This window comes from Pseudalkalibacillus decolorationis (assembly GCF_024609785.1).
Taxonomy (GTDB): Bacteria; Bacillota; Bacilli; order Bacillales; family Fictibacillaceae; genus Pseudalkalibacillus; species Pseudalkalibacillus decolorationis.
Genome location: NZ_JANHJQ010000023.1, coordinates 1 through 57,671, shown reverse-complemented (window position 1 = coordinate 57,671; position 57,671 = coordinate 1). Strand labels below are relative to the sequence as shown.

46 protein-coding genes, 2 pseudogenes and 1 other annotated feature are annotated in these 57,671 nt (G+C 39.9%); of the genes and pseudogenes, 41 read left to right on the top strand and 7 right to left on the bottom strand.

Features of this window, described 5'->3' with window-relative positions; all coding sequences use genetic code 11:
- Window positions 1-142: 142 nt before the first annotated feature.
- Window positions 143-376: a tetratricopeptide repeat protein gene (locus NON16_RS18920; protein ID WP_257350986.1), complete on the bottom strand. Its 234-nt coding sequence runs from the start codon at window positions 374-376 to the stop codon at window positions 143-145.
- A gap of 317 nt (window positions 377-693) precedes the next feature.
- Here NON16_RS18920 and NON16_RS18915 point away from each other — a divergent pair, with 317 nt between their 5' ends.
- From NON16_RS18915 to NON16_RS18890, 5 genes are all read left to right on the top strand, one after another.
- Window positions 694-2,223, top strand: a complete 1,530-nt coding sequence (locus NON16_RS18915) for a malate:quinone oxidoreductase (RefSeq protein WP_257350985.1) — start codon at window positions 694-696, stop codon at window positions 2,221-2,223.
- Window positions 2,224-2,729: 506 nt separating this feature from the next.
- Complete coding sequence (locus tag NON16_RS18905) at window positions 2,730-2,999, top strand: YciI family protein (RefSeq protein WP_372508849.1); 270 nt, start codon at window positions 2,730-2,732, stop codon at window positions 2,997-2,999.
- Window positions 3,000-3,276: 277 nt separating this feature from the next.
- Window positions 3,277-4,026 carry an alpha/beta fold hydrolase gene (locus NON16_RS18900; protein ID WP_257350984.1) on the top strand — a complete coding sequence of 250 codons (750 nt, stop codon included), beginning with the start codon at window positions 3,277-3,279 and terminating at the stop codon, window positions 4,024-4,026.
- A gap of 129 nt (window positions 4,027-4,155) precedes the next feature.
- Window positions 4,156-4,683 carry a cupin domain-containing protein gene (locus NON16_RS18895; protein ID WP_257350983.1) on the top strand — a complete coding sequence of 176 codons (528 nt, stop codon included), beginning with the start codon at window positions 4,156-4,158 and terminating at the stop codon, window positions 4,681-4,683.
- Between the two features lie 381 nt (window positions 4,684-5,064).
- Window positions 5,065-5,496, top strand: a complete 432-nt coding sequence (locus NON16_RS18890) for an NUDIX hydrolase (protein ID WP_257350982.1) — start codon at window positions 5,065-5,067, stop codon at window positions 5,494-5,496.
- Window positions 5,497-5,830: 334 nt separating this feature from the next.
- On the opposite strand, the gene NON16_RS18885 is transcribed toward NON16_RS18890, so the two are convergent.
- Window positions 5,831-6,595, bottom strand: coding sequence for an alpha/beta hydrolase (locus NON16_RS18885; RefSeq protein WP_257350981.1), 765 nt, complete (start codon window positions 6,593-6,595; stop codon window positions 5,831-5,833).
- A gap of 743 nt (window positions 6,596-7,338) precedes the next feature.
- Between NON16_RS18885 and NON16_RS18880 the strand changes: the two genes are divergently transcribed.
- From NON16_RS18880 to NON16_RS18830, 11 genes are all read left to right on the top strand, one after another.
- Complete coding sequence (locus tag NON16_RS18880; RefSeq protein WP_308216634.1) at window positions 7,339-8,163, top strand: aldo/keto reductase; 825 nt, start codon at window positions 7,339-7,341, stop codon at window positions 8,161-8,163.
- A gap of 84 nt (window positions 8,164-8,247) precedes the next feature.
- Window positions 8,248-8,498, top strand: a binding site (T-box leader).
- A 360-nt stretch (window positions 8,499-8,858) separates the two neighbouring features.
- Window positions 8,859-9,020 carry a tryptophan RNA-binding attenuation protein gene (locus NON16_RS18875; protein WP_257351008.1) on the top strand — a complete coding sequence of 54 codons (162 nt, stop codon included), beginning with the start codon at window positions 8,859-8,861 and terminating at the stop codon, window positions 9,018-9,020.
- Between the two features lie 232 nt (window positions 9,021-9,252).
- Entirely contained in the window at window positions 9,253-11,178 is a 1,926-nt protein-coding gene (locus NON16_RS18870) for a sigma 54-interacting transcriptional regulator (protein ID WP_257350980.1), read from the top strand.
- A 198-nt stretch (window positions 11,179-11,376) separates the two neighbouring features.
- Window positions 11,377-12,351 (top strand): hydroxyacid dehydrogenase, encoded by a 975-nt coding sequence (locus NON16_RS18865; protein WP_257350979.1) that lies wholly within the window; start codon window positions 11,377-11,379, stop codon window positions 12,349-12,351.
- Between the two features lie 105 nt (window positions 12,352-12,456).
- The gene (locus NON16_RS18860) at window positions 12,457-12,648 is read left to right on the top strand and encodes a DUF3311 domain-containing protein (protein ID WP_257350978.1); all 192 of its coding nucleotides are present in this window, start codon (window positions 12,457-12,459) and stop codon (window positions 12,646-12,648) included.
- Window positions 12,648-14,123 (top strand): sodium:solute symporter family protein, encoded by a 1,476-nt coding sequence (locus tag NON16_RS18855; protein ID WP_257350977.1) that lies wholly within the window; start codon window positions 12,648-12,650, stop codon window positions 14,121-14,123. The genes NON16_RS18860 and NON16_RS18855 overlap by 1 nt, the downstream gene beginning before the upstream one ends.
- A gap of 101 nt (window positions 14,124-14,224) precedes the next feature.
- Window positions 14,225-15,889, top strand: coding sequence for a thiamine pyrophosphate-dependent enzyme (locus NON16_RS18850; protein ID WP_257350976.1), 1,665 nt, complete (start codon window positions 14,225-14,227; stop codon window positions 15,887-15,889).
- Window positions 15,890-16,095: 206 nt separating this feature from the next.
- Window positions 16,096-17,541, top strand: a complete 1,446-nt coding sequence (locus tag NON16_RS18845) for an aldehyde dehydrogenase family protein (protein ID WP_257351007.1) — start codon at window positions 16,096-16,098, stop codon at window positions 17,539-17,541.
- Between the two features lie 145 nt (window positions 17,542-17,686).
- On the top strand, window positions 17,687-18,862 hold the full coding sequence (locus NON16_RS18840) for a Glu/Leu/Phe/Val family dehydrogenase (protein ID WP_257350975.1): 1,176 nt from the start codon (window positions 17,687-17,689) through the stop codon (window positions 18,860-18,862).
- A 96-nt stretch (window positions 18,863-18,958) separates the two neighbouring features.
- Window positions 18,959-20,386, top strand: a complete 1,428-nt coding sequence (locus tag NON16_RS18835) for an amino acid permease (RefSeq protein ID WP_257350974.1) — start codon at window positions 18,959-18,961, stop codon at window positions 20,384-20,386.
- Window positions 20,387-20,607: 221 nt separating this feature from the next.
- Entirely contained in the window at window positions 20,608-21,633 is a 1,026-nt protein-coding gene (locus tag NON16_RS18830; protein WP_257350973.1) for an aromatic ring-hydroxylating oxygenase subunit alpha, read from the top strand.
- A gap of 344 nt (window positions 21,634-21,977) precedes the next feature.
- On the opposite strand, the gene NON16_RS18825 is transcribed toward NON16_RS18830, so the two are convergent.
- The 3 genes from NON16_RS18825 to NON16_RS18815 all read right to left on the bottom strand — a co-directional run bounded on the left by NON16_RS18825 (window position 21,978) and on the right by NON16_RS18815 (window position 26,193).
- Entirely contained in the window at window positions 21,978-23,186 is a 1,209-nt protein-coding gene (locus tag NON16_RS18825; RefSeq protein WP_257351006.1) for an acyl-CoA dehydrogenase family protein, read from the bottom strand.
- Window positions 23,187-23,203: 17 nt separating this feature from the next.
- Window positions 23,204-24,391 (bottom strand): CaiB/BaiF CoA transferase family protein, encoded by a 1,188-nt coding sequence (locus NON16_RS18820; RefSeq protein ID WP_257350972.1) that lies wholly within the window; start codon window positions 24,389-24,391, stop codon window positions 23,204-23,206.
- A gap of 482 nt (window positions 24,392-24,873) precedes the next feature.
- Entirely contained in the window at window positions 24,874-26,193 is a 1,320-nt protein-coding gene (locus NON16_RS18815) for a helix-turn-helix domain-containing protein (RefSeq protein ID WP_257350971.1), read from the bottom strand.
- 313 nt (window positions 26,194-26,506) lie between these two features.
- Here NON16_RS18815 and NON16_RS18810 point away from each other — a divergent pair, with 313 nt between their 5' ends.
- The 14 genes and pseudogenes from NON16_RS18810 (at window position 26,507) to purU (ending at window position 43,270) form a co-directional block, all read left to right on the top strand.
- The gene (locus tag NON16_RS18810; RefSeq protein WP_257350970.1) at window positions 26,507-27,013 is read left to right on the top strand and encodes a flavin reductase family protein; all 507 of its coding nucleotides are present in this window, start codon (window positions 26,507-26,509) and stop codon (window positions 27,011-27,013) included.
- Between the two features lie 31 nt (window positions 27,014-27,044).
- Window positions 27,045-28,508 (top strand): 4-hydroxyphenylacetate 3-hydroxylase family protein, encoded by a 1,464-nt coding sequence (locus NON16_RS18805; RefSeq protein ID WP_257350969.1) that lies wholly within the window; start codon window positions 27,045-27,047, stop codon window positions 28,506-28,508.
- A gap of 28 nt (window positions 28,509-28,536) precedes the next feature.
- Window positions 28,537-29,103, top strand: a complete 567-nt coding sequence (locus NON16_RS18800; protein WP_257350968.1) for an FAD synthetase family protein — start codon at window positions 28,537-28,539, stop codon at window positions 29,101-29,103.
- Window positions 29,104-29,167: 64 nt separating this feature from the next.
- Window positions 29,168-29,599, top strand: a complete 432-nt coding sequence (locus NON16_RS18795) for a RidA family protein (protein ID WP_257350967.1) — start codon at window positions 29,168-29,170, stop codon at window positions 29,597-29,599.
- Between the two features lie 32 nt (window positions 29,600-29,631).
- A complete protein-coding gene (locus tag NON16_RS18790) occupies window positions 29,632-30,309 on the top strand; it encodes a DUF1028 domain-containing protein (RefSeq protein ID WP_257350966.1) in 678 nt (225 codons plus the stop codon).
- A gap of 74 nt (window positions 30,310-30,383) precedes the next feature.
- Window positions 30,384-31,661 carry a Zn-dependent hydrolase gene (locus NON16_RS18785; protein ID WP_257350965.1) on the top strand — a complete coding sequence of 426 codons (1,278 nt, stop codon included), beginning with the start codon at window positions 30,384-30,386 and terminating at the stop codon, window positions 31,659-31,661.
- A 172-nt stretch (window positions 31,662-31,833) separates the two neighbouring features.
- Window positions 31,834-33,258 carry an aspartate ammonia-lyase gene (aspA, locus tag NON16_RS18780; protein WP_372508848.1) on the top strand — a complete coding sequence of 475 codons (1,425 nt, stop codon included), beginning with the start codon at window positions 31,834-31,836 and terminating at the stop codon, window positions 33,256-33,258.
- A 254-nt stretch (window positions 33,259-33,512) separates the two neighbouring features.
- Complete coding sequence (locus tag NON16_RS18775) at window positions 33,513-34,916, top strand: APC family permease (RefSeq protein ID WP_257350963.1); 1,404 nt, start codon at window positions 33,513-33,515, stop codon at window positions 34,914-34,916.
- 81 nt (window positions 34,917-34,997) lie between these two features.
- On the top strand, window positions 34,998-36,641 hold the full coding sequence (locus NON16_RS18770) for an amidohydrolase (RefSeq protein ID WP_257350962.1): 1,644 nt from the start codon (window positions 34,998-35,000) through the stop codon (window positions 36,639-36,641).
- 143 nt (window positions 36,642-36,784) lie between these two features.
- Window positions 36,785-38,170: a purine-cytosine permease family protein gene (locus NON16_RS18765; protein WP_257350961.1), complete on the top strand. Its 1,386-nt coding sequence runs from the start codon at window positions 36,785-36,787 to the stop codon at window positions 38,168-38,170.
- A gap of 216 nt (window positions 38,171-38,386) precedes the next feature.
- Window positions 38,387-39,766, top strand: a complete 1,380-nt coding sequence (locus NON16_RS18760) for an aminotransferase family protein (protein ID WP_257350960.1) — start codon at window positions 38,387-38,389, stop codon at window positions 39,764-39,766.
- An 84-nt stretch (window positions 39,767-39,850) separates the two neighbouring features.
- Window positions 39,851-41,332: an aldehyde dehydrogenase family protein gene (locus NON16_RS18755; protein ID WP_257350959.1), complete on the top strand. Its 1,482-nt coding sequence runs from the start codon at window positions 39,851-39,853 to the stop codon at window positions 41,330-41,332.
- Window positions 41,333-41,902: pseudogene (locus NON16_RS18750) on the top strand (alanine dehydrogenase); the annotation flags it as partial. It lies immediately after the preceding gene.
- 468 nt (window positions 41,903-42,370) lie between these two features.
- Window positions 42,371-43,270 carry a formyltetrahydrofolate deformylase gene (purU, locus tag NON16_RS18745; protein ID WP_257350958.1) on the top strand — a complete coding sequence of 300 codons (900 nt, stop codon included), beginning with the start codon at window positions 42,371-42,373 and terminating at the stop codon, window positions 43,268-43,270.
- Window positions 43,271-43,386: 116 nt separating this feature from the next.
- Here the strand turns inward: purU and NON16_RS18740 are convergent, their stop codons facing one another.
- Window positions 43,387-44,262 (bottom strand): MBL fold metallo-hydrolase, encoded by an 876-nt coding sequence (locus NON16_RS18740; RefSeq protein WP_257350957.1) that lies wholly within the window; start codon window positions 44,260-44,262, stop codon window positions 43,387-43,389.
- A 120-nt stretch (window positions 44,263-44,382) separates the two neighbouring features.
- Window positions 44,383-45,810: a Na+/H+ antiporter NhaC gene (nhaC, locus tag NON16_RS18735; RefSeq protein ID WP_257350956.1), complete on the bottom strand. Its 1,428-nt coding sequence runs from the start codon at window positions 45,808-45,810 to the stop codon at window positions 44,383-44,385.
- A 472-nt stretch (window positions 45,811-46,282) separates the two neighbouring features.
- Here nhaC and NON16_RS18730 point away from each other — a divergent pair, with 472 nt between their 5' ends.
- The 11 genes and pseudogenes from NON16_RS18730 to NON16_RS18680 form a co-directional block, all read left to right on the top strand.
- The gene (locus NON16_RS18730) at window positions 46,283-46,429 is read left to right on the top strand and encodes a hypothetical protein (protein WP_257350955.1); all 147 of its coding nucleotides are present in this window, start codon (window positions 46,283-46,285) and stop codon (window positions 46,427-46,429) included.
- The gene (locus NON16_RS18725; RefSeq protein WP_257350954.1) at window positions 46,429-48,033 is read left to right on the top strand and encodes a sodium:solute symporter family protein; all 1,605 of its coding nucleotides are present in this window, start codon (window positions 46,429-46,431) and stop codon (window positions 48,031-48,033) included. Before NON16_RS18730 ends, NON16_RS18725 begins: the two co-directional genes overlap by 1 nt.
- Before the next feature lie 13 nt (window positions 48,034-48,046).
- Window positions 48,047-49,045 carry an electron transfer flavoprotein subunit alpha/FixB family protein gene (locus NON16_RS18720; RefSeq protein ID WP_257350953.1) on the top strand — a complete coding sequence of 333 codons (999 nt, stop codon included), beginning with the start codon at window positions 48,047-48,049 and terminating at the stop codon, window positions 49,043-49,045.
- Complete coding sequence (locus NON16_RS18715) at window positions 49,011-49,826, top strand: adenine nucleotide alpha hydrolase family protein (protein ID WP_257350952.1); 816 nt, start codon at window positions 49,011-49,013, stop codon at window positions 49,824-49,826. The genes NON16_RS18720 and NON16_RS18715 overlap by 35 nt, the downstream gene beginning before the upstream one ends.
- Before the next feature lie 6 nt (window positions 49,827-49,832).
- Window positions 49,833-51,080, top strand: coding sequence for a 4Fe-4S dicluster domain-containing protein (locus NON16_RS18710; protein ID WP_257350951.1), 1,248 nt, complete (start codon window positions 49,833-49,835; stop codon window positions 51,078-51,080).
- On the top strand, window positions 51,080-51,820 hold the full coding sequence (locus tag NON16_RS18705; protein WP_257350950.1) for a (Fe-S)-binding protein: 741 nt from the start codon (window positions 51,080-51,082) through the stop codon (window positions 51,818-51,820). The genes NON16_RS18710 and NON16_RS18705 overlap by 1 nt, the downstream gene beginning before the upstream one ends.
- Window positions 51,821-51,823: 3 nt before the next feature.
- Window positions 51,824-53,773, top strand: a complete 1,950-nt coding sequence (locus NON16_RS18700) for an oxidoreductase (protein WP_257350949.1) — start codon at window positions 51,824-51,826, stop codon at window positions 53,771-53,773.
- A gap of 21 nt (window positions 53,774-53,794) precedes the next feature.
- Window positions 53,795-55,564, top strand: coding sequence for a sigma-54 interaction domain-containing protein (locus tag NON16_RS18695; RefSeq protein WP_257350948.1), 1,770 nt, complete (start codon window positions 53,795-53,797; stop codon window positions 55,562-55,564).
- Window positions 55,565-55,619: 55 nt separating this feature from the next.
- Window positions 55,620-56,021 (top strand): annotated as a pseudogene (locus tag NON16_RS18690) (ATP-binding cassette domain-containing protein); the annotation flags it as partial.
- 14 nt (window positions 56,022-56,035) lie between these two features.
- Window positions 56,036-56,404, top strand: coding sequence for a hypothetical protein (locus NON16_RS18685; RefSeq protein WP_257350947.1), 369 nt, complete (start codon window positions 56,036-56,038; stop codon window positions 56,402-56,404).
- A 230-nt stretch (window positions 56,405-56,634) separates the two neighbouring features.
- Window positions 56,635-57,671 (top strand): transposase (locus NON16_RS18680; protein ID WP_257350946.1); only part of this gene is annotated, 1,037 nt, incomplete at its 3' end.

The following is a 57,671-nucleotide window of genomic DNA, read 5'->3' as shown; positions in this document are numbered from 1 at the left end:
ACAACAGGAGATTGTGAAGAATTACACTTAAGCTAAGGGGAGGTTAGTTGAACAACATTGGTTAAATTGAAAAAAGCAGTGGAGTTCCTTGAAGAATACCACTGCTTTTAAATATTGGTTTTACTTACTAATTATTATTCCTTTAAGAATCCCAAGTTTCATCGAGGTGCTGTGCATAGTAAGAAATCCCTCGTTTGAAGTATTGAAGTGTTTCATCAGTCGTGGTTTCTATCAAATTCATCAAAACGATCTTCATTGCTTCATTATAGTTCTCTGTATACAGAGCCATAGAATAAAAGATTTGTAGACCACGATGTTCAGGAAACTTTGTCACACCACGTTTAAGTATTTCAACTGCTTCTTTATACTGTCCCAAAAGCTAAATGTGCTTTCATTTTTTAATCTCCCCCATTGTTTTCTACCTGCTTATGGTAACGGTATTCATTATATTTATAATTTCTGTGGAGTATTAATTATGACATGCAGCACTTTAGGAACGTCTTCTACTTTTTAACAGCTTTAAAATAACGTATAATTATCATATAATAGTAGATAGAGTAATTTATAAATAATTGTACTATACTATGGAATGGTTATATTGGGACAGAAAATGTGTGTGACTAGGTCGCACTTTAATTTTGTGTGATGCTATATCTTTTTTTTGCAAATTTCCAGGGGAAAAGGTTGGTAAAAATGAGCAACAGAGAAATGAAAACAGATGTCATTTTAATTGGCGCCGGAATCATGAGTGCGACTTTAGGGACACTCTTGAAAGAATTAGCACCGGAATGGGAAATCAAAGTGTTTGAAAAACTCGCAAAAGGAGGAGAAGAAAGCTCTAACGAATGGAATAATGCGGGTACGGGCCATGCTGCACTATGCGAGCTTAACTATACATCCGAAAAACCTGACGGATCAATCGATATTAGTAAAGCGATCAAAATCAATGAACAGTTTCAGCTTTCAAGACAGTTTTGGTCGTATCTTGTAAACAGAAATCTGATTCGTAATCCGCAGGACTTTATCATGTCATTACCACATATGAGTTTAGTACAAGGGGAAGAAAATGTAACGTTTTTGAAAAAACGTTTTAAAGCGCTTACAAACAATCCCCTGTTTCAAGGGATGGAATATTCCGATGACCCTGAAAAACTGATCGAATGGCTTCCGCTTATCATGGAAGGCCGTACAATGAATGAACCGATCGCAGCAACAAAAATCGACTCTGGAACGGATGTCAATTTTGGGGCATTGACACGCTTATTGTTTAGCCACTTAAAGAATACAGTTGTCGAGATCAACTACAAGCATAGTGTTCAGGATATTAAACGTAATAGCGACGGCTCTTGGCAAGTGAAAGTACTTGATATCGATAGCGGTAAAATCGAATACCATACTGCAAAATTCGTCTTTCTCGGCGGCGGAGGTGGAAGTCTGCCTTTACTACAAAAAACCGGTATTCCTGAATCAAAGCATATTGGTGGATTCCCGGTAAGCGGACTATTCATGGTATGTAACAATCCGGAAGTCGTGGCGCAGCATCAGGCAAAAGTGTACGGTAAAGCGAAGGTCGGTGCGCCTCCAATGTCTGTTCCACATCTTGATACAAGATATATCGACAACAAAAAATCATTGCTGTTTGGACCGTTCGCTGGATTTTCACCTAAGTTTTTAAAAACTGGTTCGAATTTTGATTTGATAGGTTCTGTAAAACCGAATAATGTCTTCACAATGTTAGCTGCAGGCGCAAAAGAGATGGGATTGACAAAATATCTGATCCAGCAAGTTATGTTATCGAAGAAAAAGCGCATGGAAGAATTACGCGAGTTTATTCCGAACGCCAAAAGCGAGGATTGGGATATCGTGGCAGCGGGCCAACGTGTTCAAATTATCAAAGATACTGAGTCTGGTGGGAAAGGGACACTACAGTTTGGTACGGAAGTTGTGAGTGCCGCTGACGGTTCTATTGCTGCATTGCTCGGCGCTTCTCCGGGTGCTTCTACTGCCGTTCACGTCATGCTTGAGGTACTAGAAAGATGCTTCCCGCAACATATGAATGAGTGGGAGCCGAAAGTAAAAGAAATGATTCCTTCTTATGACGTGTCTCTAGTGGACAACCCAGAGCTATTCCAAGAAATTCTTACTTCAACAGCGCAGATGCTTGGTCTAAACGAAGAGGAGCCGTCTTTCATTAATTCTTTGGATGAGAAACCAACGTATTGAATGACAAGTTTAAATAATATTTTTCATTAATGGACAATCGTTTCTATGATGATGAGATTGAAAAGACAATGATTGAAAAAAAATAGAAAACCCAGAACCTTTGATCTATCTTTGGATTGAAGGTTCTTTTTTTGAAATTCGCAGTTAGAGGGGCTAAGGCGAACCGTATCATAAGTCAATGAGGTTTTTAAGCAATGTACTAAAATATAAAAAACAAATCTCATAAGAGGGTTGGAAAAAAGTCCTTCATTCGGGTTGATGAAAGCTAAAATCGCATAAATAAGTTGGAGAAAAGACCTTCATGCGTTTGATGACGGCCAAAATTGCGTAAATGAGTTGGAGAAAAGACCTTCATGTGGGTAATGAAGGCCAAAATTCCGTAAGTAAGTTGAAGAAAAGTCCTTCATACGGTTGATGAAAGCCAAAATCGTGTAAATGAGTTCGAAAAAGTTCTTCATATGGAGCAAAATTCGTTAATGAGTTAGAAAAAATCGCAATTGGAAACAATGACCCGCAAGATGATCGAGCACAACTTTGGAGAGGTACAAGATGAAATAGGGGTTTTACCATTTTGTGGTCCTTGTGTGAATGGTAAAGCGTTAATGATTGTTGATGCACCAACTTATGATAAAGCTAAGGAATATGTAGAAAATGACCCATTATCAAAAGTTAACTACTACATTGATAGAAAGATAGTAAAGGTAGAAGAAGCTACTCTAGAAAATAATTTCCTTATTGATGATGTACTTACCCATTTAAGTCAAAAGGAAGCGTAGTTTATATAATTGCTAAAATTAACTAACGGGCGATAATGTTCAATAACGGAATCCTTTTTTGTCAATCGATGAAAAAAGGTTCAAAATCAAAGGTATCTGTCTAAATTCGGGGGTTTTGATATTTATGTGCTGCAAATAATGACCATTATTTTAATAAGGAATCGAGTCAGGTTGACAGTTTTACATCTACCGATTTTTTTTTGTAGCAGGTAATTTTCCTCCAGTATTGAAGTAAAGGTAAGAAAATAATTTTATAACCGATTCGGAGGGAATGGATATGAGTAAAACCACAGTGAGTGAAGCCGGTCATAAAGTAGATATTGGAAGTATTAAGCTCTATTGTGAGCTATTAGGTGATAAAAACGACGGACCTACTTTCGTATTTGATTCTGGTTATGCTTGGTCATTATTTAATTGGAACTCTATTAGAGATGAAGTTTCAGAGTTTGCTAGGATGTTTATTTATGACAGAGCAGGAATTGGAAAAAGTGAAAAAGATCAAAGATACAGACATAGCAAACAGTCAGTCGAAAACCTTCATACATTACTTCAAAATGCTAATGTTAAACCCCCTTATGTGCTAGTTGGACACTCTTTTGGAGGATTAAATGTAAGGCTATTCGCAAATACATATCCTGAAGAGATAGCAGGAGTCATCTTATTGGATTCTTGTCACGAGGACCAAAACAAAGTATTGCCTCCATTGTTTTCGGATAAAGTTCGAGACGATTATTTTAGTGGTTTTGCTGCCGAAGGTTCACTTAGTGAGTTTGAAGAAAGTCTTGAACAAGTTCGCAGGTCCGGCTCCCTTGGTCATATTCCACTTATTGTTGTAACAGGTGGTAACCAACCCCATCATACTGATGAATCTATGAATGCTTGGATGTCCTTTCAAAAGGACCTTGCTAATTTATCTACCCGTAGTAAACATATAATTGTTGAAAATGCTGGACATGCCATTCACATTGACTCTCCAGAAGCAGTTATAAATTCAATAAAAGAAATGTTGGAGATGATAACAAAGTAATACTGATTATTACTAACAAAAGAATAGAGCAGGAGGGGATGCAAGTCGACAATACCATACAAAAACAATTTAAGGAAAATGAACGAACTTAGCAGTATCAACATCTACTAGACTTAAGGGGTGATTCAAATGTCTAGCTCTATCGAAGAGGTATTAGTTCATCCGGATGGAACAACAATTACTCTTCTGGACCGAGGCACAGACAAACACGGGGAGTATTTAATAGTTGAACATTTGCTGATGAAACAGGGGGCTATAAACGGTCCCCATTGGCATCCGATTCTCACGGAATCATTCACGGTTAAGGAAGGTAAAATGCGCTTCAAAGTAGATGGAAAGGAGGAGCTTCTTGGTCCTGGTCAGCATATTAAGATTCTTCCCAAGCAGGTGCATCAATTCTGGAACGACAGTAAAGATCGGTTAATAGCTATTCATGAAATTCGACCACCAGGGAGTCATTGGAACATGTTCAAGCTCATACATAAATTAACAGAAGAAAACAGAGTAAATTCCAAAGGAGTACCTCTGAATCCATTATGGTTGGGGATAGCATGGGAGTGTATAGACGGATATATAGCAGGTCCTCCAATCTTCTTACAAAGGACAGTATTCGGGGGATTGGCACGACTGGCACGTGGAATCGGGTATCGAATTTAAGCCACAGATGATCATAGATGATGTGCTGAAAGTAGATCTTTAATAGTCGAAAATCGGAAACGTGTAGTAGTCCCATGAGTTGATTTATAGAATAAGTTCTATTAAGCGTACTAGTTGAATTATTGTCTAAAAGAGTTGTATCGACTATCAAAATTAATAAATGGGAGGTTTTATGTTCCAAACCATAAAAACATTTATATGAGCTAAAGGGGGGATTTATAAAGAAAGTAGAATTAAATATAATTGAAAAGCTAAGATTTTGCTGAAGAAATAAGTAATTTTATATACAAAAAGTTTTGTGTGAATTGAAAGGAAGATTATATGAACAACCAGATTTATGTGAGCTGGGGTGGACATAATGTCAAACTTACATGGTATCCAATGAAAGATTTATCCGATTCTAAAAATGTTACAAGTGTTCATGGATTTTGTTTTAGTCAAGGAAACATTCTTTTAGTACATGTAAATGGAAGGGGTTTTAATATTCCAGGAGGGCATATAGACAAAGGGGAAACTCAAGAGGAAGCTTTTCACAGAGAAGCACTTGAAGAGGGATATGTAAAGGGAAAAGTTCAGTATATAGGAGCCATTGAAGTAAGCCACGAAAATAATCCTTTATTTGTTCCTGGTGGGAAATATCCTTTTATTGGCTATCAAGTGTTTTATAGAATGGCTATAGAAGAGTGTCTACCCTTCCGTCGTGAAAATGAAACTACTTCCCGAATTTGGGTTGAACCTGAGGAAGTACCATATGTAATTAATGACCATGAACTTTCTATATTAGTTTTGAAAGAGGCATTGAAAATAAGGTGAACCCTTCTTCAACTATAGGGTGCGATTGTTGAAGATTGAATCACCTTTTTTATAATCTATTTTTGGTTCAACCATGAACAAATTATTGAAAGAAAACAACATTTTTGAACCAGCCGCAATTTATCAACAAAAAATGTGGTTTCTCGCTGTTTAAAAAAACTATCCTTTTTTCCTTGTAGTATTGAATATAGAATGAGACAGCTCATCGTAAACGGGATCCTTGATATAAAAGGTGTGCCTAAAGCAATGAGATTCTATGAAGTGAAGTTTCGTTCTCCCCAGATAAGCCATAATATTTCTAAGTGAAATTCATCTTTTGGAAATAACTCCCCTTTCAAGAATGGATGAATTGACGAATCTTTGCAAAGACTTCTTCTTGAATTTGTTTCTTCTCATTAAACAATGCATGCCTGCCGTTTTTGATATGAAATACTTGTAAGAGATGGAACTTTTCTTTGATAAATGCAAGATTATATTTCCAATCTACGGTCTTATCCTTGTTTCCTTGGATGATACATGTATCAGCGTTTGTCGGACTATATGTTTGTATTTTTACGTTCCATTCAATCAGTGATTCTAGCCATTCTAGGGGAATCGCATTTGGTTGCAAAGGGTCTTTTTTTGTAAAAGTCAGGTATTTTTTGTTGGAAGAATTCTCTCGAAAGTTTCTGTGAATGTCATCAAGAAATGGAAATGGTCTCGCAAGATAAAAACCTAATTTTGTCAAATACCAATGATTTGATCTTATAAGTGGTGCGACCAACACAATTTTATTGAAATGATGATTGCGGTGTTTTAACACATAATTGATTGCTATGGCGCCACCAGTACTGTGACCGATAACATAAAATGGAGCAGACATTTCATCCCTTGCCCTCTGCACTAATTGTTCCAACGTAAAAACATAATCGGAAAAATCATCGACTGAAGCCGATTCTCCCTCTGAAAGTCCGTGGCCCTGTGAATCATAACTGATCACGGTATAATTAAGTGTATTTAAATATTGAATCATGTTTCTTAAACTTCCGACATGGTCTAAATAACCGTGCAATAAAAAAACGGTGCCTTTACTCTCTTTTGGCGAATAAATTTGTACCATTATTTTGGTCCCGTCAATCTCAATCTTTCCAAAATGAAGGTCAACACTTTCTAAGTTAAAGCCATAGTAATCTAAGTATGCTTTGATATCTGGGGTCTTTTCGACAGGGGTGTGAAACTCAAGGGTTTTTCCCAGCGTGACAGACGCTCTACAACTTTTTTCATTACCTTTATTCTGCTCATTCGGAGTCTCCTATTTGATCGATCATCTTTATGTATTTTATGATTATTCCCTTATGCTTTTGAACATATCAGGGGTTACTTTAAAGAGTTTATCTAAGAATCGTGTTATTCATTCAAGTCAAAATAAATACATATAAGTGCGTATAAAAAGGAGGATAAAAAGAGCCGTAAAATCTGAAGTTCAACTAAATTCGTCACGTCCTGTGACAACGTTGAACTGACTCACATCGTGTGAGGCCGAGGCGCGAAAGTCTTGAGGAGCGGAACGACGAGCGATACCTGCTTAAAAGCTACGAGTTGTACCGAGGAAGCTATCTGCTAGCCTCAACTAGTAGACGCAGGTACATATGGAACTTCGACTAACTACTTCACGTCCTGTGAAAACGTCGAAGTCAGCACGTCCGTGTGCAAGTCCGGAGAGGTCCAGAAACGAAGAAATTCGACAGTAATTTTTCCCGGACTTTTTGAACAACCTCTATAATCAAGTCGTCTGGAAGGAGGATTAAGACTTTACTATGATAAACTACTTGTAATCTTAAATGGGAAAAGGAGCGATTAATCGTGCAATTTGTAACGCTAAATAATGGACTAAAGATGCCACAATTAGGTTTTGGTGTTTGGCAGGTTGAGGAAGAAGACGCCATATCTGTGGTAAAGAAAGCGCTTGAGGTTGGTTATCGTTCGATTGATACTGCTGCAATCTATGGCAATGAACGCGGAGTAGGTGAAGCGCTTAAACAAAGCAGTGTTCCCCGTGATGAATTGTTTATTACCACGAAGGTTTGGAATACAGACCAGGGCTATGAAAATACACTGAAAGCATTTGATGAAAGTCTGGAAAAGCTAGGCCTCGATTATGTCGATTTGTACTTGGTTCATTGGCCTACTCCCGAATATGACGAGTATGTTGAAACCTATAAAGCGCTTGAAAAACTGTATCATGATGGTCGTGTAAAAGCGATTGGTGTCTGTAATTTTGACCAGGATCATTTACAACGTTTACTTGATGAATGTGAGATAACACCAGTCCTGAACCAAATCGAGTGTCATCCATTTTTGGCCCAGCAAGAACTCAAACACTTCGGTGGTAAAAATGACATTTATGTGGAAGCATGGAGTCCACTCATGCAAGGTGGCGAAGTTTTGAAAAACGACGACATCCAGGCTATTGCGAAGGATCATGGGAAGACTCCTGCACAGGTCATTATTCGTTGGCATCTCCAAAACGAGACAATCGTCATTCCAAAATCAGTAACTCCTTCACGTATTGAAGAAAACTTTGATGTGTTTGACTTCGAACTCAATCAGAAGGAAATGGAGAAGATTGATTCACTCGACCGTAACGAACGTAAAGGTCCCATACCTAGCGAAATGAATCATAGATAATCCTAAAAAGGGTGCATTCTAAGAATAATTTACAACTATCTTGACCTTTTTCTATCCATATTTTAGAATGGTAAAAACTAATAAACGAATGCAATGATGAAGAAGAGTAAATTTTAGGAACACTCCAGAGAGCTGATGGATGGTGGAAATCAGTGTGAAACTAATGTTGAATGGGCTTCTGAGCTACCAAACTGAACAATTTTTAGTAGGTTCTGGCGGAGAGTCTTACCGATAAAAGAGACAAAGTATCGAAACAAAACTAGTTTCTGTACGGTTAAGTGCGTTTACTATCGGTAAATGAATGAAGGTGGCACCACGGGTTTCTCGTCCTTTTTTGGACGAGGGACCCTTTTTGTTTATACGTTAAGAAAGGATAACTTTTCAGCTGGAAGTAAATCGACGTTGAGGAAAAGTTTAAGTCCTAAGTATAAGTGCAGCTAGGGCTCAGCCAGCGCCAAGGCTTGGCTGAGCCAAGTTTTCTTTACACGTTAAGAAAGTATAAAATTCGGATGCATAGATGCAATGTCTAGCTCCAGCGCCCAACCCCTTGATCACTTCAGTCCTCCTGCGGCGGCGACAGCCTCCTCGTTGGCCTTCCAGTGACCTTCGGGGCTAACCAGGGCGCTTGTGCTTTTCTTATTTGAAAAATATTGTTTGGAGGTTCTTGGATATTAAAGAAGGAGGAGCAAGCGATGATGATTATAGCTACGGATGATTTAGAAATAACCTGTCCTACCTGCAAAGGGGAAAGAGTCATAAAAGATAACAAATGTGATAGTTGTTCTGGAAAAGGTGTTATTTTAACATCACAAGGACAAACTTTACTCCACTTTATGAAGAGACATCTCGAAAAGTGATGATGTTTATTTCTATTAACAACTTTACAAGTTTAGTTGTGTATCCTGTCGATGAAAACATAATCCCCTCTGTCACTTTTGTTTACACGTTAAGAAAGTATAAAAATACTTTCTATAGTATAAGCGCAACTAAGGCTCAGCCGGCGCCAAAGGCTTGGTTTTGCCAAGTTTTCTTTAAGCAAACCCTTGTATATAAACCAAAATGATTTTAATGTCGTTGGAGGTGATTGTTTTGATTCAAATTAAACTCGTTGTTCCGATCAAAGGGTATATTACCGATGCTTTTGAAAGATTTGAAAATTTCATTTTGTTAGAAGAAATGGAGAATAAGAATAATGAATCGGTGAAGTTTGAATTAGAAGAAGTGGTGGTAGCCGCTGATCAGATTGGGAAGCTAAAGCTCGATGCCGATGTGATCATCTCAAGAGGATTGGTTACCAAACTTTTAAAAGAAAGCAATGAAAATATTCCTGTTGTTGATATACCTGTACAAGGAATTGATCTCATTCGGTGTTTGTATGATTGTAAAGCACGTTTTGGTAGAAAAAAAGTCGCTGTTATAGGAGCTTCAAATATGATTTATGGAGTAGAAAATCTTGCGGACATCGTTGATTTTCCTATCCAGTCCTATATTTTAAATGATATCGAGTCTTCAGCTAGTTTAGTAGATTTAGCTGCCAATGATGGCTGTGAGGTGGTACTAAGTGGATTGAGTACGTGTAAATATGCCGATGAGATAGGATTAGGAGCCATTCTAGTTGAGACTGGAAAGGAATCATTTCGCCAGGCGTTGATCGAGGCGAAGAGAGTAGCTCTTGTCAGCAGAAGGGAGCAGGAGAAGGCTGAGCGCTACCAAACGCTTCTTAATTATGCCTATGAAGGAGTTATAGCCGTAGATTTAAATGGGCAAGTTTCTGTATTTAATACGGCCGCTCGGGAGATATTATCCATTTCAAAGGGGAGTTTAATTGGAAATTCTATATACGACATAGTTAAACAAGGGAAATTTCGTAATATGCTGCTAAGTGACGATGAATATCAGGAAGATATTGTTGCCTACAAATCCATTCAATTATCCGTAAAAAAAGTTGGAGTGTTTTTGAAGAGTAAAAAAGTGGGGGATATGGTAGCCTTTCAAGATATCACAGGTATTCAGGAGATGGAAGGGAAAATCCGAAAGAAGATTCATTTACGTGGACACGTGACTAAGTACACATTTGATGATATCTTGTTTCGTAGTTCTGAAATTAAAAAGACGATTGAAATGGCTAAACGATATAGTGAAGTAGATTCAAACATTCTTATTATTGGAGAAACTGGGACTGGCAAGGAAATATTCGCTCAGAGCATACATAATCAGAGCAAGCGGAAAAACAACCCGTTTGTAGCCATTAATTGTGCTGCGCTCCCTGAAGATTTATTGGAAAGTGAGCTTTTCGGTTACGTTGAAGGAGCTTTCACGGGAGCAATGAAAGGAGGAAAGCCAGGGTTTTTTGAACTGGCGCATAGAGGTACGATTTTTTTAGATGAAATCGGAGAAATCTCGCCGAAATTGCAAAGCCGGCTGCTTCGGGTCCTGCAGGAGCGGGAAATTATGCGCATCGGTGATGATAAGGTTATTCCGGTCGATGTGAGGATCATAGCGGCAACGAACAAAAACCTCATTCAAATGGTCAAAAGCACTGACTTTCGGGAGGATTTGTATTACCGCCTAAGTGTACTGGACCTTGTATTGCCTCCACTTCGGGAACGTAGAGAAGACATTCCGCTATTGGTGAATGCCTTTATTCAGAACGGTATTTCAGGTCCAAAACACATTATGATTACGGATGCTGCCAAGAAAAAACTGAGTGAAGAAAATTGGGAAGGAAATGTTCGCCAATTACAAAACTTCTGTGAGCGATTGAGCGTTCTCTATAAAGACAAGATTATTGATGTGTATGATATCGAAAAATATTTTCCGAATAAGAGTGAAGAAAAGATATGGCTGAATCAAGAGGTAGAAGGGAATCTATCACATGGAGTATCCGAACGTGAAAGAATTCTCCAGACATTAAAAGAGGTTAACTATAACATGGGAAAAGCTGCCTCTAAGTTAGGAATAAGCCGCACAACTTTATGGAGAAAAATAAAAAAATGGGATATTGAAACTAAATGAAACACTATGGAACAATTCGTTTCATTACGAAACAAATTGTTAACTTTATTTAAGGCTCAATTGAGAACAAACTGGCTTTTTTCTTAGTAGACTGATATTTCTTAATGTTGGCACGATTATTGCAATCATATAGACAAAGAGCTGGGATTGATTTTTCGTTAAAGGTTGGATAGCAGTTTAAATGAAAGAGGGGGTTATGTGAGTTATTTAGTGTATATACCACAAGATATTGAGGAAGAGGGGAAAAATTATTTATTAGGGAAAGGATACAAGGTTAAAATAGGCTCTGATTTGGCTGAAGAAACTCTTATGGAAGAAATTAAGGAATGTGACGCAGTATTAACGAGATCAACGGCTGTTATCAATAAAAGAGTTATTCAAGCAGGTGAAAATCTTAAGGTAATAGCTAAGTATGGAGTGGGCTTGGATAATATTAATATCGAAGCGGCCACAGACCGAGGCATTTATGTAACGAATACGCCAGAGGCAAATGCGAATGTTGTTGCCGAACATGTAATGGCATTGATTCTATCCTTGTCCAAAAACTTACACTTAGCTGACAGAGAGCTGCGTAACGGAAACTTTGCTATCCGTAATCAACTCTTTGGCATGGACTTGGAGGGCAAGACTTTGGGCATTATCGGGCTCGGGAGAATCGGAAATATATTGGCAAAAAAGGCTTCTAAAGGCTTTGACATGAAAGTCATTGGTTACGATCCTTATGTGGCAGCAAGCTCGAACCAGGAGATAGACATAGTAACAGATTTAGAATGGTTATTCAGAAATTCTGATATTATCAGCCTTCATCTTCCGTTAACGAAAACAACAAAAGGTTTAATAGGAAGCAAGGAGTTTTCCTGGATGAAATCCTCAGCTTATTTTGTTAACGCTTCCAGGGGTGGAATCGTGAAAGAAAATGATTTAGTAGAAGTTTTGCAAGCGGGCAAAATTGCCGGAGCCGGAGTAGATGTATTTGAAGTTGAACCTCCCGAAAAACGGAATCCTCTTTTTAAATTGGATAATGTAATTGTCAGTCCACATAATGCAGCTTTGACGAAGGAAGGTTCGATACGCATGGCTGTCCATGCAGCAATGCAGGTTCATCAAGTGCTCACTGGTGTAAAACCGAATTGGGCGGTTAACGATCCAATAACTAAAGGGCTGTCGATGTAATAATAACACATCAAATTATCTGATTATTTTGATAAACAGGTAAAGAAAAATTTATTTGTAATTTATTGGTGTATCCACGAGACAAAGAATAAGGATGGTGAACAAATGAAGAAAGTTGTTTATGTGCTAAGTGTAGTACCAGCAATTGGCTCGCTTGTCGTGATCAATCGAGTGGAACCTTATGTTTTAGGGATGCCATTTGTTCTTTTTTGGGCCATATTATGGGTTTGTCTTACATCTATGTTCTTGATCATTACTAATAAAATTGATCCTGAAAACAGAGGTGGGGAGGAATAATGAATGCAGCCCTTCTTGTTATTCTTTTCTTTCTTGTTTTGTGTACTTGGTTAGGGGTCCGGGCCCGCAAAGGTAAGGTTATGAGCTTGGAACAGTGGGCTGTAGGTGGACGAGGTTTCGGCAGTGTCTTGATCTTCTTTTTGATAGCCGGGGAAATGTTTACGACCTATACTTTTCTCGGAGCGAGTGGTGGCGCTTATTCATCTGGTATTCCTACTGCTTTATACGCTTTCAATTGTTTCTATTTTGTAATCGCTTACTGGCTCTTGCCGCCAATTTGGAAGTACGCTAAAGCAAATAATGTTATATCTCAATCTGATTTTTATACGAAAAAGTATAATAGCTCAGCTTTAGGTGTTCTTGTGGCGGTGATTAGTGTTATTTCGATTATTCCTTATTTGGTCATGCAGTTAAAGGGATTAGGAATTATCGTATCGGAGACTTCCTATGGCTCTATCTCTCCAAATGTAGCCATAGTTGTAGGTGTAATTGCGATCACAATTTATGTAACGGCTTCGGGTATGCATGGCGCAGCATGGACGGCAGTAATGAAAGATATCATGATTTTGGCAGTTGTCGTCTTTATGGGGATTTATTTTCCGCTTCATTATTACGGAGGTTTGCAACCAATGTTTGAAGCGATCGATACAGCTAAACAAGGGTTTTTGATATTTCCTGAACAAGGATTGAGTATCTCATGGTTTATTTCCGCTACGATCATGACAGCACTGGCATTCTATATGTTCCCTCATATGCTTGCGGGAGTTTTCTCTGCAAAAAGTCCAAAATCGCTTCGTTGGAATGCTGGGATTATGCCGATTTATCAAGTGATCATCATTTTTTCACTGTTTATTGGTTTTTCCGCCATTCTTCAAGTTCCGAATTTAAAAGGGCCAGACGTGGATTTAGCTTTATTTAAGATGGCTAAGATGTCATTCGATCCCTGGTTCGTTGGAGTTATTGGGGCAGCAGGGGCTATGGCAGCCCTTATACCTAGCTCACTGGTGTTGACGGCTATGGCTACAATTCTTTCTAAAAATGTATATAAGGTATGGAAGCCAAATACATCAGATGATCAGCTGGCGAAATTGAGCCGAATGTTGGTTCCTGTCATAGCTTTAGTGACTCTTTACTTTACGTTTAATGGCGGGAATTCAATTTTTACGTTGTATCTTATGGCTTATAGTTTCATGGCACAGTTGTTCCCGGCACTGTTTTTCAGTCTGTGGAAAAAGAATCCAGTTACTGTACAGGGAGCTTTTGCCGGAATGATTGTTGGGATTTTACTCGTCATATACTCGACTACTTCTGATACGACACTTGCCACATTATTTCCATCCCTTCCACACGTAATAAAAGATCTTGATGTGGGGTTATCCGTATTGCTTATCAATATTGCTGTGACATTGGGAGTAAGTGCCGCCTCAAGGAAACCTGCAATTGAAATGGAAGAGGGAGATAGCCAAGTTTCTTAGCTTGGCAAACTAGTTAAATAACATATGGAAAAAACTTGAAATCAGTATAAGCATAAATCACTAGAAATGAAAACATGTTCTTGAAAACAGGAGGCTTATTTATGAAAGTCAGTGGAGGTAAAGCAGTTGTTGATGTCCTGGTGAAAGAGGGGATAAAGAAAGCCTTTTGTGTACCAGGTGAAAGTTATCTCGGAGTAATGGATGCACTGTACCAACATCCTGAAATTGAACTTATTTCTGCCCGTCATGAAGGTGGAGCTTCATTTATGGCGGAAGGGTATGCCAAAGCGTCCGGTGGAGTAGGAGTTTGTATGGCCACCCGTGGAGTAGGTGCTACAAATTTAGCTATCGGTATTCATACTGCTGCTCAAGATTCAACTCCTATGGTCGCCTTAATTGGCCAAGTTGAACGGCCTTTTAAAGAAAAGGAAGCCTTTCAGGAAGTAGACTTGGCGAATTTTTTCAGTCATTTATGTAAATGGACGGTAGAAATTGATCGTGTAGAGAGGATTCCTGAATTATTGCATCGGGCATTTCATTTAGCGCGTTCGGGACGTCCGGGCCCCGTTTTAGTTGCTCTGCCGCATGACATGCTAGAAGATGAAGCCGAGATGATCAGTTATCCTTCTTATCGATCGCTCCCTCCTCAACCACATATGGGAAATGTGAAGCAGGCGATAGAGGCGATACGAAACGCGGAGCGCCCCATTCTAATTGCTGGTGGTGGTGTGATCCATGCTAAGGCTAACACACTGCTTGTGCAGTTTGCGGAAGTGATGACTCTTCCTGTTGTCACCGCTTTTCGCCGATTCGATGCTTTTCCTAACTCACATGCTTACTATGCAGGATGGCTCGGATTCGGAATGCCTCAATATTTACTTGATTCGATTCGGGATGCAGATGTAGTTGTGGCATTGGGGACACGATTTTCTCAGGTGGGAACACAAGATTACACCTTGCTATCTAAACAAACACAACTGATCCATGTAGATATTTGTCCTGATATTTTTGGAAAAGTCTATGCTCCTTCTCTTGCCATTGAAGCAGACGCCAAGAGTTTCTTAGAACAAGCATTGCAAGCGGCAGGCTCACCATCTTCTGTTTCAAGTAATGAGAGAGTAAGGGAATTACACGCCAATTATATGGAGTTTTCTGAATCAAAGGCTGACTACACAGAAGACTTTGTAGATATGGATGGATTAATGCATGACATTGTTACCCAGCTTCCGAAGGATTCCATTATTACCAATGATGCCGGCAACTTCTTCGGATGGCTTTCTCGATATTATCGTTTTGAACAGGAAAATACGTATGTAGGGCCAACGTCGGGAGCGATGGGATATGGACTTCCTGCAGCGATTGGGGCGAAGCTGGCTCAGCCTCATAGGCATGTCGTTTCATTTTCAGGGGATGGCGGTTTTATGATGACAGTCCAAGAGATTGAGACAGCCGTACGAAACAGAATTCCAACTATATCAATTGTGGTGAATAACAATAGTTACGGGACCATTCGTGCGCATCAGGAAACTCATTTTCCAAACCGGGTAATTGGAACAGACTTGTCCAATCCAGATTTTGCAGAATTAGCTCGCTTATTTGGGGCGCATGGTGAAAAAGTTCAAAAAAATAGTGATTTTGCGCCAGCGTTACAAAGGGCGATCGCCTCAGGTCTTCCGGCTATCATTGAAGTTACAGTCAATCCAGAAGTTTTATCTGTAGGCCAAGATAAGAAGAAGGTACAGGAAAGGTTAGTGTCCAACAAATAATTGCGGGTAGATATTTTTTTATGAGTAAAGAAAGTATAAAAGTTTGCGGCATGGATGTAATGTCCAGCTTCAGCGCCCAACCACTTGGATCACTTCAGGCCTCCTGCGGCGGCAACAGCCTCCTCGTCGGTCTTCCAGTGACCTTCGTGGCTAAGCAGGGCGCTTGCGCTTTTCTTAAAAAAATGAAGATAACTGGAGGAGAAGATATGCGTTATTTAAATTACATTAATGGACTATGGAAAGAACCAACTTCAAGAGAGTACAAGGAAAACCTGAGTCCACATAATGGAGAAAACCTGGGGGAATTTCCATCCAGTGTGGCAGCTGATTTACATGACGCGGTGGCAGCCGGAAAACGTTCATTTCCTGCCTGGAAAAAACTCTCGTTTCAACAGCGGGCATCGTATTTGCAGAAAGCAGCAGATCATTTGAAAAAGAATGTTCAGGAAATAGGTCAAGACCTGATTAAGGAAGAGGGGAAACCATTAGCGGAAGGTATGGGGGAAGTCAATCGTGCAGTCAGCATCCTCGAATATTATGCAGCTGAAGCACGGCAGCCGCTTGGAGAAGTGATCCCCTCGGCAAATGCGGAGACATTTTTGTACACTACTCGTACGCCACTGGGGCTGGTTGGATTAATAACGCCATGGAATTTTCCGATCGCGATCCCCGTATGGAAGTTAGCTCCAGCACTCATATATGGGAATACGGTAGTGATTAAGCCGGCTGATCTTACGCCGAAATCGGTGTACCATGTCATGAAAGCATTTGATGAAGCAGGGCTCCCCGCGGGTGTCTTAAACTGCGTATTCGGTAAGGGATCTGTTATCGGTGCAGAAATGGTCGAGCATCCGGATATTAAAGCAATTTCGTTCACTGGTTCCAATCAGGTAGGCATTCAAATTCAGAACAGAGCTACGACGGCTAATGGAAAAAAGGTGCAATTAGAAATGGGCGGTAAAAACCCATTAATTGTACTTTCGGATGCGGACGTAGACAAGGCAGTTGAAATTGCGGTTGGGGGAGCATTTAAATCTACTGGGCAAAAATGTACGGCAACAAGTCGGATAATCGTTGAAGAAGGGATTTATGAAGTGTTCCGTGACCGTCTTGTCAACCGCACTAAAGAGCTGAAAGTGGGTAATCCGTTGGATGGTGATACCTTCGTCGGTCCGGCTGTTTCTAAAACACAATGTGATGGTGTAATTAAAATGATTGAAGTAGGAAAGGAAGAAGCAACTCTATTGTGCGGGGGTGAAGCTCCTTCAGAAGAAGAGCTGGCGAACGGCTTTTATGTAAAGCCGACGGTTTTCGAGAATGTATCTCACGATGCCCGTCTTGCACGCGAGGAAATTTTCGGACCGGTCATTGCACTCTTTAAGGTCAAAAATTACGAGGAAGCAGTGGAGATGGCCAACGATACGGAATACGGCTTAAGCGCAGCGATTTGTACGAATAACCTGACGCTGGCGCAGCGTTTCATTGAAGATATCGAAGTGGGGCTCGTACATGTCAACTCGGAAACGGCAGGTACAGAACCACAAGTCCCGTTCGGCGGCTGCAAAAGTTCCAGTACCGGCTCACGCGAACAAGGCAAGACCGCTATCGAGTTCTATACACAGGTCAAGACGATTTATTTGGACCGAATGTAGTTCGCAAAGACTCCATTTATGAGTGGGAAAAGGAGGAAGTTCTATGAACCCATGTAATCATAGGAAGTCTTGCATTAATTGATTTTACATGAGAAGTCAGTAGGCACAACTATTTTAAAATGAAGATTATTGGGAGGTTTCGCAGATGTTAAAACCATATTTAGTTGTGGAATGGAATGATACGGAAACAGATGCAAAAGGTTGGTTGGTCGTGCATAACTTTGTGAAAGGCTACGTAGGTGGGGGTACAAGGATGCATCCAACGGTTACAAGAGAAGAGGTCGAAAGGTTATCCGAGGCAATGGCTTATAAGTATGCAGCCTGTGAGTGTGTAACGACTGGCGGTTGTAAAGCAGGCATTGCCTATGATTTTAAATTACCAGATGCGTATGCCGTATTAAGAAGATTTCTGATTGCGATGATGCCTTATATAGACGTTGGGGTATCTTTAGGAAGTGATTTAGGTACCAAATATGAAGATGTGCTCAAAATATTTAATGAGTTCGGTATTGATATCCCGCTTACGAAATCAATGAAGGTGAATTCAAATGTTCTACAAGGGATAAAGTACTTTAATGAATTGTTGGCGACAAAAATTGACGGGTTGCTTTTAAACGATGTCGTAACAGGCTATGGTGTAGCATTTTCAGCAGATGAGGCTTGGAAGTTTAAAAGCGGGAACGATGGAGCGAGAGTTGTCATTCAAGGATTCGGCTGCGTAGGAGCAAGCTGCGCTTTGAAAATGTCCCAGTTAGGTTATAAAGTCGTTGGAATTTCTGATGCAAACCTTTTGGTAACGTGTGAAGAAGGATTAAATGTCCAAAAGCTTATTGATCATAAGAATGTGTACGGAGAAATGGATCAAGCCAGTTTTGAAAGTCATTATAATGTTAGATCAAACACGGAATGGCTCAATATAGATTGCGATATATTAATTCCATCTGCACTAGAGGATGTCATCCACAAATCAAATGCTAAAAGCGTAAAGGCAAGCTTAATTGTGGAAGCTGCAAACATTCCGATTTCTTCCGAGGGAGACGAAATCATAAAGCAAAGAGGAATTGATGTGGTCAATGATTTTGTTGCCAACCTGGGGGCGATCAGATTTTATGATGCGGTTATTTTCGGATTAGTTAGACCAAATCCACAAGCTGTAGTTGATGATATTGAAAAACTATGTCGGAAAAATACATCTCACTTGTTTGCAGAAGCAAAAAAACAAAATAAATATCAAAGAGATGTAGCTTATGAAATATTTAAACCGACAATCAGCGATTTATTAGAATATGATGAGCCTTCTGAAGCGTTACCTATACAATAATGTGATGTAATTTCAGAATAATGGGAATCTTCTTCATCTGTAATTAATCATGAAAGAGTACCGAGCAATCTATCGATTTGAAACGGGGGGAAATTAATGCATGCAGAAGGTGAAAATCAGCCAAAAGAATTAAAGCGTTCGATGAAAAGTAGACATTTATTTATGCTTTCCTTAGGTGGGGTCATTGGAACAGGTCTTTTCCTAGGATCAGGTTATGCGATCGGTGAAGCCGGACCCGTAGGAGCGATTGTTGCTTATTTGGTCGGTGGTTTATTAATGTACTTGGCGATGATTTGTCTCGGCGAATTATCAGTTGTGATGCCGGTGTCGGGTTCCTTTCAGGCCCATGCAACGAAATTTATTGGACCAGCCACTGGATTTGTCATCGGATGGATTTACTGGCTTAGCTGGGCCCTTTACGTAGGCTTAGAATTTGTAGCGGCTGGTTTACTCATGGCCAGGTGGTTTCCCGATATACCGGTGTGGGTATGGTGCACAATATTTGCCGTACTTTTGTTTTCTATAAATGCGTTGACAACGAAGAGTTTCGCTGAGACTGAGTACTGGTTCGCAGGGATTAAAGTACTTGCCGTTATTCTTTTCATATGTATCGGTGCGGCAGCGATGTTTGGATTGATTGGGATGGAGGAACAACCCGCTCCATTTTTTACTAATTTCACTGGTGATGGACTATTTCCCACAGGGTTCACAGGTGTCTTTATATCGATGATGACGGTCGTATACGCATTCCAAGGATCGGAAATCATGGGAGTTGCAGCAGGGGAGACGGAAAATCCGCAAAAAAGTATTCCGAGGGCGATTCGAAACATCGTAATACGTGTGCTGCTTTTCTATGTTCTAGCCATTTTCGTCTTGTCGGCTATCGTTCCGTGGCAAGAAGCTGGAGTACTGGAAAGCCCGTTTGTTACTGTGTTTGACATGGTAGGTATTCCGTATGCAGCTGACATTATGAATTTCGTAATCTTGACGGCGATCCTTTCTGTAGGCAACACAGGTCTTTTTGCATGTACCAGGATCCTTTTCTCCCTTTCGCAGAGCGGAATGGCACATCCTTTTTTCGGAAAGCTCAATCGGCGTGGTGTACCTATTAACGCCTTACTGGTCACCCTTGCATTTGCTCTGCTGTCTTTACTTACTAGTATAGTAGCAGAAGAAACGCTATTTGTTGTTTTACTTGCTATAAGCGGGGTTGGAGGGGTGCTTACTTGGATGACGATTGCGTTCGCACAGTACAGATTCCGTAAGCAGTTTGTCAGAGATGGTGGAAAGGTTGAGGATCTGAAATTTAAAGTACCCCTATTTCCGTTTATTCCAATTCTCTGCATCATCATGTGTCTAGGCATTTTCGTGTTCACCGCTTATGACCCGACACAGCGGACTTCTTTATATTGGGGATTCAGTTTCGTCGCTGCTTGCTATTTATTTTACTATTTTAGATATACGAAAAGAAAGGAAGACGTGCCTACTTTAACAAATGAACAGCGTGATGAATCCATTCAATAGAAAGCTATTATGGATTCCAAAAAGGAGGTGCGATTCTTATGGCTTCAAAAAAGAAAACGTGTAACCATTCGAGCATACTTGTTGATCTACACTTTTAGGGAGAAACCAAGTAGGTTGTTTTCTAAAACGGGATATTGACAGGTTATCAGATCAATAATGTGGGGGATTCCTTTACATTTGAGACCTTTTAAAAACATAAATTATCGGGAGGGATTTTCATTATGACTACGAAAGAAAATGTACAGTTTAGCCCAACACAACCTTATTCACGATATGTAGATCCGGAGATATTTAATGAAGAAAGAAAAAAGATTTTCGAGAAAAACTGGATATTTGTAGGCCATACGAGTCAAGTTGAAAAAGTGGGCGACTTCTTAACTCTTGATGTCGCCGGTGAACCTATTATCATTACTCATGGTACTGATGGTGAACTTCGGGCTTTCTACAATATCTGTCCGCATCGTGGAATGAAAGTTGAACAAAGTGATCAGGGAAATAAAAAGGTGTTGCAGTGTGGATACCATGGATGGACATTTAAATTAGATGGAAATGTAAATAGAGCGCCTAACTTTAAAACGAATGAACTGGGTGAACACAGCTGTATGAAATCAATTCGATTAGAAGTTCAGCATTCTATGATTTTTGTTAATCTAGACAACAATGCAGCGTCTCTTTCAGAAGCATATCAGGAATTTTTAGAGGAGATGCAAGAGTATTCTTTCTTTGACTCTGTAAAACTGGTTAGGGAAACCCAACGCGTAGTTAAAGCTAATTGGAAATCAGTTGTTGACAACTATCTTGAATGTGATCATTGTTCCATTGCTCATCCAGGGTTTGCAAAATCTTTTGATTTATCGAACTTTTGCACAACGACACACGACAAATTTACTTATCAATATATGACAGCAAGCAAAGAGGCTGAAAGTGATCGTGCACGCTTTTATTGGATCTGGCCAAATATGATGATTAACGTTTACCCGGGAGATGGGAATGTGAATACGATTCAAGTTGTGCCTGTTGATGCCAACACGTCGTTAGGCATCTATCGTGATTATTCAGTCGATGAAACGATAACGAAGGAAAAAGAAGAATATTTTAAATTTGTTGACCAAGTACGAAGAGAGGATTTCGAACTGGTGGAAAAATTGCAAAAAGGTTTGGATTCCAAGGCATTTGTGAATGGCATATTTTCACCTACTGAACATGCTGCAGTCTATTTCCATGAGCTGATCAAAAAGGCTTTGTAGGACGAATGTGGTTTTTCTAACACGTTAAGAAAGTATAGAAGTTTGGCCACGAAATCCAATATATCGGTCGCGGATTGAATTATATCGGCCACGTAAATCTGAAATTTCGGCCACGGATTGAGTTATATCGACCACGAATAGTAAAATAGGCCCGATTTCACTGTCTCCCTTGATGAAAAAATTTAATCGGCCTAATATACAAGAAAACGAACGGATTTCCACACGATGGCAGATCCGTTCTTTCTTAGGTGGTTATAGGTGAGAAAGTATGAAACTTTGTTGTATAGATTAAACGGACTCACCCGCTATCGGTGAGTCCGTTATTGTACATAGCAACCGCCTTTTTATATTTTATTTAAGGCCTCTTCAAATGGCCATGCTGGCAATGTGTTTCTAAGAGGCTTATCTTGCCGATAACCTAGTACGTATTCTGCTTGCATAATCGTATGAATTTCTCTTGTCCCTTCGTAGATAACAGGAGCTTTTGAATTACGCAAGTAACGCTCCACAGGGTATTCATTGGAATAACCATATGCACCATGAATCTGAACTGCATCATTCGCTGCATCATTTGCAAAATCACAAGCTTGCCATTTTGCTAGCGAAGTTTCCCTCGTATTCCGTTTTCCTTGATTTTTTAACCAGCCTGCCCGAAACACGAGAAGTCTTGACATTTCTAGACCAGCTTCCATTTTCGCAATCATTTGCTGCACAAGTTGATGCTTGCCGATTTCTTTTCCAAATGTTTTTCTTTCTTCGCAATACTTTATAGACGCTTCCAAACATGCCATAGTCGTACCGCACGCTCCTGCCGCAACCGTAAACCTTCCATTATCTAATGCTGCCATTGCGATTTTAAATCCTTCACCCTCTTTACCAAGTAGATTTTCTTTAGGGACTCTTATACTATCAAAAAAGATTTCACCTGTATTTCCCGCACGAATCCCGAGCTTCCCCTTGATTGCTTTGGACGAAAAGCCCGGCATATCCCTTTCAACGATAAAGCATGATATCCCATGGTGATTTTTACTTTTATCTGTATAGGCAAAAACTAAGAAGTGATCAGCAGTATCACAAAGCGAGATCCATGTTTTCGATCCGTTCAGTATATAATGATCTCCATCTTTTACAGCTGTAGTCTGTAATGCTGCAACATCCGATCCGGCATTTGGTTCTGTTAAACCGAATGCTGCCAGTTTTTCCCCTTTTGCTTGCGGGACTAAATATTTTTGTTTTTGTTCTTCATTTCCCCATTGAAGAAGCGTCATGCTGTTTAGACCCGTGTGAACGGAAACGGCAGTTCGAAATGCGGTGTCTCCTCTTTCCAGTTCTTCACATACAATCGCAAGTGTATTATAATCCATTCCACTTCCACCATATTCTTCGGGAATGCAAACTCCCATTAAATCTAACTCCGCTAATCGCTCTAATATCCGAGGCTCAGAGTGACCTTTTGCATCCCACTCGGAAATATAAGGCATAATTTCCTTGTCAACAAAATCTCGCACCATTTTTCTAACCATACTTTGTTCTTCAGTAAACCCAAAGTTCATCATATTCTAGTAACCTCCTAAATAATGTTTTTATTTCTTAAATCCTTTATGTGGTTGTGCGTGTAACCTATTTCTTTCAAGACTTCTTCTGTATGTTCACCGGGAAGAGGTGGATGTCTTCTTACTTCTATAGGGGTTCGCGAAAGTTTTAATGGACTTCCAACAAGCTTAATGTTTCCTGCTTTCGGATGTTCCATTTCAATAACCATTTCTCTCGCTTTCAATTGTGGATCTTCAAAGACCTCATTTATACTGTTAATCGGCCCGCACGGAATTCCATTTTCATTCAATACTTGTGTCCATTCCTTTGTTGTCTTCCTTTTGATCTTTTCTGAAAGCAATTCTATGAGTTCATCGCGATTTTCAAGCCGGTTTGGATTTGTTGAAAACTTTGGGATAGATGAAATCTCAAGTAATTCCAACACATTGCAAAGTCGTGTGAATTGGCGATCATTCCCCACAGCAATCACCATTTCTCCATCTTGTGTTTTAAACAATTGATAAGGAACAATATTTGGATGCTCATTGCCTAATCGTTTTGGAATCTCGTTTGAAATTAAATAATTGCTTGCCACATTTACAAGAGCGCTTACTTGTGAATCGAACAATGAAATATCAATGCTTTGTCCCTCATTTGATTGATTTCTTTCATTGATTGCAGCAAGAATTCCGATAGCTGAATATAATCCTGTTAAAATATCAGATATTGCTACACCTACTTTCATAGGACCGCTTTCTTCACTTCCGGTAATACTCATCAATCCCCCAAGGGCCTGAATAATAAAATCATAGCCTGGAAGATGTTTATACGGTCCATTTTGACCAAATCCGGTAATCGAACATTGAATGATTTTCGGGTTCAACTCTTTTAAGCTCTCATTGCCCAAACCCCATTTTTCCATCGTACCATGTTTAAAATTTTCAATTACCACATCTGATTTAACAATAAGTTCTTTTAAAATTCTCTGGCCATCTTCTGATTTCAAATCTAGAGTAATTGCCCGTTTATTGCGGTTTGCACATAAAAAATAAGCGCTTTCACTGCTAGCATAGGGAGGGCCCCATTGTCTTGTCTCATCACTTCCACCTGGAGCTTCGACCTTAATGACATCTGCCCCTAAATCACCAAGAATCATTGTGCAAAACGGCCCGGCTAATACCCTTGTCAAATCTAAAACCTGTATATTATTTAAAGCTTTTGTCACACCATCACCTTCCTTTAACGTATTTAAAAATTAAAAATTTAAAATAACCAAAAATAAAAGCCAGCTATATCATAAAATAAAAATTCATGATATAACTGGCTTCGATCTACATATTTTGCTTCTAGAATAGAAGTTCTATAGATTCTACAGTTATTTAATATTATTATATTAACGATACTTTTTATAATAAATACTTACCGTGTTTTAAGAAAGAGGCTGTCTTTCTTTAAGTAAGTTCTTTATTATTTATAAACTATTATATAACCAAAAATTTCAATTTGTCAATATAATATTGTAATATTCAAAATCCTTAATTATTTGGGTATTTTCATTATGAAGTTATTTGTTACATAATGTGATGGGTTCATCATAGAACGAAACTTTAAGAAGAAATTAAGGGTGTTTGTTCATATTACTAAAGAGGCCTTGTTTTTCTTTTTTGCAAAGGCCTCTTATCTAACATGATAAATAGGATATTCATGTTAAGTAGACTGTTGGACGGCATCAGTTTTAACTCGATAGATTTTTCTAGGACGTCCTTTAGAGGTAGGTGCTTCTTCTCCAATTATCTCCGCAATTCCTTCTTCCACCAAGCTGTTGAGAATACGACGTGCATTCCTTGGCGTCATTTTCAGCCATTCTGCAATATTGGAAGCAGTTATAGAATGACTTCCCATTCTTTTTTGAACCGACAGAATCTTATTAAATGTTGTGATCGTTACACCGCACTGTTTTAGTTTCTCACTGATTTCCTTATTCTCTGTTCGATAGCCAAAAGAAATAATCTCTTCTTCTTTAAGAGGTCCTTCAATGGTTCCACCAGCATCAACAAGAAAAGCACAAAAAGCATCATAATTTTGTGCATGATTCAAAGCTAGTCGAGCGTTTTCTTCAGCTGCCAATGCAGTTTCTCCATAGCCGATTCCAACGTTTGATGGTGATTCAGTAATCAGAGCTAGTGTTTCAAGGAGAGATCCGACTTGCATCCCTGTTTCTTGTATAGAACCTCTCGTGGAAAAAATAATAAATGTTCCAACTCCCAGAGTCATAAAGGATCCTGAAATCGATTCTGAAAAGGATATTACCGCTGATTGTATCTCTAAGTTCAATCGATGCAAATCGTATGACACCATGTTATAATCTGTTTTTTTCTCCATCTTTTCTACTTTGACAAGTAAGGCAGCAATTTGTGATTGTTTAAAATGCATCGTTTCCCACTGTTGGATTGCCGTTGATAGAGTCTCGCGAATGTTACTTCTAGTTGGAGAAACCCAATAGGCAGTTATACCTTGTGAGACCAGCTCCTCATATATTGAATACAGACAAGTGACGCAAATATCGACTTTTCCTCTTTTGAATAGAGTTATATGAAAAGAAAGAAGATCTTCGATGGGAGTATCATGAGAGTATTCATGTACATACACTTGTTCACTCGGAATATTGAGATCCCGATATGTCTCATACACATCGCGCTCTGTAAGCATATCAATACTCATGCGTTCAAGGCTGAATCCGCCTTTATATCCGATTTCTGCTAGAGTTTTTGTTAAACTTGCTGCATCTAAACGGAGATAATAAAACGGTTGCTTAGATCCACTTTTTTGAGCGGGGTTGTAAAGAGCAGGCCCTGCAAAAACCCAAAGATCCACAGAGCTTTGATTCTGTTGCATGATACTAGTTGCTTCTTCAGTATTTTGATAGACAAACGGGACAGGAAGTAATCTGTCACTATATTCCTTCGCGATATCGCCTATAAGGTGGACAGAGTCACTCGGTCCAACAATTCCAGCTCTAATTTTCATTGTTACCACCACCAAATTCGAAGTTGAAATAAAAGTTCTAAAATGCGCATTTTAAGTTTCTAGATCATAACGAAAGATATTTTGTTTTCTAAGAATTTCAAAACTTTAAAATTTAAATGATCAATTATATATTTTTTCCATCCTTATTATTATATCAATAACAGTAAACAAATTCGAAGTTGGACAAATTTTTAATGAATAATACAAATTTTTAGAAAATTATGTTGACATTACTTTTATTTGTTTGTATATTTTATTTAGGGAACACATTAAGAATAATTCCCTAAATGATTTCTAAAAAGGAGGACCATAAATGAATACAAATACCTTAAAGGAGACAAAGCCTTTAGTGGATCCAGAAGTATTTAGAAATGTTATTGGTCATTTTGCTAGTGGTGTATCCATCATCACTGTCAGAAATAATGATGTGGATTTTGGTATCACAGCTAGCGCAGTTAGTTCAGTCTCACTTGAGCCGCCAATGTTGCTAGTTTGCGTTAATAAAAGTACGGGCACATGCCATGCAATTTCGGAAGCTGGAACCTTTACTGTAAATATTTTAAGTGAAAACCAAAAAGAGCTGGGATTACAATTTGCGAGGGCAAACACCGACAAATTTAGTGGAGTTGACCTTTCATATGGGGAACTTGGAAACGCTCTGCTAAATAACACTCTTGCCCAGATTGAATGTCGAGTAGTTGAAGAAGTGAAAGGAGGTACTCATTCCGTATTTCTAGCAGAGGTTAGCAAAGCACATGCAGCTACTGGAGATCCTTTGGTGTACTTTAATGGGAAGTTTGGTCAATTTAAGGAAGCTTAATTAAAATAGAAATTTAATAGGAGGAAAGCTTATGGCTTTAATGACAGGTAAACAGTATCGTGAATCATTGAATGATGGCCGCGAAGTGTATATTGATGGGGAGCAGGTCAAGAAAGTTGCGGAGCATCCATCATTTAAACCGATCGTTGATGTAAAAGCGAGAATGTACGATATGGCACATGAAGCACAATATGCAGAAAAATTAACAACAAGATTGAATGACGGGGAGATTGTTTCCCGAGCTTATAAAATGCCAGAACAAAAAGAAGATTTGACAGCTATTCGCAATCACGTAGAAACTGTCCTTGACGATCTTGGTGGTGTTGTTTACCGAGTAGGGGATGAAACAATCGGTGAAATGTGGTCCTTATATGACGCACAGGACAAATTAAATGCAATTGATCCTGCTTATGCAAAAAATATACAGTTTCATATTGATCGTGTTGCTAGAGAAGACTTGTTCCATGTTTCAGCAAATACCGATCCAAAAGGTGATCGCAGTAAATTATTCAGCGGAAAGGACGGTGGGACATTACTGCATGTCGTTGAAGAAAACGATAAAGGTATTGTCGTAAAGGGTGCTAAGTTTGAAACGGCTGCGGCCTATGCCCACCAAGCATTTGTTAAACCGACTATTTTAAACTGGGACGCTGGAGAAGAAAGCATGGCTCCATTCGCTTGCGGATTCATCTGTGACATGGGTTCACCTGGTTTAAAGCATATTTGCCGTACATCTCTTGGTACTGGTAAAAATGAAGAGGATTATCCGATTTCCACTAAATTTGAGGAGATTGATACATTACTAATTTTTGATAATGTCTTAATTCCATGGGAGAACGTGTTATTTCATCGTTCATTGAAATCGGCTGCTTATATTCGCTCAACCCTTCACCGCTATTCAGCTTTTAACTATACACTCAGGGTATTACGCCGAGCTGACTATTTGCTTGGAACAGCGTTATTGAACGTTGAACAAACAGGTCTTACAGCACTTCAGGCAGTGAAAGAAAAAATTTCTCAACTCATTAGTTACAGAGAAGGAATTAATGCTCATTTAACGGCTGCTGTTGCCAATGCTGAACGAAGCCCAGGTGGTTTGATGATGCCAAACCAATCCCTCCTTTATACCGGCCGTGTATTTGCACTATCTAATTTTGCGGCTATGGCACATTTGACAAGAGAGCTTGTAGGTGGCCAGTTAGCTGTAACTCCAGATTCTGTCACTATTTCAGATCCAGCCATCCAAGAATATGTTGATAAATACTATTCTGTTGGTGAATGGGGTACTAAGGATAGAGCGAAATTATTGTACTTTGCAAGAGATCTATTGAATTCCTCTTCTGCGGGACATAGACAGACTTTTGAACTGTTTGCACAAAGTCCGCCATTTGCACAACAATTAGCAGCTTTCCATAGTTTTGACATGGAGGGACAGCGTGAATTGGTTCGAAAAGCAGCAAACTTAAAGTCGTCTGAACCTATTACCCAGGTTTAAATTTTGTAAGGAGAAAGGAGTCATATCATTGGAAATTTATACACCAGGCGCTTTAAAGCTTCCAGCATCAGCTCTAACGATTGGTGCTCTTGACGGAGTCCATTTAGGTCATCAAGCACTGTTATTAAAAACAAAAGAACGGGCGGAGAAGCTTGAAGTTCCTTTTGTTGTATATACCTTTGATCCGCCTCCGAAAGTCTTTTTTAAAGATTGCTTAATGTTAACTTCATTAGATGAAAAGCTACAGCGTCTTAATATGCTAGGCGTTGAACACGTAGTAGTCGGCAAATTTGATGAAACATTTACGAAACAAGAAGTTCCCATTTTCATTGAGGAGTTAAAAGAATTAAATCCGATTGAAATATGGGAAGGTCCCAACTTCCTTTTTGGAAAAAATAGAAAAGGCAATGTCGAAGTTCTACGCCGGTATTTTAATGTAGGAGTTTTAAATCCTATGAAATGTGAACAAGGAGAAACTATCTCTTCTTCGCGAATTCGCCAACTTGTACAACAGGGAAATTATCCTCAGGCGAAAAAGTTGCTTGGAGATGTCCGTCATATGTCTCTGATACTAGAAAATTCGTATGCCATTTAAACCTATTTTCAAATAAAGTCTGACTTATTGATCAAATCCATAAGGCAAAAGGAGAATCATATCCATGGAAATTACAAGATACCGTAAATTTGAAACCAACAAGTTTTATCCAAGTGACATGGGAGAAGACTCTCATCACATCGCTAATGAGTTTTCGATGGTTATTCGTGCTGGTAACCATATTTATATGAGAGGGCAAACGGCCTTTGATTTGGAAGGCAACTTTCACGGAGAGAATGATGTAACTGCGCAAACTGAAAACGCTTGCCGTTGCATTAAGCAGTTACTTGAAGAAGCAGGTGGAAAAATAGAAGACGTTTGCAAAATTACAACGTATTTAACAGATCGTTCTTATCGACAAGAAGCTTATGCAGTAATTGCCAAACATTTCAAAGGGGTTTATCCTGTCAGCACGGGTCTTGTCGTTAGAGGCCTTGCTCTTCCTGAAATGCTTGTAGAAATCGATGTGGAAGCAGTAATTAGTGATAAAGAATAATCTATAAGCCTAATAAAAGAGGAGGGATTTATATGACATTTTCCGTGGCAGGACGTTGCTCATCGACGGGCGCACTAGGAGCGATTGTAACTTCTAGTAGTCCGGCTGTAGGCGCGAGATGTCCTTGGATCAAGTCGAATGTAGGAGTAATTCTTACACAAAATGTAACAGATCCGAGATTAGCTGACATAGGAATTTCCACTTTAGAAAAAGGGTACGTTTCACAAGCGGCGTTACGGACGATGGTTTCGGCTTCAGATTACCCGGAGTATCGGCAACTAGCGGTTGTAGACGCTACAGGTGGGTCTGGTGTATTTACCGGAGAGAAAGCACTTGGGATTCACGGAGAATTTAACGAAAGTAATGTTGCCTGTGTAGGTAATCTTCTTAGCGATCCTACGATTCCAAGAGCAATGGGTGGGCGATTTATTAAAGAGGAGGGTCTTCCACTGGCGGAACGTTTAATTTCAGCACTTGAGTTTGGTTTTGAAATGGGAGGAGAGTTAGATGATGAACATTCTATCGCACTCCTAGTCTATCATCCTGATGTACCTTTTGCTTATGTAGATCTTCGTGTAGATTATAGCGATAATCCTCTTAATGAGTTGAAACAACTTTGGCAAATTTATAGTCCTCAGGCTGAGAATTATAAAATTCGAGCAATTGAGCCCGAGCATGCCTCTTCCTACGGTGTTAAAGGGGACGAATAGAAAAGTAGGATCATCGTTTCAACATAGATAGGAAATGGAAGCTTGGTTAACGAGAAAGGAGGCGCTTAAAGGGCATGCAGATTAATATTGATCGATTACTGATAGATATAGAAAAATATTCAAAGTACGGGAAAAATGAAAGTGGCGGTGTGACGAGACCAAGTTTTTCGCAAACTGATCATGCAGTACGTGCATTGTTTATCGAAGAATTAGAGGACATGGGTTTAAAAGTGTATACAGATGGAGCCGCTAATATTTGGGGGAGGCGAACAGGAACAGGGAAAAAGCAAGGTAGTATTGTAATTGGCTCTCATTTAGATTCTGTTCCGAATGGTGGGAAATATGATGGTCCATTAGGTGTTCTAATGGCAAAAGAAATCGTCAAAACACTAATCGAAAATAACGTTACTCTCGATCATGATATTGAGATTGTCTCATTTACGGCTGAAGAGTCTAATGATTTCAATTTGTCAACGTTCGGCAGCCGAGCCTTTGTTGGTCGATTGAATCCGGAGATGTTGAAAGAGGTTGTTGATTCACAAGGTACACAGCTTAGTGAAGAACTAGAGAAAGTCGGGGGAGGACTTGATAAATTTCCTATGATAGAAGAAATGAGGAAGGACAAGAAAGCCTTCATTGAACTTCATATCGAGCAAGGCAAGCGATTGGAAAGTAAGAATATTCCTATCGCGATCATCGATAGAGTGGTGGGTACTTATCGCACCAAGGTAAAGGTGATCGGTCAACCCAACCATTCCGGTACTACCATGATGGACCATAGAAGGGATGCATTAACAGCGGCAGCAGAAATGATCCTTGAGGTTGAACGCCAATGTAAAGGAGATCGAAGCGATGTAGTTGGGACAGTTGGAAAACTGGATGTATTGCCGAATGCTGCGAATATTATCCCGGGTCAGATTGAGTTTATCTTTGAAGTAAGAGGCGAAACAGAGGAGCAAATTTCAAGTGTTGTAAACTCTATTCAGGAAGTTTGGAAAGATATCACGAACAAAAGGAAAGTTAAATTCCAACAAGAGGTATTTCTTGATCAAAAACCAGTTGTTTTAGATAAGGATTTGGTTGATGTTTTCCAAAAAACAGCTGCTGAAATGGATGAGCCCTATATGACACTATCTAGTATGGCGGTTCATGATGCCGCTCATATGACAAAGGTCACAAAGTCATGCATGGTATTTGTGAAAAGCATTGATGGTAAAAGTCATTGTCCTGAAGAATATAGTCCCCCCAATGATATTGAAAAAGCTGGAAACCTTATATTGCAAGGAATTGTTAAAATGGATCAAAAATTAAAGACAAGGGTATTACAAGCTATTGAACTACCCTTCACTTAGCAAAAGCTTGAAGTGGGGAATTCCTGCGAACACCACGTAACCTCCAGTTATTTAGCAGGCTCTGCCCATAGTCCCTACGGTGAAAATGTTAGAATCTTGTACGCCACATTTCCTATCTTAGCTTGGTTTTCGTAAATAGATGCCTGTTTTTAATAAAGAAGGTGAAATGAACTTGATAAAGGATAAATTACGAATCGAAAAAGATTTCTTAGGAGAAAAAGAAGTACCGTCTGACGCCTATTATGGTATTCAAACATTACGTGCTGTCGAGAACTTTCCTATTACAGGATATCGTATCCATGAAGACTTAATTCAAGCATTAGCTATGGTGAAAAAAGCAGCTGCTTTAGCCAATATGGATACGAAACGCTTGTACAATGGAATTGGTAATGCTATCTGTCAAGCAGCGGACGAAATGATTGAAGGTAGATGGAATGATCAGTTCATTGTTGATCCAATCCAAGGTGGAGCAGGGACGTCGATGAATATGAATGCAAATGAAGTAATTGCTAATCGTGCTCTTGAATTACTTGGCTATGAAAAGGGCTCTTATAATCATTTAAGTCCAAATAATCATGTGAATATGTCACAATCCACCAACGATGTATTCCCAACGGCCATCCATATTTCAGCATTGAAGTTAATGGCAAAGTTACTTGAGACGATGAATGATATGCACAAGGTATTCAAAACAAAAGCGGGGCAGTTTGAACACGTTATCAAAATGGGGCGTACCCATCTCCAAGATGCCGTACCGATTCGACTGGGACAAGAATTTGAAGCGTACAGCAGGGTCCTTGAACGGGATATAAAACGTATACAGCAATCGCGCAAGCATTTATATGAAGTCAATATGGGTGCAACTGCCGTGGGGACAGGATTAAACGCAGACCCACATTATATTAAGGGAGTAGTAAAATACCTAGCAGAACTTAGTGGATTACCATTGGTAAATGCAGAACACCTTGTCGATGCGACGCAGAACACGGACGCGTATGTCGAAGTTTCAGCTGTATTAAAAGTTTGTATGATCAATATGTCGAAAATTGCCAATGACCTGCGATTAATGGCGTCAGGTCCACGTACCGGGTTAGCCGAGATTACTCTCCCTGCTCGTCAGCCAGGTTCATCTATCATGCCTGGAAAAGTAAATCCTGTCATGGCAGAGCTTATCAATCAAATTGCATTCCAGGTAATTGGAAACGACCATACAATCTGTCTTGCTTCTGAAACGGGCCAATTTGAATTGAATGTAATGGAGCCCGTATTAGTCTTTAACCTGCTTCAATCCATCAGTATGATGAATAACGGATTCCGCTCCTTTACTGAGTATTGTTTGGCAGGTATTGAAGCAAATGAAGCGCTCCTAAAAGAATATGTAGAAAGGAGCGTAGGAATTATCACAGCAGTAAATCCTCACCTCGGCTACGATATTGTTGCCCGAATTGCAAGAGAAGCATATATAAGTGGAAAATCTGTTCGTAAATTATGCATAAAGTATGATGTTTTAAGAGAAGAAGAATTAGATCTTATTTTAAATCCATATGTGATGACCCAGCCGGGGATAGCTGGCGCTACTCTTTTAGATAGAGAGTAATTTTAAGTTTCTAAATATTCAAAAATATAATTGACATCCTAAAGGATTATTTGTATATTTCATTTAAGGAATACTTAAGGATATTTACCGATAGAAATTAGAACAGTGGGAAAGTGTATAAAGAAGGTTCATCGGAGAGGAGGATGACTAATAAGATTCACGAAATATAAGAGGTGTTTTATACTGATAGACAATTTAAATTGAAAGCGTTTTCAATGGATTGATAAGATTTTTAAAAAGGGAGGATTTAAACATTGGCTAAACAGTTAATAAGATCTATAGGGCTATGGGGAGCAGTTGCAACGGCTGTCGGTATTGTAGTAAGTTCAAGTGCTATGGTGTCTTTGGGGCAAGGATTTGGTATTGGTGGTAAAGGGTTTGTTATTGCTATGGTTTTTGCACTATTTCTAAATTTTTGTGTTGCGTTTTCTTTTGCCGAACTGTCAGGAATGGTTCCTCGGGCTGGGGGGTTAAATCACTATACACTTCCTGCAATGGGACCATTTGTCGGGATGGTGGCGGTTATCACTGGCTATGTGCTCGTTACTATTTTTGCGGGTAGCGCAGAAGCCGCCATATCGGGAATTGTATTCAATGAAGTATTTTCTGTCGGGGTTAACCCCATTGTCATAGCCATAATTGTCGTGACTCTTCTTGGTTTTTTAAACTTGTTTGGGATACAAATATTTAGCTGGACGCAAATGGTATTAACTACCCTTTTGATTGCCTCTACAGTGGTTCTTGGAATTATCGGACTATCAGGGGTCGGTGGAGGAGAAGCAGTATCAAATCCAATAGAATTTAACCCTATGGGCTGGGGTGTACTAAGTTTGACGGCGCTTGCTTTTTGGCTTTTTGTCGGAGTCGAATTTGTAACCCCTTTGGCAGAAGAAATTAAAAAGCCAAAAGTCTACATTCCGTTATCAATGATTTTAGGTTTGGTTATCATTTTTATTGCAGATATGGTTTTTGGGTATGCTTCTATCAAGCATGCACCATTAGATCGTTTAGCGGGATCAGCCTCACCTCATGTAGATGCAGCAAAAGCGATTTTAGGTGAAAAAGGGCTGATTTGGATGGGGATCGTTACCATCCTTGCAACTTCAAGTACTTTAAATACCTTAATCAGTTCAATAGCACGGATGCTTTATGCAATGGCTCTGGAAGGACAAATGCCCAAGGTGTTTGGCAAACTTAACCGTTGGGGAACTCCTTGGGCAGCAATCCTATTCTTGTGTGTTCTCTTCGTTGCTTTCTTACTAATGGGGATTACAAACAGCTCCTCCTTAACAACCTTTATTTTAGCTGGTTGTATATGCTGGATGATTGCTTATATTGTAGCTCACTTAAATGTTATTATTTTACGAATAAAATACCCAAATGCGAAAAGGGGGTTCAAATCGCCTTTTGGATATACATTTCAAATAATAGGTATTTTAGGAATGCTTTACATCATGTTCAACATCTATCCGGATCCGATAATTAAAGCTGAAATATACAAATTCACCTTTATATTTTTAGGATTAACAATCGTTTATTCTGTATGTTGGGTAAAGTTTATTATGAAAAAGAAATTATTTGAAACTACTCCGATAGAAGATCTTCTTGATCAAACAGACAATGAATCCCCTCAAACAAAGGAAAAAATAAGCAGTTAAACTATTTACCTTTCAATCGTTATTTTCAAGAATAAGCAAGTTTAGCTTTAATTATATGAAAATCTAGAAAGGGAGCTTATGATGCCTTCAATACGAGCAGATATTGTACTTTCAAGTAACTCAGTATTCACTGGAATAGAGGAAGAGCCAAAAAAAGCAACGATTGCCATTAAAGGGAATAGAATTGTTGCAATTGGCTCAGAAAAAGAGATCGAACAATTTATTGGTATTGAAACAAAAAGATATGATTTTGAGGATGAACTCATTATGGCAGGTTTTAATGATTTTCACATTCATCTATCAATGGGGAGTCTGTTTCAACATTATGCCGATTTAAGCTATGCTACCTCGGAACACGAAGCAGTAGAAATTCTCAAAAATTTTGTTGAGGAAAATGATAAAAGTCAATGGATTTTAGGGTTTAGTTGGTATCATGTGTTTTGGCTAAGTTCAGAGTTGCCGCATCGTTCTTCGTTGGATAGAGTATTCCCAGATCAACCTGTTTGCTTACTAAATTCGGATTTACATGCGGCTTGGTTAAACAGTAAGGCGCTTGAAGTATTAGGAATAAATCGCGATACGCAAGATCCGCCTTTTGGAAAAATAATAAAGGATGAAAATGGAGAACCAACTGGAGTACTAGATGAAACAGCAGTCGGATTAGCAAAAACCGCTTTTAATATTCCCTTGGAAAAACGTACAAATATTTTCCAAGGTTTCTTAGAAAAAGCAGCCAAATATGGAGTAACCTCTGTCAGTGATATATTATATCTTCCGGGATACGATATGGGATATTTGGATACTTACGAAAAATTTGAGAATGATGGGAAGTTATCTGTAAGGATAGACATCATTTCTGCATTAAATGGCAAATTGGATAATGTTAAAAAACTACGTGAGAAATATAACTCTGGGAAGATAAGATTCTCTGGTTTGAAACAATTTTTAGATGGAATTCCTGCAACATACACAGCTTATTTTGTTGATCCGTACTATGATGATCCTACAACAAATGGAGATACTTTAATACCTCCAGAGGTTGTAAAAAGGTGGGTGACAGAAGCAGATAAAGAAGGATTTAGGATTAGGCTCCATGCTTGTGGGGACGGAGCTATACGTTTGGGGTTAGATTGTTATGAAGCGGCACAGTACTCAAATGGAACAAGAAATTCAAGACATACAATTGAGCATGTCGAAACGGTTACTCCAAATGATTTGGATAGGTTTTCTAAGCTTGGAGTTCTTCCCTCAATGCAACCGGAACATATTGCCTTATTTAAAACATTTGCAGAAAACACGTATCCTTCCCGATTAGGACCAGAAAGAGCCCCCTATTGGCCGATTAAAACACTGATGAATCGCGGTGCAACCATAGCGTTTGGAAGTGATTTTCCAGTGGTGAGTTTAAATCCAATGTACGGTTTGTACCGAGCGGTTACTAGAGTTCATAGTGATGGTGAACCTGAGGGTGGATGGTTTCCAGAAGAAAAAATTTCTCTCGCAGAAGCTTTACGTGCGTACACACTTGGCGGTGCTTACGGGAATTTTAGGGAGGATGAATTAGGAACGCTTGAGGTTGGCAAGCTAGCAGATATCGTTGTACTTAATAACAATTTATTTAAGATAAATGCTGAAGAGATTTTAAATACAAAAGTAAAATTAACCATTGTTGATGGAGAGGTTGTTCATGAACAAAATGTCTCTGGAAAAAGAATACCGGTCTGAATGCTCAGCTGATTTATAAAAAGAGGTCCACATCTTTACATGGATTAGCTTTTGTACATGCACTAAGTAGTAGGTTTTGTACGACATAAGGTGTACTGAAATTTTGCAATTTTCAGCAATCATATATGAAAAGGGGAGAACCTATGAAGGTTGAAAAACATTTTATAGAACATATTCCAGAGAATGAAAGACATGGCAATGCTCGTAGCTTGTTTACAATTTGGTTCGGTGCTAATATGCAAATTCTTACGGTTGTGACTGGTGCTCTTGCCGTTGTGTTCGGTCTAAATCTATTTTGGAGTGTTGCAGCCATTCTTTTAGGAAACCTGGTCGGTGCAATTTTCATGGCTTCCCATTCCGCACAAGGGCCTGTGCTAGGTATACCTCAGATGATTCAGAGCCGCGCACAATTTGGTACAATTGGTGCGATCATTCCTATTATTATCGTCATTTTTATGTATGTCGGCTTCTTTGCCAGTAATGCAGTCTTAGGTGCTCAAGCTGCAGTTGGTGCATTTTCCCTTCCAATGAACTGGGGAATTCTCTTAATAAGCATTGGATCATTCGTCATTGCCCTTATTGGATATGATTTGATTCACAGTTTAGAAAAGTATTTGTCAATCTTGTTTGCCGTTGTGTACCTATTTGTATCCGTCATTGCATTTAGGCTCCCTCTGCCTGTCGATAGTTGGTCCCCGAGTCCAGTTGACCTCCCTGTCTTTTTATTAAGTGTAAGCATTTTTGCGGCATGGCAATTGGTGTATGCACCATATGTTGCAGATTATTCTCGGTATCTCCCAAAAGAAACTTCATCTACTAAAACCTTTTTTTACACGTATGCTGGAACTGTACTCAGCACTGTGTGGATGATGATATTAGGTTGTGTATTAGCAGTTGGAATACCTAATTTTTTGGATAATGCGAGTCTCAATATCGCACAATTAGTTAGTGCTCAATATTCCATTCTTATATATGTCATAATTATTCTAGGTATATTAGCAACAAATGTCTTTAACCTTTATGGTGCGTTTATGTCTATTACTACGATATTGGATACTTTTATCCATATAAAGGGATCATTCAAAAACCGATTCTTACTGCTGTTTGCTAGTTTAACCATTGGAACAATTTTAGCAATTTGGGGGAATGGTGAATTTTTACACAACTTTACGATCTTTATTCTATTTCTCTCGTACCTGATGTTCCCATGGACTACGATTAATTTAATAGATTATTATCTTCTTCGCCATGGAAAATATGATATAAAGGCACTCTTTGATTTAAATGGAGAATACGGAAAATATAATTGGATCGCTATTTTTGCCTACACTGTTTCTGTCCTTGTCGAAATTCCATTTATTAATTCTGAATTATACATTGGCCCGATTGCCCAAGCTTTAAATGGGGTGGATATAGCCTGGGTCGTGGGATTGACAGTTCCGTTGTTGCTTTATTACTATCCGATGAAAAAGTCTATGTACTTAAAGATTATTAAAGCAGAAAGTAACTCTGAACACTCACTTACCTGAAATATGTAATGGTCTTAGGCGAGTAATGAAAAGACGAATGACTTTTTATTAACAGAAACAAAAAAACAAGTATTATATTATTGACAAAAGTCAAAATATTTTGTACCTTATATATAAGGAATATTTCTTTAAGTGTTCCTTATATATAATACATTAGTTTAAAAAGCAGAAACAGTTCGTCTTGTTACAATTTATTAAATTAGGAGGTATGTGATCATGGTTTTCTCTCAAACATTATCAAAGATTGAACGTTTAATTGAAGCAGACAAATCGCATTACTTGCATCCAACAACTGTACCTAAAGAATTCATCGAAAACGGTCCAAAAATTATTTTTCATGGAGGAAAAGGGATCCGTGTAACAGACATTAAGGGTGATACGTATATTGATGGCGCTTCCATGCTTTGGAACGTCAACTTAGGACACGGAAACAAGGAACTTGCACAGGCTGCTTATGACCAAATGTCTACCCTTGCTTACAGCTCCTCATTTTATGGATACTCCAATGAAAAAGCTGTGCGCTTAGCAGAAAAAGTAGTTTCCGTCGCGCCTGGAGATTTAAGTGCAGTTTTCTTTACATCTGGGGGCTCAGAATCAAATGATACAGCATTTAAATTGGCACGTTTCTATTGGAAGTTAAAGGATCGTCCAACAAAGAAAAAAATTGTTTCGATTAGCCGTAGCTACCATGGTGCAACGGTTTCAGCCGGAACAGCTACAGGTATCGATGCTTTCCATAGCTTTGCAGGCTCAAGGGATGCAGACATGGTAAGAGCAAAGTCCCATTTAACAAATTGTGAGTTGGGCGATAAGAATGATCCGAACTATGAAGGATGTATTCGTGACGTTATCGAGAAAGAGGGAGCAGAAACTATCGCTGCCGTCATCCTTGAACCAATCCAAGGTGCAGGAGGAATTCATGTCTCACCAGACGGTTATTTAAAAGCCGTAAAAGCTCTCTGTGAAGAAAATGATATCCTAATGATTTCTGATGAAGTCATTTGCGGATTTGGACGTACTGGAAAAATGTTCGGTGTAGATAACTGGGATATTGTACCAGATATCATGTGTGTAGCAAAAGGAATTACAAGTGGTTATGCTCAACTGGGCGGAGTTCTAATTAATAAAGAAATCAGAGATGCAATCGTTCAATATGATCAGATTTTAGGTCATGGATTTACATATAGCGGACATCCTACCGCTTGTGCCGTTGGATTAAAGACGATTGAAATTCTCGAACGCGACAAAATTCTAAATAACGTTAACAACATGGAAAAAGAGTTGAAAAAAGGCTTTGACTATTTAACAGATAAACACCGTTATTTCACAAAAACCAGAGCAGTGGGCTTGCTCGCCGGATTTGAACTTCAGCAAGACCGTGATGCAGATTTACCATTCGCTGAGTCAGTCAAACCAGCTTCGTTTGTTGTAGATCAGTGCTTCAAGAGCAAATTAATTTTAAGAGCAGCTGATTTTGAAAAAGGTAAAGATATTGTTGCCATTGCTCCACCGCTTATCATCAATAAAGAAGAAATTCAAGAAATGATCAATATTATTGATGATGCAGTTACTGCATTTGAAAAAACAGTAAAGTAAGTACATGAATATCAGCATGTCAGAGAACTTTTTGGATTTTAGCTAGATCTCTGACATGTTATTTTTAGACTTGGAGGGATTTTATTGGCGAGCCAATTGCTTGAATTAAACAGTAAGGTTAGTGAGTTTTTAAAGGGAACCAAAAAACTGTATATAAATGGAGAATTTGTAGAATCCTTTTCATCTAAAACGTTAGATACTTACAATCCAGCTACAGGCGATGTATTAGCCAGCGTCTATGAAGCAGAAGAAATAGATATTAATCTGGCAGTAAAGGCGGCAAAAAAAGCTTTTGAAGATGGACCATGGTCAAAAATGAGCGCTGCAGAAAGAGCAAGATTAATTTATAAACTAGCTGATCTCATAGAAGAACATCAAGAAGCGCTGGCTCAGTTAGATTCTTTAGACAATGGGAAGCCCATAAATGAAGCACGAGCCGTTGATTTACCTGGTACAATCGAACAGTTTCGTTATTTTGCAGGCTGGGCAACGAAGAATATGGGACAAACCATTCCTGTTTCAGGGCCTTTCTTAAATTATACACGTCATGAACCAGTTGGAGTAGTTGGACAAATAATCCCTTGGAACTTCCCAATCAATATGGTTTCATGGAAAGTTGCTCCCGCGTTAGCTGCCGGCTGTACTGTTGTTTTAAAGCCAGCTGAACAGACTCCGTTATCCGCTTTATATTTTGCAGAACTTGTTGAAAAAGCAGGTTTTCCACCTGGTGTCGTTAACATTGTTCCTGGATATGGAGCAACGGCTGGTAATGCTATAGTGGAACATCCAGATGTAGATAAAATTTCGTTCACCGGTTCCACGGCTATCGGGAAACAAATAATGAAAAAAGCCGCTGACACAATGAAACGTTTGACACTTGAACTCGGCGGAAAGTCTCCTAATATTGTCCTCCCAGATGCGGACCTATCAAAAGCGATTCCTGGCGTGTTTAACGGCATCATGTTTAATCAAGGGGAAGTTTGCAGTGCCGGTTCAAGAGTTTACGTTCATAAAGACCAATTTAATGATGTGGTTAATGGAATGGTTTCTCTTGCTCGAAACCTTAAGCTTGGAAATGGATTGGATGAACAGACCGGAATGGGTCCGCTTGTGTCTAAAAGACAGCAAGATCGCGTGTTTGAATATATTAATATTGGTAAAAAAGAAGGAGCAAAGGTAGTAACTGGTGGTGGAAAATTGGATACAGGTTTCTTTATTGAGCCAACCATATTTGTCGATGTCAAAGAGCATATGACGATTGCAAAAGAAGAAATCTTCGGTCCAGTGGTTGTAGTTATGCCTTACAATACGGTAGAAGAAGTAATTGAACGGTCGAATAACTCGCCATATGGATTAGGTGCAGGTATCTGGACAGAGAATGTGAAAACGGCACACAAAGTTGCTAATCAATTAAAATCAGGAAGTGTATGGATTAATTGTTATGATGCACTCGACCCAGCTTCTCCATTTGGGGGATATAAACAGTCGGGATTTGGCAGAGATTTAAGTGCCTATGCTTTAGAAAGTTATACTGAAGTGAAAAGTGTATGGGTAAATCTAGACTAAGTAGGTGCAGATGTTACGATCATCGACTTAAGTGCCGACCGTTTACGTCAATTAGACGATATTTTCAGCAACCAAATCAAAACGTTAATGTCAAATCCATTCAACATTGCAGAAGCAGTTGAAGAAGCAGATCTTTTAGTCGGTGCGGTATTAATTCCTGGTGCAAAAGCTCCTAAACTTGTAACAGAAGAAATGGTCAAAACAATGAAACCAGGTTCTGTCATCATTGACGTGGCGATAGATCAAGGCGGAATAGTCGAGACGATCAATCATATTACCACACATGACAGTCCAACATATGAAAAATACGGTGTCGTTCATTACGCAGTCGCCAACATGCCTGGGGCGGTTCCAAGAACTTCTACCATTGCACTAACAAATGTAACTATTCCTTATGGATTACAAATAGCAAACAAAGGTGTTTTCAAGGCGATCTCCGAAAATGAAGCCTTAAAACTTGGAGTAAACACAGCAAATGGTGAAATTACATATGAAACCGTGGCTAAAGACCTTGGTAACGAGTATGTGGCTGTGGAGAAGGCTTTGGAGAAAGAATTAGTTTCTATATAAGGGAAAAATTCATGTTCAGGTTTTTGGTAGAATAAAAGACTCGTAATAAATTATTGTAGACCCCTTCCTAAAGAATACTGTAGAGGCTGATAACGATTAGAAGTACAAATAACCGGGATGCGTTGGTTTAACGCTTTCGGTTATTTATTCTGCAAAAGGAGATTAGAGCTACAGTTGCTAAAGCTACATATTAACAAGATGACCGTAGGCTTGATGTAAGAACTCTTCCTTCTTAGTTATAGAGGATGTTCAAAAAGTCCGGTAAAAATAGCTGTCGAATTTCTTCGTTGCTCGATCTCTCCGGTCCTCACGTATTAATAGCATACGTTCCGGTCCTTGAGATTTTCGCGTCTCGAACTTCTCGGCTCTTTTTGTCCTCCTTTTGAACACACACTTATAGTATAAATTGAATTTAACAATCAAAGTAAGTATAGTATTTAAAAGAACATAAATCCGTTGGAGGTAAACATGAATGATTTAAGACATAGAAAAATAGAATTATTTCGACAAAATAACCAAGACCGTGCAAGACTGTTGATATCTTGTCCAGACCAGAAAGGTATCGTCGCAGCCGTTTCGAAATTTCTCTATGAGCATGGTGCGAATATCGTACAATCTGATCAATATACGATGGATCCAGAAGGCGGGCTCTTTTTTATGCGAATAGAATTTACTTTGCCTAATCTTCTGGAAGAGGAAAAACTAGAAGAGGACTTTTCTGTTATCGGCGACCGGTTCAGGATGGATTGGCATTTTGCATATGCTTATGATATCAAAAAAATGGCTATATTCGTTTCTCGTCAAGACCATTGTCTAATGGAACTTTTGTGGCAATGGCAAGCAGGAGAGCTAGTAGCTGATATTGCCGTAGTTATCAGCAACCATCCTGACCTTGGTCCAACAGTAGAACAATTAGGCATCCCTTTTTATCATATTCCTGTGACAAAGGAAACTAAAAACGAGGCAGAACAAAAACAATTAAAACTTCTTGAGGAACATGAGATAGATGTTTCTGTGTTGGCACGCTACATGCAAATCCTTTCACCGACGTTTGTCAGTAGTCAACCCGAGCGAATTATCAATATTCATCATTCATTTTTACCTGCTTTTGTAGGTGCTAAACCTTATGAGAGAGCCTACGAAAGAGGAGTAAAAATTATTGGAGCAACCTCACATTATGTGACAAATGATTTAGACGAAGGGCCTATCATCGAACAGGACGTTCTACGTGTGAACCATAAACACAATGCTGAGGATTTAAAAAGATTGGGAAGATCCATTGAACGAAGTGTCTTAGCAAGAGCTGTAGCTTGGCATTTAGAAGATCGAGTAATTACACACAAAAATAAAACAGTAGTCTTTTTTTAAATATACTGTTTTTGATTTACAAGCCCTTATGAGTCTACGCTACATAAGGGTCTTTTATGAGTTTTGACTTTTTTAGATGAATAATTTGCATACTGCTATTTCCCCATGCTGGTCAATCAAGACAGCTGAAATTCCATGCCCTCTTCGGCTATCTCAAATCCTTTACTCCTAATCATGGCTGTTACATCGCTATCTGGATTCACGGCCGGGTTTGTATGATTGAAGTGAGTAAAATATACTTTTGTTTTACTATTTTGAACAAGATTGGCTAGCAAATCCATTGTCGTCGACATCAGTGGGTGCGGAATATGCTTGTAATCTCGTCCCGCATCTGTCAGCTCTTGTTCTGAAAAAAAGGTCCCATCCACCAAACAATAATCCACACTTGAGGAAATTTCCTGTAAATCTCGATCCCATTGTTCCCATCGATCGATATCGGGTATGTATAATAATTTCTTTACTTTTCCCGAGATCACAAATCCAAACGTTTTCGCATACTCATTACGATGAGGTACTTGAAGTGGTGTAACCTTCACCGCGTTATCGAGTACCAGTACTTCATCCGGCCAAATCGATTCGAGGTTGATATTTTGCAAGTCTACAAGCTGTTTCCATGGGGCATGGCTTGCAAGAAAGTCTTGCATCTCCTGCCCAGCATAAACGGGTAAATGTTTCGTCGAAATAACCTCCTTCCCAAGAAACATTAACCCTGTATAATGCCCAATGTGTGCGTGGGTCAAGAGCACACTGTCCATTAATCCTAATTCAGGGTGACTTCTCTTAAGAAATGTCAGTTGCTCGCGCATATCCGGGGTTGCATCAACAAGATGCCATTTCTTCAAATCTGGAAGAATTATCGCTAAAGAGCTTGCCAACCGTCTTAGCTCCGGTCGGTGATCAGAAAGTTGACAGTGCTCACAAGAACAATTTGGATGCGGAACTCCCCCGTCCTGTGCTGTTCCTAATACTTTTACAATAACTTTCGTTTGCATCTAACAGAACCACTCCTTTTTTGTAACTTAAGCATAAATTGCACTTCTGTCAATTTTATAAAACCTAAGCGCTCCCTTCTCATCCCTTAGATAGACACACAAGCGTTTTTCTAAATCCACCTACATCGATACATCCCGTGTGGATGGCAATGATTGATTGGACGTTTTTATGTCATACGTTTTTTTAGCAATGGTAAAGCCAGTGTAACCGTATATGGCATTAATCAAAGGTACAAGAAAAGCGAAAAAGATATACGGAATAAACTGGTGAGGAGAAACGTTCAACATTCCTGCCGCAAACACTGCTGGCACACTCCAGGGGATTAAGTTTATGCCAACGGTTCCTGCCGCTTCTACACATCGCGACAAATTCTTCGTGTCCAAACCCCGTTCTTTGTATGTTTGTACAAAAGAACGTGCCGGGAGAATCACGGCCAAGAATTGTGCGCCACTGGCGAAACCAATGACAAACGTCGAGACAAGCGTCGATAAAATCAAAGATCCGGTTCTCTGAACTTTGGTGATAAATACGCCTGTTATCGCTTTAAAAGCCCCCGTCCCCTCGAGAATGCCACCAAGAGCAGTTGCAGCGATTACTAAACCGACCGTATTCAACATCGAAATAATCCCGCCGCGCTGCAAAAGCGTATCAATTGATTTGACCCCGGTTTCTCCCGAGTATCCACTTGTCATGGCAACAACCATTTCGGTCAATGTACTGCCTTGAACAATGACCGCCGTTATTCCGCCTAGAAAGCTAATTAGCATCAAAGAAGGAGTAGCAGGCCATCGTTTGACCATGACAATGATGGTGAATAAAGGCAAGATTAATAATAATGGGTGAATTGTAAACGTCTTATCCAATGCATTCATCACAACTTGTACATCTTGAATCCCCTCCGTAACAGCTGTAAACCGGAGCCCTAAAAACCAATAGAGTATGAGCGAAATGAGAAACGCCGGAATTGTATCCCACATCATGTGCCGAACATGGCTGAACAAATCTGTATCTACCATAGCCGGAGCTACATTCGTCGTATCTGAGAGAGGAGATAATTTATCTCCTAGAAAGGCTCCCGAAATAACAGCCCCTGCAACAAGGGCGGGAGGAAAACCCATGCTTTGGCCGACCGCCATAAAAGCGAGCCCTAATGTAGCGATTGATGTGAAAGAACTTCCGAGCGCCATTGATAGAATTCCAGTCGCAAGAGCAACTGTTGGTACAAAGACTTCGGGGCTAATTAATGATAGACCGTAATAGATTAATGTTGGGATCACACCACTTAGAATCCATGTCCCGACAATGGTTCCGATAAGCATCAAAATAAATACTGAGGTAAGTGCCCGAGACACACCTTCCATCAGAAACTTTTCAAGTTCACTCCATTTAAAACCAAGGAAAACACCGAGAATTGCCGTTGCTGTTACCCCTGCAAATAACGGTACAAACATTCCTGCCTTCCACACAAAAATTGACAATGCCGCCGCAACAGTCAAAATCAAAAGCGGAATGAGCGCTTGAAGAAAAGTCGGCCGTTTTACATCCATCAAAAAATCCTCCTTCATTTTTAAAAACAGAGAGTAACAAAAAACATCAATTTCCGAAAAAACCCCCACATTCCTTGCTACTCCTTCATAAATTTGTGTATACCAATATTATAATATTAAAAATTTTAGCGCAATAGTGGAATATAGAGCTCAAATGCTTTTGTATGATAAAGAAAATACAATTGTGATACTTAATCAAACCCTAACTCCTTCCCCTCCGAAGTAAAACGACTTTAAAATCCATTAGTGGACCTTATCTCAACAAGCTTCCTATAACTGAACACATATTGCATCTCTTGATGCAATATGTGTTCAGTTGAAACCAGGTAAATAATAAATTCCAAGCAAAAATGATGCGAAATGTGTTCGTAATAAAAAATATGATTTTTGAATATTCAATGTATTCCATGTAAATTGAATTGGCATAATTATTGCAGTACATAGTCACATCAATACAAAAAGGGGGATATGTATGGGTGAATTAATTTTTTCAATCAGTTATGGGGGAGCTCTAATTATTGCAGGAGTTGTGTCAAAAGTGATGGTATCAAAATCTACCCGTTCTTTAACACAACAAACGAGCGAATTCAAAATGTTAAATAAGAAAGAGGTGAACTAATGGCTTTTTCAATTGGTATTTTAATTTCCTTTCTTATATTTGTGTTAATTGGTATCGGGTTGTCTAAAAAAGTTTCCAATGTTGAAGAGTATTATGTCAGCGGTAGAAATGCCGGGACCTTCTTGATTACAGGGTCACTTGTCGCTTCCTTTTTAAGTACGGTAGCGTTTATGGGGGAAGTGGGCTTTTCCTATGACGGCTATCCGATTTTACTACTAATTCTGACGATTTTTAACGCAAGTGGTTATGTATTCGGTGTGCTGTTCTTTGGAAGGTATTTAAGGCGGAGCAAGGCGCTTACGGTTCCTGAATATTTTGGTAAGCGCTTTAATTCGAATAAAGTAAGAAGTTTGACTGCTATTACCACAATTATTGGCGTTTCTGCCTATCTTATAGCGGTTACACAGGGTGGAGCCGTGCTATTATCTGAAATTCTCGGTATCAAGTATTGGATTGCGCTGGTTATAATGTGGATCGTTTATTCTTCTTTTACGATATTATCAGGTGCACGAGGCGTATTGGTAACAGATACCTTTATGTTCCTTCTGTTTTCAATTGCAACGTTTATATCGATTCCTTTGATTATTAAAAGCGTGGGTGGTTGGCCAGGCGCTATTATCGAGGGATCTTCACTTGAATCCCGGCCTGACATGCTCAGCTGGCACGGATTAACTGGAGCCGAAGCTTATATGGGAACTCCAGGTGAAGCGCTTGCCTGGGCAATTATTATGGGCGTTGTTTGGGGATTTGTCATTGCAGTCTCACCTTGGCAGACGAGCAGATATTTAATGGCGAAAAATGAACACGTTGCCATCCGCTCAGGTATTATCGCTATGATCTCTTTAATTGTCCTTTATTTATTTCTACAAATCGGCACGTCCCTTGTGGCGATTAAAAATCCAGATATTGTTCCTTCGGAGAAAGTCTTTATCTGGGCAGCACAGAACCTGATCCCAACCTGGATTGGCGTCATTGCAGTCAGCGGGATTTTAGCCGCCGCGATATCTTCCTGTTCTACCTTTCTGCAGCTTATAGGTAACAGTGTGACGCAGGATTTACTGCCAAAAGCAAGGGATGGACAGATATCCAATAAACAAATTTTGAGAATCAGCCGTTTATCAATGATGGGAGTAAGCGTGATTATTCTGCTTATCACATTCTGGCAGCCACCAGCCGTTATGTGGATCGGTTATTTTGCCGCAACTCTCTTTGCAGCTTCTTGGGGACCTGTTGCTTTTTTTAGCGTCTATTCGAAAACGGTTACAAAAACAGCAGCGTTCTGGAGCATCATTCTTGGCTTTATGGGAGTCGTATTTGGGGAATCGATAAATGCTGTAGGTGTCACACTGCCAGTTTATCTTCATCCCGCGATCATTGGGTTTATCCTTAGTATTGTTACGATCATCATTATTTCGAAATTTAGCAGTGTCTCTCAGGAAGAGCGCTTATTTTATATGAAAATTAGACAGCTTCCGGAAGAAGAGCTTGATTCAACCGATCAGAAAGTAACGGAACGTTATCCCTATTTATTGATAGGGAGCGGTGTTGTTGTCATTGCACTGACGCTGATTTTCTATTATTGGCCGGTAACCCTGGCTTTGTAAGGAGGAGAGACAATTGGTTATCTGCTATATTCCACTAAAAGAGGGACTAGCTGTAAAACATTCAGCACACGGGTTGCTGGCGAAGGCAAGAAAGTTGAGCTCTCAAGTTACAGCGCTGGTAGTTCACTGCGGGATACAAGAAGAAGACATTCGATTGGATTGCGATGAAATGGTCATGATCCGTTTATCTGAGCGAGAGTGGCCCGTTTCGTCCTGCCATATTCAAGCGATAAGTTCGTTTCAAAGGGAATTATCTAAGGAAGGTCCTTTTTTATTCACTAGTTCACCGCTTACAAATGAAATCACCGTTGGACTTGCCGCGCGTTCAGGTAGCACGATTATTAACCAGGCCATGGATATAACCATGGATAACGACCGGCTCATTGTTAAGCGGGAACTATATGGAGGAAAGGCCTGTACGTATGAGTATGCTTCCTGTTCAAATTACATTTCAATCGATCCAGCCTTTCTCAATTATTACAAGACGTCTTCAAAAAGACCGGTATCGATAAGGCATCTGGATTTAAATGTTCCGAAAAACGATTCCATTCAGTTTATCAAAAATAAACAATTGAGCTGGAAAGAAATCGGTTTGACTGAAGCTTCCTGTGTAATTGGCATTGGCCGAGGCGTATATCAAACCCCAGCTCTCGATCAAATCGAGATACTGGCAGAAGTACTGAACGCACCGATTGGGGGAAGCAAGGTCGCTGATGAACTTCAGTTAATCCCGAGAGAGAGGCGGATCGGATCGAGCGGCATTACAATCGCTGAAGCGGATATTTATATTGCCATCGGAATTTCGGGTTCCTCCCAGCATCTTGAAGGGATAAAAAACGTCAAACATGTGCTGGCCATTAATAATGATGCGGCAGCTCCAATCTTTAAACGGTGCGATATTGGCATTATCAGCCGGTATGAGAATGTACTGCCACAGCTAATAGCAGCTTTGAAGAACGGAGACGGGGTGAAGAATATTGAGGATATTGGTTATACTGCGGCAGGTGTATGAGCAGAAATCAATCCAATGGAGTTATGAAGACAGGAAGCTAATTTATCAGAGGAACTCCTATAACAAATCGGATTTACACGCTCTTCAATGGACACGGGAATACAAGCTGAAAGCCGATGCACTAGTAGATGTGCTGATTCTAAAAAAGGAAGAGGAAGCGTCCGAAGAGAATAAGCTTGCGAATTTTGGAATTCAACGTTGCTTCAGGATTCCATCTAACGGGTCCGAGAAAGAAGATGCAGCGTTTATTTCGGATTTACTAAAAAATGAATCGTACAGCTTAATTCTATCCGGTTATGAAACGGAAGATGAACATAGCTGCGCATTGCTGCCTTTGCTTTCTTATGAGCTTGGGATTGGGGTTTTAACAGCAGTTTATCAACTAGAAGGGAAGCCAAATGGACAGCTGACCGCCTTACGGAAGGAAGAGCGTGGCTCGTTACAGGAGTTTACGATTCAGCTTCCAGCGGCTGTAAGTGTCACCTCACATATCAGCAAGCTAAGATATCACCGGGGAAGATCTGCTCCTGATTTCACAATGATTGAAGTAAAACGACAGCTGAGCAAACCTGAGGCAGTTCGGAGAATAGAGGCTCCTGAACCGAATATTTGGTACGCTGATACGCCATCAGAAGAGATACCTCAATTACGTTTATTGAATATCATGGGCTTTGCCAGCCAATCCAATAATTCAAACAATTTACAAAAACAAACGGATCATCTGTCGAAGGCACACCTTTATTTCACGGCAGAACGGCTCGTAAAGTGGTTGAAGGAGTAGTGAACGATGGAAATTAGAAGAGACACATTCTGGAACATTACGTTTACCATGCAGTTGCTGCTGTATGTACTTGCGGGAATAGCGATCCTTATTTTCTGTTACGGATTCTATCGACGGTACCGTCTTTGGAATAAGGGAAGGAAAGAAAAAATTAGCTGGGATACGGTTAAAAATAATTTTGCTTATTTCATCCGTATCGCCATCCGCCAGACAAAGCTTCAAAGGGATAAGTTGACAGGCACGATGCATAAGATGATGGCCTATGGTTTTGTCGTTTTATTTATTGGAACAGTGCTTGTTTTTATTGATCATGATTTTGGCATTCCCATTTTGCAAGGAGTATTTTATTTAATCTATGAGCTTGTTCTTGATGTGTTCGGTATGGTGTTTATCATCGGGCTGTTAGCTTTTCTTTATATTCGTGGAAAAAGGCAACGAACACGGATGCTCCAGAAGAGAACAGATTACGCTCTATTGATTCTATTTTTATTAATTGCTGCAGGTGGTTATGTCATTGAAGGAATTCGAATAAGTGAAACCAATATTACCTATGGCCACTGGTCTCCTGTTGGCTATTTACTGAGCAAGGGGTTTGAAGGGAGTCTGTTATTTAACCGTGATACGTATTTAGTATGGTGGATGAGTCATGCCATACTCGTATTTGCTTTCATAGCAATTATGCCTTATACAAAGCTGTTTCATATTTTTACAGCTCCGGTAAATATTTTGATCTCTCCCGTTAAACGTACTGGCGATTTTGAGGCGGAAGTGAACGGGGCAATATCCGTTGGAGAATCTAAGTCAGTCAGCAAACTGTATGATTTCACTAATTTGCAACTTTTAAGCACAGATGCCTGTACTGAATGCGGCAGATGCGACAATTTGTGCCCGGCCCATCTCAGTGGCAAAGAGTTGGCGCCTCGCAATATCATAATGAAAATTCGTGACAATATGGAAGAAAACAAAGTCATTGCTTCTTTTATCTCATCTGAAGAACTTAAAGCGTGCACGACTTGCGGAGCGTGTGTGGAAGCCTGTCCGGTATCCATTAATCATATTGACTTAATCCTTGCGATGAGGCGAGGTGCTCTACCAGAAGAGCTTTTGAATCCAAATGCAGAAGAAGCACTGATTCACACAGAAAATGACCATAACATCTGGGGTTCCCCTTGGTCATCAAGAGAAAATTGGACAAATGGGTTGGATATCCCGGTTTTACAGCCCCGTCAAAGCAAAAAGAAGGAGGCAAACTAATGGAAGTTTTATTTTGGGTAGGCTGCGCAGCGTCTTACGATATGAGATTAAAACGAATTGCGGTTGCATTTTCCGAGATTATGAAAAAAGCAAACGTCAGCTTTGCTATTCTGGGAAATGAAGAGAAATGTACGGGCGATATTGCCCGGAGGATGGGAGATGAGGACCTTTATCAAAATCTAGCATCATCCAATATTCAAACGTTAAATGAACACGGAGTTACCTCGATCGTAACAACGTGTCCGCACTGCTTCAATATGTTTAAAAATGAATATCCAAAGCTTGGCGGGCAATTTGAGGTGACCCATTATACCACATTTATATACAGATTGATTCAGTCAGGGCGGTTAATAGCCCCACAGGCTGAGCGGTGTGAAATTATTACTTACCATGACCCGTGTTATCTTGGCCGTCAGAACGGGATTTATGAAGAGCCGCGCAGCATTCTTGAAATTCTTGGTTATGAGATTAAGGAAATGGAGCATACGAAAGACCAGTCGCTCTGCTGCGGAGCAGGCGGAGGGATGATGTTTCAAGATGTGAGTCGGGGTGAGAAAATTAACAATCTCAGAGCAAAGGAAGCGGTGGCGACTGGAGCGTCCACCACTGCTACCGGCTGCCCGTTCTGTCTCGTCATGATGGAAGAAGCAATCGGTGCGATTAATCAGGAAAAAGGGACGAATTATTTTTCGCGTGATATCGCCGAAATCGTCAACGATTTAACAGAGGAGCGAAAATAACCCATGGGAACGTTCAACTATTTATTTAAACCACAGAAGATTGGAAATACAGTTGTGAAAAATCGAATCTTAAGTACCGGCCATATGACCACGTATGTGAAAGACGGGCTCCCGACTGATCAAATGATTGCTTATCACCGGGAGCGGGCAAAGGGTGGAGCAGGTTTAATCATCATGGAAGCGAACGCCGTCCATCCATCAGCGGCGTTTACTTCCAATACGGTTAGTGCCTATACAGATGACATCATTCCTTATTACAAAAAACTGGGGAAGGCTGTACATGATTTCGGTAGTAAAATGTTCGTTCAATTATTTCATCCAGGCAGGGAAATCTTTCCTTCTGGAACATCGGTGGCTGTAGCGCCGTCAACGGTTCCGGCGGACCGATTCGGCGTCATGCCGAAAGCCCTTGAAAAAATGGAGATCAGGGACATTATCGAGGGGTATGCGGCTACGGCTTTACGGGTAAAAAATGGCGGGCTTGACGGAGCCGAAATAGTCGCTTCACACGGATACCTTCCGAGCCAATTCTGGTCACCGCGCTTAAACCACAGGGAAGATGAATACGGAGGATCTTTAGAAAATCGCCTTCGTTTTTTAGCGGAGACAGTTGCGGCTGTGCGCAGCAAGACAGGTTCGGATTTTACAGTGGGATTACGGTTGAGCGTGGACGACTTTGAGAAAGAAGGAGCCACTTTCGATGAAGTTATCGAAATCTTGAAATACATTGATACGGAGATTGGAGGGCTGGATTATTTCAATTTAATCGGAGGAAGCTCTGCAACACTCGCAAGCTCGATCTTTATCGTTCCACCTGCGACAATCCCACCTGCACATTTTGCACCGTATGCAGGAAGAGTCCGGGAAGCAGTATCCATTCCGGTAATGGTTGGTTCACGAATTAACGACCCCGTTATCGGAGAAAAGGTTTTAGCTAACGGTCAGGCTGATATGGTAGCGATGACTCGTGCGATGATTTGTGACCCACATCTTCCGAATAAAGCCTTCCGGGAGGAATTTGACAGGATCAGAGTCTGTATCGGTTGTAATCAAGCGTGCATAGGACATATGCATCTGAATATCCCAATAAGCTGCCTCCAGAATCCTGTCACTGGGAGAGAGCAGGAATATTCTGTTATGCCGAAAGCCGAAAAACGAAAAAAGGTAGTTATCGTCGGTGGAGGACCAGCAGGAATGAAAGCGGCTGTTATTGCGGCAGAACGGGGCCATAGTGTTACATTGTATGAAAAAACGGATGAGCTTGGCGGTCAGGTCAAGATAGCGCGAAAGATCCCTATGAGAGAGGAATTCGGCGAGCTTATTCCGAATTTAAAAAGAGAACTCGATTATTATCGGGTGAATGTTCAGTTGAATACAGAAGTGACCCCTGCTCTATTGAGAGAAGCAGAAGCGGATGAAGTGATTTTGGCAACGGGAGCCATTCCCTACTATCCTGAGGCTGAAGGGCTCGGCCTAGCGCATGTCACAACAGTGTGGGACGTACTTGATCAGAAATTTGAACCGGGAAAAAAAGTGATCATTGCGGATTGGAAAGGGGATATGCCGGGTATTGGAACTGCTCTCTACCTTGCGGAAAAAGGCCATCAAGTGGAGCTGGTAACGAATTCCATTCATGCGGGTTATTCCCTTCAACAGTATGTACGGGATATGCTGCTTACCCGGTTAGCGCTTAAGGGGGTTTCGGTCGTGCCCCAAAATAAACTATTAAGAGCAGAACCGGACAAAGCAGTGTTTGAAAACATTTTTACTGGTCAGGAACTTGAAAAAGAGGCTGATACGCTGATACTGGCTGTAGGTCATATCCAGAATATAGGGTTGTATGAAAAGATCCGCGAAGAACTTCCCAACCTTAGTAGGATTGGAGATTGTATGGTTCCAAGAACGGTAGAGGAAGCCATTCTAGAAGGCTTCGAATATGCAGCCAGCCTCTAAGAAAAGAAGGAGGTCAGGAAAGTGAATAAGCAGGAAACACCAACGATAATAAGCGATATGCCTCTTAAGGAAGTAAGAAGCCTGGTTGATTTAAACAAGCTGCCGGCGGTTATTGTCGACAGTCTAAGAAGGGCTGTTGGCATCATTACTGAAGCGGAGTACTGGCGGGGAACGACTCTATACGGGGGAAATTCCCCGGTTGGTATGTCTATGAATTCTAATTGCCGACGATTGTCAACCATGGCGGAGGTTGAATCCATCCATCTGTCAGAAACGGCCTACTATATTTATTCGGAGCAGGACGTTTTCTACGTCTTTTCAAGTTGTGACATAGAAATACTGCGGAAAGAAAAGCAGGTCGAAAGCTTAGCGAACTTGAACAATCTACTAAAAGAGGAAGTTAACAGGATGGAAGAAAAGGCAAAAGGATTAGAACAGATTCTTCATTCCTCTCACGATGAAATTTTTGTCACGGATGGAAAAGGCCATGTACTGTTTGTTTCAGAGGCGTGCAAAAAAATGACAGGTCTTCCGAAAGAGCGCTTTATAGGAAAGAGTATTTATGACCTTGAGAAAAAAGGACTAATTAATAATAGCGTAACGATTGAAGTTCTCAAAAAGCGCAAAACGGTCTCTGCTCAGCAAAATTATCCAGGCGGTGCGAAAATAGTTGCTACCGGTACCCCGATTTTTGGCAGTGAAGGCTGTATTATCAAGGTAATTACCAATTCACGGGACATTACAGAACTTGTTGAGCTGAAGTATAAGCTGGCAGAAGCACAGTCTCTGCTGGGTCAGGCGAAGTCAAAGCAAAAAAAATTAAAGAACGGAATTTTATTTACCGAATCGCATAAGATGCTTGAACTTATTGACATGGCAGAGAAAATCGCTCCTACTGACTCCACTGTCCTGATTCAGGGAGAATCAGGCGTGGGAAAAGGGCTTATCGCGAAGCTAATTCACGAAACCAGCTTAAGAAAGGATAAGGAATTCATACATGTGAATTGTGGGGCGATACCTGCTTCCCTTATCGAAGCGGAGCTGTTTGGGTATGAAGCAGGTTCTTTTACAGGGGCTCATTCGAAAGGAAAAACCGGTTTGGTTGAAGCGGCTGATGGGGGAACCTTGTTTCTCGATGAGATCGGTGAGCTTCCAATGGACCTTCAAGTCAAGCTGCTGCAGCTCGTTCAAGATAAAGTTTTCAAGAGGGTTGGTAGCCATCATTTGAAGCGAGTGAACACCCGTATTATTTCTGCTACTAATAGGAACCTGAAGGAACTAGTGGGAAAAAACCTTTTCCGGGAGGATTTATATTACCGTCTTCATGTGGTACCGCTTAACATACCACCCCTACGCAGTCGTCGGGAAGATATCCTCGTTTTAGCAGAAAAATTTCTCGTGCATTTTAATAAAAAATACAACCACAGATTGCTCTTATCAGATGGAGTTATCGCTTCCTTTCAGTCATATGATTGGCCAGGAAATGTGCGGGAGCTTGAAAATATGATTGAGCAGCTTGTTGTAACTTCGAATGAGGAAATGGTGTTTGTCAGCCAACTTCCGGCCCAAATGAAAAATGAAGATGATACTTCTCATTTAGCTATTCAAGGCATTATGCCTCTTAAAGAAGCTGTCGAACGCATTGAAAGGCAACTTCTTTGTACAGCCAGGGAAAAATATAGGACCTCACGGAAGATGGCAACAGCACTGGAAGTAAACCAGACGACGATTATACGAAAATTACACAAATACGGATTGAATAACGAGGAAGTAATTTCAAAAGATGCGTGATACATGATTATTGCTTAGGACAGCCAGGTATTTTAGGATAAAGGGAGACACTACCATGGAATACGTAATTGACTTAAAAAATATATCATGGCAACGGGGAAATGCGAAATTACTTACAAACGTAAACTAGCAAGTCAGAAAGGGGGAGCATTGGGCATTATTAGGATTGAATGGTTCAGGAAAGACGACGTTACTTAATATCATTAACGGGTACGTATGGCCGACAACTGGAACTGTAAATGTCCTCGGTGAACGTTTTGGTGCTACAAGCTTACTAGAATTAAGGAAATCAATTGGTTGGGTTAGTTCATCTTTGCAAGAGAAACTATATAAGACAGATCTTGCGCAAGAAGTAATCATAAAACAAAAACTACTAATCGCAAGAGGATTAATGGCAGATCCACATATATTAATTTTAGACGAACCTTGTAACGGACTTGATTTATTTTCACGTGAGACGGAGGACATATTATGGATTATTCTCAAGATGTGAAAGCTTCGGATAACCAAAAGGTACATTCTTCTAATGAGGATAAAAGCCTTGATCTTTATAACAAGGTGAAAGTAGTGAATGGTGAAAAATTCGTAACGATAGAAGATACAAATAAACTAACAACTGAGGAAATGAAGGAGCTGATTTCTAACATAATTGAGGAGCCTGCTTATGTGAACATTCCTAACGTAAACATCAAAGTAAATGATAAGTTTCCTGACGAAATTGATCAATTTCTTAGAGCACATGAATTTGATGTACATGATGAAATAGTCACTGTCCATAAAAAGCTTGAAAAAGAAGTTGTAGAAAGTAAACCACACTTTCTTTTACATTTCAAACTTTGAATTCTAGTTCAATTAAAGAATTCAAAAGTATCAGGATGGAATCTATCAATAAAGTCGAGAGTACCCCATCCTCAAGGAACGAAAAGACAGTGCCCAATGAGTAGGGCGGGGGTGAATCGACTTCGACCCGAGTTGGTGTCTACCATCCTTAAATCCGACTTCCACTGTTCTCGATTCTGTGATACAATCAAGGGGAACGAACGTTCTGATTCGAAAAGGAGGTGATTCAAATGGCAATACAATGTCCCACAGTGGCATACACCACGCAACAAATCTGGATAAAGCCAGGGCATCGGTTGTATCGCTATTTTCAAGCGTCCTGCCAAAACGCCAAGAACATGCATAATGTGGTCCATTTTTTTATCCGCCAAGTGTATACCGGCCTAACAAATGAAAAAGCGTTGCATCCACTCCAAACAGAAGTACTGGAAACCATTCATCGAAATTTGGACAAGATGAATAACCAACAACGGAACGCCTTTCAGGGGAGACTCGTAAAAGAAAAGACAAAACCTGTTGATCAGCAGAAAAAGGTAACTTGTCATCTGTTTCAAGCTCCTACTAGGGAACGCCCCTATGTCCATTATAACTTCTTAAATAGCTTATTTCTTGTCATTAAACAGCCCGATTATCTTGCTTTGCCCACCCAAAGCAGTCAATGGGTCATGAAAACGGTGTTTCAAAACTGGAAAAGTTTTTATGCCAGTTTGAAAGACTACAAACTTCATCCTGAAAAGTACAAGGCGAGACCACGCATTCCCAACTACTGTCGTTCTTTAGAAAAAGAAGTCCTTTTTACCAACCAAGACTGTGTCATTAAAGCGTCCAAATACTTAAAGTTCCCGAAAACCAAAGACCGATTGAATATCGGGAAGCTAGGCGGATTTGGAAAACTGATGCAGGTTCGGGTGATCCCGAAGTATGGTCAATATGTTGTGGAACTCGTGTTCAGAAGAGAAGAAGTGAACCAGTCCAAGCCATCCCCAACTGGTAACATCATGGCCCTTGACCTGGGGATCACCAATCTCGTTTCCGGGGTGACCAATACAGGTGCATCACCCTTCCTCATAAAGGGGAATCGGATCAAATCGATCAACCACTATTACAATAAGCAAGTAGCTCATTACAGAGCCATTCTTCGTCATGGAAAAGCCCCGAAAGAAGGAGCCCACACCTCAAGACGATTGGAACGCTTACACCAAATCCGATACCGAAAACTCAAAGATTTGTTTCATAAAGCGAGCCATACGATTGTGAATCTTGCCTT

Bases quoted from the DNA above. Each gene is read 5' to 3' on its own strand.
- NON16_RS18915 (WP_257350985.1), top strand. From the start codon at position 694: ATGAGCAACAGAGAAATGAAAACAGATGTCATTTTAATTGGCGCCGGA.
- NON16_RS18685 (WP_257350947.1), top strand. From the start codon at position 56,036: ATGGATTATTCTCAAGATGTGAAAGCTTCGGATAACCAAAAGGTACAT.
- NON16_RS18900 (WP_257350984.1), top strand. From the start codon at position 3,277: ATGAGTAAAACCACAGTGAGTGAAGCCGGTCATAAAGTAGATATTGGA.
- NON16_RS18895 (WP_257350983.1), top strand. From the start codon at position 4,156: ATGTCTAGCTCTATCGAAGAGGTATTAGTTCATCCGGATGGAACAACA.
- NON16_RS18785 (WP_257350965.1), top strand. From the start codon at position 30,384: ATGCAGATTAATATTGATCGATTACTGATAGATATAGAAAAATATTCA.
- NON16_RS18845 (WP_257351007.1), top strand. From the start codon at position 16,096: ATGCGTTATTTAAATTACATTAATGGACTATGGAAAGAACCAACTTCA.
- NON16_RS18830 (WP_257350973.1), top strand. From the start codon at position 20,608: ATGACTACGAAAGAAAATGTACAGTTTAGCCCAACACAACCTTATTCA.
- NON16_RS18795 (WP_257350967.1), top strand. From the start codon at position 29,168: ATGGAAATTACAAGATACCGTAAATTTGAAACCAACAAGTTTTATCCA.
- NON16_RS18835 (WP_257350974.1), top strand. From the start codon at position 18,959: ATGCATGCAGAAGGTGAAAATCAGCCAAAAGAATTAAAGCGTTCGATG.
- NON16_RS18850 (WP_257350976.1), top strand. From the start codon at position 14,225: ATGAAAGTCAGTGGAGGTAAAGCAGTTGTTGATGTCCTGGTGAAAGAG.
- purU (WP_257350958.1), top strand. From the start codon at position 42,371: ATGAATGATTTAAGACATAGAAAAATAGAATTATTTCGACAAAATAAC.
- NON16_RS18760 (WP_257350960.1), top strand. From the start codon at position 38,387: ATGGTTTTCTCTCAAACATTATCAAAGATTGAACGTTTAATTGAAGCA.
- NON16_RS18860 (WP_257350978.1), top strand. From the start codon at position 12,457: ATGAAGAAAGTTGTTTATGTGCTAAGTGTAGTACCAGCAATTGGCTCG.
- NON16_RS18710 (WP_257350951.1), top strand. From the start codon at position 49,833: ATGGAAATTAGAAGAGACACATTCTGGAACATTACGTTTACCATGCAG.
- NON16_RS18705 (WP_257350950.1), top strand. From the start codon at position 51,080: ATGGAAGTTTTATTTTGGGTAGGCTGCGCAGCGTCTTACGATATGAGA.
- NON16_RS18790 (WP_257350966.1), top strand. From the start codon at position 29,632: ATGACATTTTCCGTGGCAGGACGTTGCTCATCGACGGGCGCACTAGGA.
- NON16_RS18840 (WP_257350975.1), top strand. From the start codon at position 17,687: ATGTTAAAACCATATTTAGTTGTGGAATGGAATGATACGGAAACAGAT.
- NON16_RS18700 (WP_257350949.1), top strand. From the start codon at position 51,824: ATGGGAACGTTCAACTATTTATTTAAACCACAGAAGATTGGAAATACA.
- NON16_RS18805 (WP_257350969.1), top strand. From the start codon at position 27,045: ATGGCTTTAATGACAGGTAAACAGTATCGTGAATCATTGAATGATGGC.
- NON16_RS18905 (WP_372508849.1), top strand. From the start codon at position 2,730: ATGACCCGCAAGATGATCGAGCACAACTTTGGAGAGGTACAAGATGAA.
- NON16_RS18730 (WP_257350955.1), top strand. From the start codon at position 46,283: ATGGGTGAATTAATTTTTTCAATCAGTTATGGGGGAGCTCTAATTATT.
- NON16_RS18765 (WP_257350961.1), top strand. From the start codon at position 36,785: ATGAAGGTTGAAAAACATTTTATAGAACATATTCCAGAGAATGAAAGA.
- NON16_RS18815 (WP_257350971.1), bottom strand. From the start codon at position 26,193: ATGAAAATTAGAGCTGGAATTGTTGGACCGAGTGACTCTGTCCACCTT.
- NON16_RS18825 (WP_257351006.1), bottom strand. From the start codon at position 23,186: ATGAACTTTGGGTTTACTGAAGAACAAAGTATGGTTAGAAAAATGGTG.
- NON16_RS18890 (WP_257350982.1), top strand. From the start codon at position 5,065: ATGAAAGATTTATCCGATTCTAAAAATGTTACAAGTGTTCATGGATTT.
- NON16_RS18810 (WP_257350970.1), top strand. From the start codon at position 26,507: ATGAATACAAATACCTTAAAGGAGACAAAGCCTTTAGTGGATCCAGAA.
- NON16_RS18875 (WP_257351008.1), top strand. From the start codon at position 8,859: ATGATTATAGCTACGGATGATTTAGAAATAACCTGTCCTACCTGCAAA.
- NON16_RS18770 (WP_257350962.1), top strand. From the start codon at position 34,998: ATGCCTTCAATACGAGCAGATATTGTACTTTCAAGTAACTCAGTATTC.
- NON16_RS18855 (WP_257350977.1), top strand. From the start codon at position 12,648: ATGAATGCAGCCCTTCTTGTTATTCTTTTCTTTCTTGTTTTGTGTACT.
- NON16_RS18740 (WP_257350957.1), bottom strand. From the start codon at position 44,262: ATGCAAACGAAAGTTATTGTAAAAGTATTAGGAACAGCACAGGACGGG.
- NON16_RS18885 (WP_257350981.1), bottom strand. From the start codon at position 6,595: ATGGTACAAATTTATTCGCCAAAAGAGAGTAAAGGCACCGTTTTTTTA.
- NON16_RS18725 (WP_257350954.1), top strand. From the start codon at position 46,429: ATGGCTTTTTCAATTGGTATTTTAATTTCCTTTCTTATATTTGTGTTA.
- nhaC (WP_257350956.1), bottom strand. From the start codon at position 45,810: ATGGATGTAAAACGGCCGACTTTTCTTCAAGCGCTCATTCCGCTTTTG.